41 protein-coding genes, 1 pseudogene and 1 riboswitch are annotated in these 51,034 nt (G+C 71.0%); of the genes and pseudogenes, 32 read left to right on the top strand and 10 right to left on the bottom strand.

The window, feature by feature from the left end; translation table 11 throughout:
- Both ACWD3D_RS04350 and ACWD3D_RS04345 read left to right on the top strand, forming a co-directional pair.
- On the top strand, positions 1 to 759 hold a 759-nt coding region (locus tag ACWD3D_RS04350), incomplete at its 5' end, for a ribonuclease HII (RefSeq protein WP_451459404.1).
- Between the two features lie 60 nt (positions 760 to 819).
- Positions 820 to 1,428 (top strand): hypothetical protein, encoded by a 609-nt coding sequence (locus ACWD3D_RS04345; protein ID WP_451459403.1) that lies wholly within the window; start codon positions 820 to 822, stop codon positions 1,426 to 1,428.
- A gap of 75 nt (positions 1,429 to 1,503) precedes the next feature.
- On the opposite strand, the gene ACWD3D_RS04340 is transcribed toward ACWD3D_RS04345, so the two are convergent.
- Entirely contained in the window at positions 1,504 to 2,145 is a 642-nt protein-coding gene (locus ACWD3D_RS04340; RefSeq protein WP_451459402.1) for a hypothetical protein, read from the bottom strand.
- A 333-nt stretch (positions 2,146 to 2,478) separates the two neighbouring features.
- Here ACWD3D_RS04340 and ACWD3D_RS04335 point away from each other — a divergent pair, with 333 nt between their 5' ends.
- Complete coding sequence (locus ACWD3D_RS04335; RefSeq protein ID WP_451459401.1) at positions 2,479 to 4,638, top strand: RecQ family ATP-dependent DNA helicase; 2,160 nt, start codon at positions 2,479 to 2,481, stop codon at positions 4,636 to 4,638.
- Positions 4,639 to 4,739: 101 nt separating this feature from the next.
- Here ACWD3D_RS04335 and ACWD3D_RS04330 read toward each other — a convergent pair whose 3' ends face one another.
- Positions 4,740 to 4,913 carry a hypothetical protein gene (locus tag ACWD3D_RS04330; protein ID WP_451459400.1) on the bottom strand — a complete coding sequence of 58 codons (174 nt, stop codon included), beginning with the start codon at positions 4,911 to 4,913 and terminating at the stop codon, positions 4,740 to 4,742.
- A 346-nt stretch (positions 4,914 to 5,259) separates the two neighbouring features.
- On the opposite strand from ACWD3D_RS04330, the gene ACWD3D_RS04325 reads away from it, so the two are divergent.
- From ACWD3D_RS04325 to ACWD3D_RS04300, 6 genes are all read left to right on the top strand, one after another.
- Positions 5,260 to 6,615 (top strand): DUF4192 domain-containing protein, encoded by a 1,356-nt coding sequence (locus ACWD3D_RS04325; RefSeq protein ID WP_451459399.1) that lies wholly within the window; start codon positions 5,260 to 5,262, stop codon positions 6,613 to 6,615.
- 390 nt (positions 6,616 to 7,005) lie between these two features.
- Positions 7,006 to 7,770 (top strand): NUDIX hydrolase, encoded by a 765-nt coding sequence (locus ACWD3D_RS04320; RefSeq protein ID WP_451459398.1) that lies wholly within the window; start codon positions 7,006 to 7,008, stop codon positions 7,768 to 7,770.
- 230 nt (positions 7,771 to 8,000) lie between these two features.
- Positions 8,001 to 9,725: an ATP-binding cassette domain-containing protein gene (locus ACWD3D_RS04315; protein ID WP_451459397.1), complete on the top strand. Its 1,725-nt coding sequence runs from the start codon at positions 8,001 to 8,003 to the stop codon at positions 9,723 to 9,725.
- 161 nt (positions 9,726 to 9,886) lie between these two features.
- Positions 9,887 to 10,774 (top strand): FadR/GntR family transcriptional regulator, encoded by an 888-nt coding sequence (locus ACWD3D_RS04310; protein ID WP_451459396.1) that lies wholly within the window; start codon positions 9,887 to 9,889, stop codon positions 10,772 to 10,774.
- A gap of 319 nt (positions 10,775 to 11,093) precedes the next feature.
- Positions 11,094 to 12,635 (top strand): RNA polymerase sigma factor, encoded by a 1,542-nt coding sequence (locus ACWD3D_RS04305; RefSeq protein WP_451459395.1) that lies wholly within the window; start codon positions 11,094 to 11,096, stop codon positions 12,633 to 12,635.
- Between the two features lie 134 nt (positions 12,636 to 12,769).
- Complete coding sequence (locus tag ACWD3D_RS04300; RefSeq protein WP_451459394.1) at positions 12,770 to 13,597, top strand: S1 family peptidase; 828 nt, start codon at positions 12,770 to 12,772, stop codon at positions 13,595 to 13,597.
- 152 nt (positions 13,598 to 13,749) lie between these two features.
- On the opposite strand, the gene ACWD3D_RS04295 is transcribed toward ACWD3D_RS04300, so the two are convergent.
- On the bottom strand, positions 13,750 to 13,983 hold the full coding sequence (locus tag ACWD3D_RS04295; protein ID WP_266709915.1) for a DUF7455 domain-containing protein: 234 nt from the start codon (positions 13,981 to 13,983) through the stop codon (positions 13,750 to 13,752).
- Between the two features lie 445 nt (positions 13,984 to 14,428).
- Here ACWD3D_RS04295 and ACWD3D_RS04290 point away from each other — a divergent pair, with 445 nt between their 5' ends.
- The 7 genes from ACWD3D_RS04290 (at position 14,429) to ACWD3D_RS04260 (ending at position 22,616) form a co-directional block, all read left to right on the top strand.
- The gene (locus ACWD3D_RS04290; protein ID WP_451459393.1) at positions 14,429 to 16,561 is read left to right on the top strand and encodes a DNA gyrase/topoisomerase IV subunit B; all 2,133 of its coding nucleotides are present in this window, start codon (positions 14,429 to 14,431) and stop codon (positions 16,559 to 16,561) included.
- 149 nt (positions 16,562 to 16,710) lie between these two features.
- On the top strand, positions 16,711 to 17,301 hold the full coding sequence (locus ACWD3D_RS04285; RefSeq protein ID WP_451459392.1) for a DUF1453 domain-containing protein: 591 nt from the start codon (positions 16,711 to 16,713) through the stop codon (positions 17,299 to 17,301).
- A complete protein-coding gene (locus ACWD3D_RS04280) occupies positions 17,298 to 18,467 on the top strand; it encodes a sensor histidine kinase (protein WP_451459391.1) in 1,170 nt (389 codons plus the stop codon). Before ACWD3D_RS04285 ends, ACWD3D_RS04280 begins: the two co-directional genes overlap by 4 nt.
- Entirely contained in the window at positions 18,464 to 19,168 is a 705-nt protein-coding gene (locus ACWD3D_RS04275) for a response regulator transcription factor (RefSeq protein WP_451459390.1), read from the top strand. Before ACWD3D_RS04280 ends, ACWD3D_RS04275 begins: the two co-directional genes overlap by 4 nt.
- Before the next feature lie 96 nt (positions 19,169 to 19,264).
- A complete protein-coding gene (locus tag ACWD3D_RS04270; RefSeq protein WP_451459389.1) occupies positions 19,265 to 19,741 on the top strand; it encodes a DUF485 domain-containing protein in 477 nt (158 codons plus the stop codon).
- Complete coding sequence (locus ACWD3D_RS04265) at positions 19,738 to 21,330, top strand: solute symporter family protein (protein ID WP_451459388.1); 1,593 nt, start codon at positions 19,738 to 19,740, stop codon at positions 21,328 to 21,330. The genes ACWD3D_RS04270 and ACWD3D_RS04265 overlap by 4 nt, the downstream gene beginning before the upstream one ends.
- A gap of 266 nt (positions 21,331 to 21,596) precedes the next feature.
- Positions 21,597 to 22,616, top strand: a complete 1,020-nt coding sequence (locus ACWD3D_RS04260; RefSeq protein ID WP_451459387.1) for a LacI family DNA-binding transcriptional regulator — start codon at positions 21,597 to 21,599, stop codon at positions 22,614 to 22,616.
- 7 nt (positions 22,617 to 22,623) lie between these two features.
- On the opposite strand, the gene ACWD3D_RS04255 is transcribed toward ACWD3D_RS04260, so the two are convergent.
- A complete protein-coding gene (locus ACWD3D_RS04255; RefSeq protein ID WP_451459386.1) occupies positions 22,624 to 24,042 on the bottom strand; it encodes a citrate/2-methylcitrate synthase in 1,419 nt (472 codons plus the stop codon).
- A 134-nt stretch (positions 24,043 to 24,176) separates the two neighbouring features.
- Here ACWD3D_RS04255 and ACWD3D_RS04250 point away from each other — a divergent pair, with 134 nt between their 5' ends.
- The 4 genes from ACWD3D_RS04250 (at position 24,177) to ACWD3D_RS04235 (ending at position 27,747) form a co-directional block, all read left to right on the top strand.
- Complete coding sequence (locus tag ACWD3D_RS04250) at positions 24,177 to 25,340, top strand: citrate/2-methylcitrate synthase (RefSeq protein WP_451459385.1); 1,164 nt, start codon at positions 24,177 to 24,179, stop codon at positions 25,338 to 25,340.
- A 44-nt stretch (positions 25,341 to 25,384) separates the two neighbouring features.
- Entirely contained in the window at positions 25,385 to 26,653 is a 1,269-nt protein-coding gene (locus tag ACWD3D_RS04245) for a CobW family GTP-binding protein (protein ID WP_451459384.1), read from the top strand.
- Between the two features lie 182 nt (positions 26,654 to 26,835).
- Positions 26,836 to 27,219 carry a hypothetical protein gene (locus ACWD3D_RS04240; protein WP_451459383.1) on the top strand — a complete coding sequence of 128 codons (384 nt, stop codon included), beginning with the start codon at positions 26,836 to 26,838 and terminating at the stop codon, positions 27,217 to 27,219.
- A 138-nt stretch (positions 27,220 to 27,357) separates the two neighbouring features.
- The gene (locus ACWD3D_RS04235; protein ID WP_451459382.1) at positions 27,358 to 27,747 is read left to right on the top strand and encodes a hypothetical protein; all 390 of its coding nucleotides are present in this window, start codon (positions 27,358 to 27,360) and stop codon (positions 27,745 to 27,747) included.
- 375 nt (positions 27,748 to 28,122) lie between these two features.
- Here ACWD3D_RS04235 and ACWD3D_RS04230 read toward each other — a convergent pair.
- The 4 genes and pseudogenes from ACWD3D_RS04230 to ACWD3D_RS04215 form a co-directional block, all read right to left on the bottom strand.
- Positions 28,123 to 28,876 (bottom strand): annotated as a pseudogene (locus tag ACWD3D_RS04230) (transposase); the annotation flags it as partial.
- Positions 28,877 to 28,920: 44 nt separating this feature from the next.
- A complete protein-coding gene (locus ACWD3D_RS04225) occupies positions 28,921 to 29,406 on the bottom strand; it encodes a hypothetical protein (RefSeq protein WP_451459381.1) in 486 nt (161 codons plus the stop codon).
- 409 nt (positions 29,407 to 29,815) lie between these two features.
- Positions 29,816 to 30,151 (bottom strand): hypothetical protein, encoded by a 336-nt coding sequence (locus ACWD3D_RS04220; RefSeq protein WP_451459380.1) that lies wholly within the window; start codon positions 30,149 to 30,151, stop codon positions 29,816 to 29,818.
- 190 nt (positions 30,152 to 30,341) lie between these two features.
- Positions 30,342 to 32,792, bottom strand: a complete 2,451-nt coding sequence (locus ACWD3D_RS04215; protein WP_451459379.1) for a DNA gyrase/topoisomerase IV subunit A — start codon at positions 32,790 to 32,792, stop codon at positions 30,342 to 30,344.
- Positions 32,793 to 33,251: 459 nt separating this feature from the next.
- Between ACWD3D_RS04215 and ACWD3D_RS04210 the strand changes: the two genes are divergently transcribed.
- The 4 genes from ACWD3D_RS04210 (at position 33,252) to ACWD3D_RS04195 (ending at position 38,203) form a co-directional block, all read left to right on the top strand.
- Positions 33,252 to 34,628, top strand: a complete 1,377-nt coding sequence (locus tag ACWD3D_RS04210) for a M16 family metallopeptidase (protein WP_451459378.1) — start codon at positions 33,252 to 33,254, stop codon at positions 34,626 to 34,628.
- 26 nt (positions 34,629 to 34,654) lie between these two features.
- Positions 34,655 to 36,037 carry a M16 family metallopeptidase gene (locus ACWD3D_RS04205; protein ID WP_451459406.1) on the top strand — a complete coding sequence of 461 codons (1,383 nt, stop codon included), beginning with the start codon at positions 34,655 to 34,657 and terminating at the stop codon, positions 36,035 to 36,037.
- A gap of 212 nt (positions 36,038 to 36,249) precedes the next feature.
- Positions 36,250 to 36,417, top strand: a riboswitch (cyclic di-AMP (ydaO/yuaA leader).
- Between the two features lie 13 nt (positions 36,418 to 36,430).
- Positions 36,431 to 37,195: a M23 family metallopeptidase gene (locus ACWD3D_RS04200; protein WP_451459377.1), complete on the top strand. Its 765-nt coding sequence runs from the start codon at positions 36,431 to 36,433 to the stop codon at positions 37,193 to 37,195.
- Positions 37,196 to 37,507: 312 nt separating this feature from the next.
- Positions 37,508 to 38,203: a GntR family transcriptional regulator gene (locus tag ACWD3D_RS04195; protein WP_451459376.1), complete on the top strand. Its 696-nt coding sequence runs from the start codon at positions 37,508 to 37,510 to the stop codon at positions 38,201 to 38,203.
- 195 nt (positions 38,204 to 38,398) lie between these two features.
- On the opposite strand, the gene ACWD3D_RS04190 is transcribed toward ACWD3D_RS04195, so the two are convergent.
- Positions 38,399 to 38,680 (bottom strand): HPr family phosphocarrier protein, encoded by a 282-nt coding sequence (locus tag ACWD3D_RS04190; RefSeq protein ID WP_266709927.1) that lies wholly within the window; start codon positions 38,678 to 38,680, stop codon positions 38,399 to 38,401.
- Positions 38,681 to 38,963: 283 nt separating this feature from the next.
- Between ACWD3D_RS04190 and ACWD3D_RS04185 the strand changes: the two genes are divergently transcribed.
- The 7 genes from ACWD3D_RS04185 to ACWD3D_RS04155 all read left to right on the top strand — a co-directional run bounded on the left by ACWD3D_RS04185 (position 38,964) and on the right by ACWD3D_RS04155 (position 49,020).
- Positions 38,964 to 41,957: a bifunctional acetate--CoA ligase family protein/GNAT family N-acetyltransferase gene (locus tag ACWD3D_RS04185; RefSeq protein WP_451459375.1), complete on the top strand. Its 2,994-nt coding sequence runs from the start codon at positions 38,964 to 38,966 to the stop codon at positions 41,955 to 41,957.
- Between the two features lie 59 nt (positions 41,958 to 42,016).
- Entirely contained in the window at positions 42,017 to 42,631 is a 615-nt protein-coding gene (locus ACWD3D_RS04180; RefSeq protein WP_451459374.1) for a DUF5998 family protein, read from the top strand.
- Positions 42,631 to 43,818 (top strand): alkaline phosphatase family protein, encoded by a 1,188-nt coding sequence (locus ACWD3D_RS04175; RefSeq protein ID WP_451459373.1) that lies wholly within the window; start codon positions 42,631 to 42,633, stop codon positions 43,816 to 43,818. Before ACWD3D_RS04180 ends, ACWD3D_RS04175 begins: the two co-directional genes overlap by 1 nt.
- A gap of 63 nt (positions 43,819 to 43,881) precedes the next feature.
- Positions 43,882 to 44,532, top strand: coding sequence for a thymidine kinase (locus ACWD3D_RS04170; RefSeq protein ID WP_451459372.1), 651 nt, complete (start codon positions 43,882 to 43,884; stop codon positions 44,530 to 44,532).
- 570 nt (positions 44,533 to 45,102) lie between these two features.
- Positions 45,103 to 46,053 (top strand): sugar ABC transporter substrate-binding protein, encoded by a 951-nt coding sequence (locus ACWD3D_RS04165; protein ID WP_451459371.1) that lies wholly within the window; start codon positions 45,103 to 45,105, stop codon positions 46,051 to 46,053.
- Between the two features lie 260 nt (positions 46,054 to 46,313).
- Positions 46,314 to 47,891, top strand: a complete 1,578-nt coding sequence (locus tag ACWD3D_RS04160; protein ID WP_451459405.1) for an MFS transporter — start codon at positions 46,314 to 46,316, stop codon at positions 47,889 to 47,891.
- Positions 47,892 to 48,042: 151 nt separating this feature from the next.
- Entirely contained in the window at positions 48,043 to 49,020 is a 978-nt protein-coding gene (locus ACWD3D_RS04155) for an Lrp/AsnC family transcriptional regulator (protein WP_451459370.1), read from the top strand.
- Positions 49,021 to 49,125: 105 nt separating this feature from the next.
- Here the strand turns inward: ACWD3D_RS04155 and ACWD3D_RS04150 are convergent, their stop codons facing one another.
- A complete protein-coding gene (locus ACWD3D_RS04150) occupies positions 49,126 to 49,902 on the bottom strand; it encodes a VOC family protein (RefSeq protein ID WP_451459369.1) in 777 nt (258 codons plus the stop codon).
- Positions 49,903 to 50,154: 252 nt separating this feature from the next.
- On the opposite strand from ACWD3D_RS04150, the gene ACWD3D_RS04145 reads away from it, so the two are divergent.
- Entirely contained in the window at positions 50,155 to 50,985 is an 831-nt protein-coding gene (locus ACWD3D_RS04145) for a sulfurtransferase (RefSeq protein ID WP_451459368.1), read from the top strand.
- Positions 50,986 to 51,034: the final 49 nt, after the last annotated feature.

Raw genomic sequence — 51,034 nt, 5'->3', positions numbered from 1 at the left:
TCCCCGAGCGGCCCGGCCCCGGAGCCCGGCCGCGATCCCCGACCTCCTACCGACCACCCCCCGAGGGACAACCGCGCGGCACCGCCGCTCCGTGCCACCACTGGTGCCCGGACCGTCGCCGGTGTCGACGAAGTCGGACGCGGAGCGTGGGCAGGTCCCGTCACCGTCTGCGCGGCCGTGACCGGTCTGCGAAGACCTCCCGAGGGACTCACCGACTCCAAGCTGATCACGCCCCGGCGACGGGCCGAGCTGGCGCCCGTCCTGCGTGACTGGGTCACCGCCTACGGCCTCGGCCACGCCTCCCCCGAGGAGATCGACGAGCTCGGGATGACCGCCGCTCTGCGTCTCGCCGCTGTCCGCGCCCTGGACGAATTGCCGGTACGCCCCGACGCGGTGATCCTCGACGGCAAGCACGACTACCTCGGTAGCCCTTGGCGGGTACGCACCGTCATCAAGGGGGACCAGTCCTGCATCGCGGTCGCCGCCGCCTCGGTCATCGCCAAGGTGTACCGGGACACGATGATGGCGGAACTCGGCGCGGACACGGGAGAGTTCGAGGAGTTCGCCTTCGGGGCCAACGCGGGATACCCGTCACCGACGCACCGGGCCGCGTTGGAGGAGCTGGGGCCCACCCCCCACCACCGCCTGTCCTGGTCGTACCTCGACGCGCTGCCGCGGTGGCAGCACCTGAAGAAGGTCCGCTTCTCCGCCGAGGCGGCAGCACTCGAAAGCGGGGGCCAGCTCGGCTTCGATTTCTGATCGCGCTTGCGCACCCACCTGCCGACACCAGGCGTATCGGCATCCGACAGACAACCATCCATGCCTCTCACTCCCGAGGAGCCTCAGATTCACGAGAGCGCTCAGGGTCCCCGTACGGTTCCGGCCACAGGCCGCACCGCGTCGACCCCCCGTCCCGTTCCTGGGCCGCGTTCCGCGGCCACACCGCGTCCCGGACACCCGGGACCCGCACGGCCTGCGCCGCCGGCGCAGCGCCCCAACCCGGTCCCCGGCCCGCCGGCACGCGCGGAGAATCGTTCCGTGCCGCAGCTGCAGGTGATCCCGGCCCCCTCCGCCGGGGCGCTCGACGCCGCCGAAGAGGCCGTCGACCTGTTGCTCGACAACGGCCGCGCCCCCGGCGACGTCCTCGTGCTCACCACGGGCGAGCAGCACCCGTGGGCCACGCACGAGCTCTCCTTCGGCGAGGTCTCCTACTGGGCGCAGCACGAAGCCGGCGACGACGTGTTCTTCGCGGACCTGTCGGTGATCGGCCGTGCCGGCGGCCGGCCGGTCGTGGTCGTCGCCGTCAACGGCGAGCTGGCCGGTGACGCGGCCAAGCAGCTGTCCCTCGCGCGGGAGCGGGCCGGCACCCTGTTGATCGTGTGCGGTGACCCGCAGACGATCAACGCCGCTCTCGGCGCGACCGTCTGATCCGACCGGCAGCACGTCCGGCCCGGAACTCCGGCCCGGCCGTCCCCCGGGGCGGCCGGACCCCGGTCCGCCGGTTCAGCGAGCAGCCGTGCGCAGCATCGCCTCGGACGCTCCGCCCCCCGTACGGAGGGGGGCCGGGGCGGCGGCGAAGGTCTCCGCGAGCGACGCGGGTGTGGACAGCGAACTCGGCTGCCTGCCTCCCCTGCCCTCGCCCAGCACCTGCCATCCGCCGCGGGTCAGAGTGATGTACGCACCGCAGCGCAGCCCGTGCAGGGTGCAGGCGTCCCGCAGCCCCCACATCCACGCGCCGTCCTCCTCCGTCCAGCGCTCGTCTCCCTCGCGGCAGTAGAGCAGCACGGCGGTACGCGCCGGGGTGCGGCGGCGGAGATCGTGCGGAATGACCCGGCGGAGGTGGGACAGGAGCGCGTTGCGGAACTCCCAACCGTCCGCGACGGCGGAGCCGCGCCGGACGAAGGAGGCGCTGGCGTTCAGGCGTTCCTCATGATCGAGGACGGCCACGACGGCGGTAGCCGGAGTGGGACGGTGGCGGGCGTGCAACCCGCTGACCACCTCACGGGGGTTGCGCAGCAGGGGTATGCCCGCCGACGCCCACTCGGTGGGCTCCAGCATCCGGGCGAGCCGACTGGTGGAATCGGCCGGCATCGAGGACGCCGCCCACGGTGAGGTGTCTGCGGACGGTGCGAATCCGAAGGTCACGGTTCTCCCTTCGTTACGCGCCCACGATGCGGGCAGGATGACAGAGGGCACGCCCATACGGGCCGTGAAGTGACCGTGCGGGAGGCAACTCCAATTCTCCCTGGCGTATCGGCGGGCGGCAACGAGCAATTGGAACACCTGACGGATATCCACCGGAAAGACCCGGATATCCCTGCCCGTGATGGGCCTCCACGACGCCTCCCGCCCCCTCCGAACAGCCAGGCGCAGAAAGAACACCCCGGAACCGCGCCGGACACGAGAGTCTCCCGCACCGAGTGTCGTCACCCTGCGTGAGGTGGCCGTGCGGCCGGGCCATCGGGTTGCATGGGGGGCATGGACACCCTGGAACTCCGCAACGAAGCAGACGCCATTCTCGCCGAACTGGTCGGTGACCCGGGCGGCTCCGCGCGGCTGCGGGAGGACCAGTGGCAGGCGGTGTCGGCCCTGGTGGAGGACCGCCGCCGGGCCTTGGTGGTCCAGCGGACCGGCTGGGGGAAGTCGGCGGTGTACTTCGTCGCCACAGCCCTGCTGCGCCGCCGCGGCGCGGGCCCCACGGTGATCGTTTCGCCGCTGCTCGCCCTGATGCGCAATCAGGTCGACTCGGCGGCGCGGGCAGGCATCCAGGCGCGCACCATCAACTCGGCGAACCCGGAAGAGTGGGAGACCATCTACGGCGAGGTCGAGCGCGGGGAGACCGACGTCCTCCTCGTCAGTCCGGAGCGCCTCAACTCCGTCGACTTCCGTGATCAGGTGCTGCCACGACTCGCCGCCACGACCGGTCTCCTGGTGGTCGACGAGGCGCATTGCATCTCCGACTGGGGCCACGACTTCCGGCCGGACTACCGCCGCCTGCGGGCGATGCTCGCCGAGCTCGCCCCCGGGGTACCGGTCCTGGCCACCACCGCGACCGCCAACGCGCGCGTCACCGCGGACGTAGCCGACCAGCTCGGCACGGGCGCGGGTGAGGCGCTCGTGCTGCGCGGGCCGCTGGAACGGGAGAGTCTGCGCCTCGGAGTCGTACAACTGCCGGACGCCGCGCACCGCCTGGGCTGGCTCGCCGAGCACCTGGACGAGCTGCCCGGTTCCGGAATCATCTACGCACTCACCGTCGCCGCCGCCGAGGAGGCCACCGCCTTCCTGCGGCAGCGGGGCTTCGCGGTCGCCTCGTACACCGGGCGCACCGAGAACGCCGACCGGCTCCAGGCGGAGACCGACCTCCAGGAGAACCGGGTCAAGGCCCTGGTCGCGACCTCGGCCCTGGGCATGGGTTTCGACAAACCGGACCTGGGTTTCGTCGTCCACCTGGGCTCCCCCTCTTCTCCCATCGCCTACTACCAGCAGGTGGGACGCGCGGGCCGCGGTGTGGCCCACGCGGACGTGCTGCTGCTGCCGGGCAAGGAGGACGAAGCGATCTGGCGCTACTTCGCCGACACGGCCTTCCCGCCCGAAACCCAGGTGCGGCAGACTCTCGCGGCGCTGGAGGGCGCGGGGCGACCGCTGTCGGTGCCCGCCCTGGAGACGTCGGTCGAGCTCCGGCGCAGCAGGCTCGAGACGATGCTGAAGGTGCTGGACGTCGACGGTGCGGTGAAGCGGGTGAAGGGTGGCTGGACGGCCACCGGTGCCCCGTGGGAGTACGACGCCGAGCGCTACGCCTGGGTGGCGCGGCAGCGGGCGGCCGAGCAGCAGGCCATGCGCGACTACGTGAGCACGTCCGGATGCCGGATGGAGTTTCTGCGCCGACAGCTGGACGACGAGGGTGCGACCGCGTGCGGCCGCTGCGACAACTGCGCGGGAAACTGGGCCGACTCCTCCGTATCGGCGGAGACCCTCACGGGCGCGGCGAAGGAACTGGACCGGCCAGGGGTCGAGGTCGAGCCGCGCCGGATGTGGCCGACCGGTCTGGCCGCCCTGGGCATCGACCTGAAGGGGCGTATCCCGGCCAGGGAGCTGTGCTCCAGCGGGCGGGCGCTGGGCCGGCTTTCGGACATCGGCTGGGGCAACCGGCTGCGCCCGCTGCTGGCCGAGAACGCGCCGGACGTACCCGTCCCCGACGATGTTCTGCGCGCGGCGGTCGACGTTCTCGCCGACTGGGCGCGCTCCTCGGGGGGGTGGGCGGCGAACACCCCGGATGCCTCCGCGCGACCGGTGGGTGTCGTGGCGGTGCCGTCCCTCTCGCGCCCGCGGTTGGTCGGCTCCCTTGCCCAGGGAATCGCGACCGTCGGTCGTCTGCCCTTCCTGGGCACCCTGACCTACAGCGGACCGGAGGGGGAACACACCGTGCGGCGCAGCAACTCCGCTCAGCGCGTCCGAGCGCTGTCGGGCGCCTTCACCGTCTCCGACGAGCTGACGGCCGCACTGGCCGCGTCGCCCGGGCCCGTCCTGCTCGTGGACGACTCCACCGACTCCGGCTGGACCCTCGCGGTCGCCGCGCGACTGCTGCGCAAGGCAGGCGCCGAGCAGGTTCTTCCGCTGGTGCTGGCAACCTCGGGCTGAGCCTTCGCGGACTTCGTCACCGCGTAACGGGTCTCCGTACGGTTGGTCACGGCGCACCGGGTCTCCACGCAAGCGACTTCCGCCCGCCCGGCCGGGGTGGGTCATTTCCCCGGCGGTGCCGCCAGGGAGAAGACCACGGCGGCGAGAACGAAACCGACCGGGAGGGCCGCTGCGGACCATGGCTGCGGCACGGCCTTCTGGAAGCCGACCGTCGCCAGGGCCAGCAGGGCGAAGGCCGCGAGAACCAGGGGCCTGCGCCTCAGCGTCGTGGCCACACGGACCCTCCGGCTTCGAAAGCCGTTCTTCTCCGGTGTTTCCACAGTCCGTTACCCCTTCTCCCCGTCGGGCCGCCACGAATGCCGCCGTCGGCGGGTGGACGCTATCACCGGGTTGAAGGAGGGGCCGGAGGGCGGAGCGCCGGTACAGACGGCCGTCCCGACGGCGAGCAGGCGCGGAAAGCGGGTCGTGGTGTCGAGTGCCGAGAGCTTCGATGTGTTTCCGAGTGGTCATGTCCCCATGAGAAACCCTCCCTCTGACAACGCGCCAGTGACGCTGGGTGCCTGTGGATAAGAGTTATCCACAGGGGTCGCGGAAAATCGCGTCGTGCGGGACGGTCATCCCATGAACAAGCACCATGAATCCACCGGCCCGGCCGACACTCAGCAGGTCACTCTGCGTGGCCCCGCAGACCTCGCCGACGCACTTCCCTATCTGCTGGGATTCCATCCGACGGACAGCGTCGTCCTCGTGGCGCTGCACGGCGGCCGCGGGCGCTTCGGGGGGCGACTGCGCCATGGAATCCCGCAGTCGGAGGCGGAGTGGGGTTCGGTCGCGGTCCAGTTGGCGGACTGTCTGATCTCGGGAAGCGAGCGGCGAGGTGACCGACCCGACGCGATCGTTCTCTTCCTGTGCCAGGACCCGGGCCCGGGGGAGGCCGCCCATGAGGTCAAGGAGAGGATGAGGCCCTTCGCCCAACTCCTGCGCACCGCTTGCGGTTCGCTCGACGTCCCTGTGCTGGAAGCGCTCTGCATCTCCAACGGCAGGTATTGGTCCTACTGTTGCCCGGACGGCCGGTGCTGTCCGGAGGAGGGCAATCCACTCGCCCTGCCGGGCACCACGGTGATGGCCGCCGCCGCTGCCTATGCCGGGATCCAGGTGAAGGGTTCGCTCCGGGAGCTGGAGCAACGGCTCACGCCCTGGTCCGGTGCGCTCGCACCGGACCAGCTTCGCGCACTGGACGAGGTGGGTGCCGCGATGGTGGCCCGCATTCTCGACACCCATGGGCGCAGCCAGGTGGCCAAGGAGACCCTGAATCTGGCGAGGGGCCTGCTGGAGCGTGTCGGCAAGACGCCCGTGCCGTCGGCCGCGGGTGCCGCCGACTGCTGCGACGACGGCCTGATCAGCCATGACGAGGCCGCCGCCGTGATCCTGGGACTCCAGGACCGCGAGACCCGGGACCGCGCCGCCCGGTGGATGGAGGGTCCGGAGGCCCACGCGGCACTGCGTCTGTGGCGTGCCCTCGCCCGGCGCTGTGTGGGTCCGTACGTGGAACACGCCGCCGCCCCGCTGGCCCTGGCCGCCTGGGTCTCGTGGTCCACCGGCGACGAGCCCGGCGCGCGGGTGGCTCTCTCGCTCGCTCTCCGGGCGGACCCGGACTACGCGTTCGCCCAGCTTCTCCATCAGGCGTGCAACGAAGGCGTGGATCCGGAGAAGCTGCGGCGTTGCCTGCGGGAGGAGGAGGCCGCTCTGAAGTCCGCGGCCGGCGAAGGTGTCACTCTGCCGGAGGCGACCCGGCGCGGCGGGGCGGGCCGGGTGAGGTCCGGTGCGCAAACCGGGCCGTCCGGCACCACACGGAGCCGCAAGGCCGCCGGTCGCACCCGCCCCGTCACCCCGGCCAACCCGGGGGCGGCGCGGGCCCGGCGCCGGGAGCGACTGCCACGCGGACAGCAGGAGGACAGGGACGGAACCAGCGGCTGAGCGAGGACCCCGAGCCGCGTCGCCGAAGGGCCGCGTTTTCGTACGCCCGTCGTGGCGCGGCTCCCCTTCTCGGTACTGCCCCTTCTCCGGACCGTTGCGGCTTCCGCATGGTTCGGTCCGGAGTGGCTCGGCCGCATGCTTCGGTCCTCGACCACACGGCTCGGTTCCGAGGCGTGAGCGGCGTCGGCCCGGTGCGGTGTGGTGGTGGTGCGGTGTGGTCCCACGGGGGAGACCGCACCGCACCACCACCACACCGCACGACCCTCCGGTACGCCTTTCGGCATCGAGCAGGGCATCGGGCGGCCTTCCTCGCACCCGTCCCGGTCGACCACGCCTTCGGGCACCGCGGAATGGAGTGTTTATCGTCAGGGAGACGACTATGATCACCGCATGCCGTCCTACGACCCGTCGACTTTCCCGCCCTTCGCTGTCACGGTCGACCTGGTCGTGCTGACAGTGCAGCGCCACGCACTGTGCGCGCTGGTCGTACGCCGCGGGGAATCGCCCTTCCAGGGCTGCTGGGCTCTGCCCGGCGGGTTCGTCCGTGCGGACGAGGATCTGGGTGCCGCGGCGGCCCGCGAACTGGTCGAGGAGACAGGGCTCTGCGCGCACGATCCGGCTGTTCCCGCGGCGGGTAACGGTGCCCACCTCGAACAGCTCGCCACGTACGGCGCCCCGTCCCGTGACCCGCGCATGCGGGTCGTCAGTGTGGCTCACCTCGCGCTCGCGCCCGACCTCCCCGCCCCCCGCGCGGGCGGCGACGCCAACAGTGCGCGCTGGGCGCCTGTTGACGACCTGCTCGCCGTCGGCGGTGACACGGAAAGCGAGGAGGAGTCACCCGCCCCACTGGCTTTCGATCACGCCCGCATTCTCGCGGACGGTGTGGAGCGGGCCCGGTCCAAGATCGAGTACTCCTCGCTCGCCACCGCGTTCTGCCCGCCGGAGTTCACGGTCGGAGAGCTGCGCCGCGTCTACGAGGCCGTGTGGGGAGTGGTACTCGACCCCAGGAACTTCCACCGCAAGGTCACCGGCACACCAGGATTCCTGGTGCCCTCCGGAGGCACGACCACACGACAGGGCGGCCGTCCCGCCCAGTTGTTCCGCGCGGGTTCCGCGACGGTCCTCAATCCGCCCATGCTGAGGCCGGAAATCTGAAACCGGCCGCCGGTCGGGACGGCGGGTGAGTGATCTCGTGATCAGTGGTCCGTGGTGGTTCCGTGGTGCCTCCACAGTGGTTCCGTGGTGGAGCCGCGGTTCCCTAAGTCCGTGAGCGCGGAACACTCGTAGACTTCTCGCTGCACCAAAAGTCGCAAATGTCGCGTTATGTTGCTGAGGTACGCACGCTCCCTGCCGCCGAGCGGTCACACCTTCCGCGAGAGATAGCGATGCTCCAGGCCATCGGACTGACCAGTGCCCGCCGCCGCGACCTGCCGCCCGCGGTGGACGATCTCACCTTCGAGGCCCGTTCGGGCCGCGTCACCGCGCTCCTCGGCGTACCCGGTGCCGGAAAGACGACGGCCCTGCGCCTCATGCTCGAACTGGACCCCGGGCGCGGAGTCACCTACTTCAGGGGGCGCCCCCTGCACCGGATCGGGCACCCGCCGCGGGAAGTCGGGGTGCTCCTCGGAGACGTACCGGGGCACCCGGCGCGGACCGCTCGGGGGCAGCTGCGCATGCTCTGCGCCGCTGCCGGGGCCCCCTTGTCGCGCGCTGACGAGATGCTCGACGTCGTCGGTCTCTCAGGGCTCGGTGACCAGCGCATCGGCGGGCTCTCCGTCGGTATGGACCGCAGACTGGGGCTCGCCGCAGCCCTGTTGGGTGACCCGCACACGCTGCTGCTCGACGATCCCACCGACGGGCTGTCCTCCCACGAGAGCGGCTGGCTGTACGGGCTGATGCGCGCACACGCGGCCCAAGGCGGCACGGTGCTGTGGACCACCAGCGACCCCAAGGAGGCCATCCGCTCGGCGGACCGCGTCGTCACCATCGGCGACGGCAGGCTCGTGGCCGACCAGGAGGTCGCCGACTTCGCCCGCACCAGACTTCGCCCCCGCGTCGTCGTGCAGTCCCCGCACGCCGCCCGGCTCGCGGCGGTGGTCGGCCGAGAAGCCCGGGACGCGCGCCGGTCCGTGGAGGTCGTGGCCGAAGAGGGGGCCCGCATCTCGGTGTACGGGAGCAGCTGCGCGGAGATCGGGGACGCCGCGTTCCGGTACGACATTCCGTTGCACCGGCTCGCCGACGAGCTCGGCGACGCCGGCCCTCCCGCACCTCCCGCGCCCGCGCTCGCCTCCGCTGCGGCGCTTTCGGAACTGCCGCCGCCGATCACCGTGCGCCCTCCGCGGGGTCCGATCCGCCCGATGCGGTACGAGGTGAGGCGGATGCTGGGGGTGACGACGACGCCATTGATCATGGCATTGGTTCTGATCGCGTCGGCGGCGGTCTCGGTGCTGCTGGCGCGCACCGGAGGAGCCTCGCAGGCGCATCTGCTCGCAGGCTGGCCGGCGCTGCTGCCGCTACCTCCCGCGGCGCTCGGGGCGGGCCTGTTGGGAGCACTCTCCTACGGCGACGAATTCCGCTACCCGGCTCTCGCGGCGAGCAGGGGGACGGTGCCGAGGCGGCTCGGTCTGCTCGTGGCGAAACTGCTCGTCACCGGGGCGGCGGCGACGGTTCTCTCACTCCTGGTCGTGGTCTGCGACATCCAGTTGCTCCGCCTCCTCTACGGAGAGGAGGCGGCCGCGATTCCAGGAAACGCGACTTTGCTGGCCGTGAGTTGGGCTGCTCTGGCGGTCGGTTGTGCCTGGGCGGGCCTGCTCGCCGCGGGAACCTTCAGGGTGGCCGGCGCGGGAGTGGCGGCAGTGCTCGCCGTCCCGGTGCTCGTGGTGCCGTTGTTGCAAAAGGTGTTCGCCGGTCCCGCCACGCACGCACTGACCGGCCTCCCCGCCCGCCTGCGTGGACTGGCCTGGCTCGACATCCCGCCGGGACCGGACCGGTGGCTGCTTGCGGCCGGCCGAATCCTGGCCCAGCCCGTCGGCCTTGCGCTCCTCGTCTCGCTGGCGGCTCTGATCTGCGCCTACGTGGGCACCGCCTTGCGGAACAGGGCGCGTTGGTGATCACGGTGGAGCCGCAGGCCGAACGGTGAACCTCAAGCTCCGCTTTCGGTGACCGAATTGAGACGATAAAGCGTCAATTGCGGCGTCGGCGACGATCACCCTTTCGTGTGCTTTTCAGCAAAGACCTCAAGGGGTGCGCGAGCCACGCCGACAAATGATGCGTGAGTACCCTTGCGCACACCATGATGACCACCGCCCGCTCCGCCGATTCCGGTCTCGCCGGCCCGGGCGATATCGACCGTTACCCATACTCGGAGCCGGCCGGCGACCGTGCGCCGCTGCGGTCCTGGGGCGGCTCCGAATCCGAGCTGGGGCGCACCGGCCGCCGGGGGTCGGCCAGCCGTGGCCGAGGCTTGCACGGTCAACTCGTCCAGCAGCTCGGTCAGATGATCGTTTCAGGTGACCTCGGCGCGGACCGCCCGCTCGTTCCCGAAGAGATCGGGCAGCGATTCGAGGTCTCCCGCACCGTCGTGCGCGAGTCCCTGCGTGTCCTTGAGGCGAAGGGGCTGGTCAGTGCCCGCCCCAACGTCGGGACCCGGGTGCGTCCGGTGAGTGACTGGAACCTGCTCGACCCCGACATCATCGAATGGCGCGCCTTCGGCCCTCAGCGCGACGATCAGCGCCGCGAGCTGGCGGAGCTGCGGTGGACGATCGAGCCGCTCGCCGCGCGGCTCGCCGCCGGGCACGGGCGGGAGGACGTGCAGCAGCGGCTCGGCGACATGGTCGAGATCATGGGACACGCGCTGGGGCAGGGAGACGGAGTCACGTTCTCCCGTGCCGACGCGGAGTTCCATGCCCTGCTGATCCAGGCCGCGGGCAACCGCATGCTGGACCACCTCTCCGGCATCGTGTCCGCCGCTCTCCATGTCTCCGGCAGTCCGGTCACCGGGTGTGACCGACCCAGCGAGGCGTCGGTCGGTCAGCACGCCAGGATCGCCGACGCCCTCGCCGCGGGTGATGAGGCCGGAGCCGAATCGGCCATGCGTCAGCTCCTCGTCGTCGTCCACCCCGAGGTGGAGCGAGTGGTTCCGGCTCCGCGCGAGCACTGAGAGCGGTACGGCCGGGGAAGGCGCACCCTGTGCCGCCGGACCGTGCGGTCCGGCGGCACAATTGTGGGGGGATGTCGTCCCTGGCAGGGTTCGTCGCAAATGAGGTGTGACTCGGGCCACGCGGATTGGGCGTAACACTCCTCGAAGCAGTGCGATGACCTAAGAGGTGACCGCCGCGGAAGGAATACAGCAGCCATTCGGTGTGCTGTGCAGTTCCAGGCCAAGCCCGCGCCGTCGGCGACACTCCAGCCGACGGACGTCGGTTCCAGCCCTCCAGGGCGGGGCCGGAAGCCGTTTCCATCGTTCCGAGAGGTTGTTCGTGTCGGCCAGCACATCCCGTACGCTCCCGCCGGAGATTGCCGAATCCGAGTCCGTCACGGCGCTCATCGAGCGGGGAAAGGCTGATGGGCAGATCGCCGGCGACGACGTGCGTCGGGCCTTCGAGGCTGACCAGATTCCGCCAACCCAGTGGAAGAATGTTCTGCGCAGCCTCAATCAGATCCTCGAGGAAGAGGGTGTGACGCTGATGGTCAGTGCCGCGGAGTCGCCTAAGCGCGCCCGCAAGAGCGTCGCAGCGAAGAGCCCGGTCAAGCGCACCGCCACCAAGACCGTCGCGGCGAAGACGACTGTGACGAGGACCGTCGCGGCGTCCGCCGCCCCGGCCGTCGACAGCGCGGACGCGTCCGGCGAGTCCGGTGCGATCCCCGCGAAGAAGGCGGTGGCCAAGAAGGCCGCCGTGAAGAAGACCGCCGTGAAGAAGACGGTGGCCAAGAAGACCGCCGCCAAGAAGTCCGGCAAGCAGGACGACGACCTCCTCGACGGTGACGAGGCGGTCGAGGACGTCAAGGTCGGCAAGGGCGAGGACGAGGAGGCCGAGGGCGAGAACAAGGGCTTCGTCCTCTCCGACGACGACGAGGACGACGCGCCCGCGCAGCAGGTCGCCGTCGCCGGTGCCACCGCCGACCCGGTCAAGGACTACCTGAAGCAGATCGGTAAGGTCCCCCTCCTCAACGCCGAGCAGGAGGTGGAGCTCGCCAAGCGGATCGAGGCGGGTCTGTTCGCCGAGGACAAGCTGGCGAACGCCGACAAGCTCGCGCCGAAGCTCAAGCGTGAGCTTGAGATCATCGCCGAGGACGGACGGCGGGCCAAGAACCACCTGCTGGAGGCCAACCTCCGTCTCGTGGTCTCGCTCGCCAAGCGCTACACCGGTCGCGGCATGCTCTTCCTGGACCTGATCCAGGAGGGCAACCTCGGTCTGATCCGCGCGGTCGAGAAGTTCGACTACACCAAGGGCTACAAGTTCTCCACGTACGCCACCTGGTGGATTCGCCAGGCGATCACCCGCGCCATGGCCGACCAGGCCCGCACCATCCGTATTCCGGTACACATGGTCGAGGTCATCAACAAGCTGGCGCGCGTCCAGCGTCAGATGCTCCAGGACCTGGGCCGTGAGCCCACCCCGGAGGAGCTGGCCAAGGAACTCGACATGACCCCCGAAAAGGTCATCGAGGTCCAGAAGTACGGGCGCGAGCCGATCTCCCTCCACACCCCGCTGGGTGAGGATGGAGACAGCGAGTTCGGTGACCTGATCGAGGACTCCGAGGCGGTCGTTCCGGCCGACGCGGTGAGTTTCACCCTCCTCCAGGAGCAGCTGCACTCGGTCCTCGACACCCTCTCCGAGCGTGAGGCGGGCGTGGTCTCCATGCGCTTCGGTCTCACCGACGGTCAGCCGAAGACGCTGGACGAGATCGGCAAGGTCTACGGGGTGACGCGTGAGCGCATCCGGCAGATCGAGTCGAAGACCATGTCGAAGCTCCGCCACCCGTCGCGTTCGCAGGTCCTGCGCGACTACCTCGACTAAGTCGACCCGGCAGAGAACGGGCGGGGCCCAGAACCGAACGGTTCCGGGCCCCGCCCGTTCTCTTTGGGGGTGCGGGTCGCTTCGGACTGAATGACTCTGAGTAGGTGATATCCACCTCGGAGTCAGGAGTGTCCATGTCCCACAGGTTCGCTCGTGCCTTGACCGGAGCGGTGGCGCTGACGGCGACCGCCGCTCTGGCGGCCGGGTCCCCGGCGTCCGCCGCGACCGACAGCATCATCATCGGAGGAGAGCCCGTCAGCGTGGCGGACAGCCCGTGGGTGGTGGCTCTGTCGAGCCGCGCCCTGTTCGGGGAGTCGCGCGGCGGGCAGTTCTGCGGCGCGGTGGTGATCGCTCCCACCAAGGTGCTGACCGCTGCCCACTGCCTCGGCTCCGACGTGCTCGGAGGTGAGGTGGCCGACGTGCCCGACCTGCGAATCATCGCGGGGCGGGGCGATCTGCGCGGCACCGGAGGGCGGGAGATCCCTGTGCGGGAGGCGTGGATCAATCCCTCGTACGACCCCAGCACCAACGTGGGTGACGCCGCCGTACTGACGCTGACCGAAGCGCTGCCGGAAGAAAGTTCGATTCCGGTCGCCCGGGAAGGTGACGCGGCCTACCTCGCGGGCGGGCAGGCGCTCGTCTACGGGTGGGGGGACACGACCGGGTACGGAACGTACGCGTCGACGCTGCGGGCGGCCTCGGTGCAGGTCCTGTCGAACGAGGCGTGCGGCGTCGCCTACCCGGGCGGCTCCCGCGGGACGTACGACGCCTCCTCGATGGTCTGCGCCGGCAACCCCGATGGTGGTTACGACGCGTGCCAGGGTGACAGCGGAGGGCCACTGGTGGTCGACGGGCGTCTCATCGGTCTGGTCTCCTGGGGCAACGGCTGCGCACGCGCGGACAGCCCGGGGGTATACACCCGGGTATCCGCTGCGGTCACCTGGGCGGCCGGCAGGATCTGAGATACCTCTCTCACGCCTCGGCCCACGCCTTGACACACGGTTCGCGCCACGGCGGACCAGAACGCATGAGAACGGGCGGCCTCCCCCACACCGGGGAAGCCGCCCGTCGGACGGTCAGGGACCGGCCCGTCGCTCGTCGTGGATGCGAGGTGTCAGTGTTGTGCCTCGTCGGCGGCACCGGCCTGTACGGCGGTGAGCCGATCCGTCTCATCCTGTATTTCCGCGGCGATCTTCTTGAGTTCCGGCTCGAACTTGCGCCCGTGGTGGGCGCAGAAGAGCAGTTCACCGCCGCTGATGAGGACGACGCGCAGGTAGGCCTGGGCGCCGCAACGGTCACAGCGGTCTGCTGCGGTCAGCGGGCTCGCGGGGGTCAGAACAGTAGTCACGTCGCCTCTTCTCTAGCTCGACGAGCTGTCGTACCAGGGTCAACATCCAACCAGGCCGAAAACGTTCCCGCTCGTGGCATTTCTTCGAAAACTTCTTTTCAGGTGGCTGGGCTGCCGACGGTTGGCGGCGAATGTGCCGTATTGCGGAGCGCTACGGTTTCGCGTTGCTGGTGTCGGGTCGGTCCTCCGGCTGGCTTGCCGGTTGTTCATGAGGACGTGCCCGGAGCCTAAATGGTTCATGCCTCAAAAGGAACGTGATGTGCACGTCACTCCGAGGGATGATCGAACATCCATGCGATCTACGGAGGGGCTCGACTAGCATGATGATTCCCCGAGGGTGGCGTGACAACCGCTCTACCAGGCCTCGGTAGGCTTTCAGCGGCCACCACGGCCGCGCCCCATACCCAAACGGGCCCCCATTGAAATTCAGCGAGGAGCGAACCGCGTGACCGCCGATACGTCCGTGCCGTCCACTGCGCTGCTGACCGGAGCCGGCGGCGTCGTCGACAGGGACAGCTCCAACTACACCGCGCGGCACCTTCTCGTCCTCGAAGGGCTGGAGGCTGTCCGTAAGCGCCCCGGCATGTACATCGGGTCGACCGACAGCCGCGGCCTCATGCACTGCCTCTGGGAGATCATCGACAACTCGGTAGACGAAGCCCTCGGAGGGTACTGCGACCACATCGAAGTGATCCTCCACGACGACTCCTCGGTCGAGGTCCGCGACAACGGGCGTGGCATCCCCGTCGACGTCGAGCCCAAGACCGGGCTCTCCGGCGTGGAGGTCGTCATGACCAAGCTCCACGCCGGCGGCAAGTTCGGTGGCGGCTCGTACGCCGCCTCCGGAGGTCTCCACGGCGTCGGTGCCTCGGTCGTCAACGCGCTCTCCGCGCGCCTCGACGTCGAAGTCGACCGGAACAGCTCCACCCACTCCATCAGCTTCCGGCGCGGAGTGCCGGGTGCGTTCGTCGAGCAGGGGCCGGACAGCCCCTTCGACCCGGCCAACGGGCTCCGCAAGACCAAGCGGGTGCCCAAGGCTCGCACCGGTACCAGGATCAGGTACTGGGCGGACCGGCAGATCTTCCTCAAGGACGCCAAGCTCGACCTCGAGACGCTGTACCAGCGCGCCCGCCAGACGGCCTTCCTCGTGAACGGACTCACCATCGTCGTGCGCGACGAGCGTGGCCTGAACGGTGAGGGCAAGACGGAGGAGACGTTCCGCTTCGACGGTGGCATCAGCGAGTTCTGCGAGTACCTCGCCCAGGACAAGGCCGTCTGCGACGTGCAGCGACTGACCGGGCAGGGCACGTTCAAGGAGACGGTTCCGGTTCTGGACGAGCGTGGGCACATGACCCCCACGGAGGTCACCCGGGAGCTGGGCGTCGACATCGCGCTGCGCTGGGGCACCGGCTACGACACGGTGGTCAAGTCCTTCGTGAACATCATCGCCACCCCCAAGGGCGGCACCCACGTGGCCGGATTCGAGCGCTCGCTGACCCGTACGGTCAATGAGTCGCTGCGTTCGGCCAAGCTGCTCCGGGTCGCCGAGGACGACGTCGTCAAGGACGACGCCCTGGAGGGCCTCACGGCGGTCGTCACCGTCCGGCTCGCCGAGCCCCAGTTCGAGGGGCAGACCAAGGAGGTGCTCGGCACCTCGGCCGCCAACCGGATCGTGGCCAACGTGGTGGCCAAGGAGCTCAAGGCGTTCCTGACGTCGACCAGGCGTGACGCCAAGGCGCAGGCCCGGGCGGTGCTCGACAAGGCCGTGGCAGCCGCTCGCACCCGCATTGCCGCGCGCCAGCACAAGGACGCCCAGCGTCGTAAGACGGCCCTGGAGTCCTCGTCCCTGCCCGCGAAGCTGGCCGACTGCCGCAGTGACGACGTGGAGCGCAGCGAGCTCTTCATCGTCGAGGGGGACTCGGCCCTCGGTACGGCCAAGCTCGCGCGCAACAGCGAGTTCCAGGCGCTGCTGCCCATCCGCGGCAAGATCCTGAACGTGCAGAAGGCGTCCGTCTCGGACATGCTGAAGAACGCCGAATGCGGGGCGATCATCCAGGTCATAGGGGCGGGGTCGGGCCGGACCTTCGACATCGACGCTGCCCGCTACGGCAAGATCGTTCTGCTGGTGGACGCCGACGTCGACGGCGCGCACATCCGCATCCTGCTGCTCACTCTCTTCCAGCGGTACATGCGACCGATGGTGGAAGCGGGCCGAGTCTTCGCCGCGGTGCCTCCGCTGCACCGCATCGAGCTGGTCCAGCCGAAGAAGGGCCAGGACAAGTACATCTACACGTACTCGGACGGCGAACTGCGCCAGACGCTGGTGGACCTGCGGCGCAAGAACGTCCGCTTCAAGGACTCCATCCAGCGGTACAAGGGCCTGGGCGAGATGGACGCCGACCAGCTGGCCGAGACCACGATGGATCCCCGGTTCAGGACCCTGCGACGGATCAACATCGGCGACCTGGAGTCGGCGGAGAAGGTCTTCGACCTGCTGATGGGCAACGAGGTCGCGCCCCGCAAGGAGTTCATCACGAGCTCGGCGGCGACGCTGGACCGCTCGCGCATCGACGCCTGAGCCGTTCGGCACATCTCCGTGCTGTGCGCCTCTCCACCTGTGGGTGGAGAGGCGTTCTCCACCCGTGATCAACCCGGGGGCCGATCCGTCGGCCGCCCTCCGTCCGTAGCGTCGGAGGCGTCAGATCTTCCCGCTCCCCGGAGGGTGCCATGTCCGGCGTTGTCAGTGTTCTTGTGATCGTCGCCGTCGCCGGCTGGACGCTGCTGCGTCAGTTCTCGGCACGGCCGCTGCCGGCTCGCTGGTGGCTCCTTCCGGGAATCCTGGCGGTGCTTGCGCTGCGGGGCGGGGCCCTGCTGGACGCTCGGCACGAGGCACTGTCGGCGGGAGTGCTCGCAGCCGAGCTGATGGTCGGGCTCCTCCTCGGTGCAGGATGGGGATGGACGACCCGGGTCTGGCGGGAGCCGGACGGCGTCCCGTGGTCCAGAGGCACCCGCGCCACGGCGTTCGTCTGGGCGGGCGGTCTGGCGCTGCGTGCCGCCCTCTGGGCCGCCGGGGCTGCCATGGGGGTGGCACAGGGCGCCGACGGTCTCCTGCTCGCTCTGGCCGTCACCTTGCTGGTGCGAGGAGCGGTCCTGTCCCAGCGCTTGGAGGCGCCTCTCCGGATCAGGCCGGGCTCGCGGGGCCTGGAGCCGCACCTCGCGGCGGTGTCGTCGGTCGGCGACGCTCCGCATCACGCCGCGACCCGCTCCGGCGACGGGATACATTCGGTGACTCCGGTGACGGGAAAGGACCTTCCATGACCGGGGCCGGGGCCATCTGGACCTCGTGGCCATCCCGTGAGGCGCTCACACGCGTACCGAGGGCACCCGCCCGGTCCGCCCTGTCCCTTCTGATCTGGGCCCTGGTCGCGGCAGGGCTGCTCTGGGCGACGCTGGAAGACGGCCGTCGCGGCCCGGCCACCCTCCCCGTCGCGCTCGCGGTGATGGCCTGCTGCGTCAAGGTGGCGCGCTGGTACCACCGGTTCACGCTGTCGCAGCGGCTGTGGCCGTCTCTGGCTCTGCTGCTTCTCCTGACGGGACTGGCACTCGCCGCGTACGCGGCTGGCGCGACGGCGCTCGCCACCACCCTGTGGTGCGGCGGCACCGTCCTCGCCATGGCGAGGCTCCCGCTCCGCGCGGCCGTCCCGGCGGCGGCGATCGCCCTGGCGTCCTACGCGGCTCTGGCCGGCGGCGGATGGATGACCACGCTGCTGACGACGGCTGGACTGTGTCTGGGCGGCCATGTGATCAGGCTGGACGCGGAGGCGCGCGGCAGCGCTCAGCGACTGCTGGCACAGGAGCGTGCCGCCAGGGCGGCGGAGACGGAAAGGGCCGCCTTGGACGAACGCTCCAGGATCGCCCGGGAGATCCACGACGTGCTCGCGCACAGCCTGTCGGCGCAGATGGTGCACTTGGAGGCGGCCCGGCTGCTGATCGAGCGTGAACCTGCCGGCGCCTTCCGTGACGAGGTCCTGGAAAGGGTCGTCTCGGCCCGTTCCATGGCCCGGGACGGACTGACCGAGACCCGGCAGGCGCTTTCCGCTCTTCGGGGCGAGATGACGCCGGTCGAGGACTTCCTGCGGAAGCTGGTTTCCACCGGGCCGGTGGAGCTGAGCATCGACGGACCCAGGCGCCCCCTGTCTGCCGGGGCGTCCCAGGCGGTGCGGCGGGTTGCTCAGGAGGCCGTCACCAATGTGCGCAAGCATGCCCCCGGAGCGCATGTTCGGGTACGGCTGGAATACCTGCCGGACACGGTGGTCCTGGAGGTGCGGGACACCGGGGGAGGGGTGCCGGACGAGGAGCTGATGACCGGCGGGCCGGGCTACGGTCTGACCGGAATGCGGGAGCGTGCCGAGGTACTCGGCGGGGCGCTGGAGGCGGGGCCGAGTGAGGAGGGGTTCGTGGTGATTCTGCGGGTGCCGACGTGAGCGCGCGGGTGGTGGTCGCCGACGACCAGTCGGCTGTCCGCGAGGGCATCGTGATGCTGCTCGGGCTGCTGGGCGTCGATGTGGTCGGGGCGGCCAGGGACGGTGACGAGGCGGTGGCGCTCGTCGCGGAGCACGCGCCGGACGTGGTCCTGATGGACCTGCGGATGCCGCGCTGCGACGGCGTGGAGGCGACCGGGCGCGTTCGTCGGCAGTACCCCGGTACCCAGGTGGTGGTGCTCACCACCTTCGACGACGATGATTCGCTCTTCGCGGCGTTGCGCGCGGGCGCGCGTGGCTTTCTCACCAAGGACGCGAGCGGTGAGGAGATCGTGCAGGCCATTTCAGCCGTGCTGTCCGGCGACGCGGGTCTCTCACCCGCCGTGCAGCGACGTCTGCTCGATCACATGGCCGGCGAAGCTGCTTTTCCCCCACCGGCGTTCGGTCAAGTTCGCGGCCACGGCCAAGGCCAGACGCAGGGGCTTCCGGACGGGCTCACCCCCCGCGAGGCGGAGGTGCTGGCGCTCATCGCCGAGGGGCTCAGCAACGCCGAGATCTCGCGCCGACTGCACGTTTCCCCGGCCACGGTGAAAACGCACATCAACAACCTGTTCGCCAAGACGGGGGTGCGGGACCGGGCGCAGGCGGTTCGCTACGCATACGTACATGGGCTCGCACGGGCACCTGGTACGGATATCACCTGAACAGGTGAAAGCGGTGCATGCTGCAACCGAGGTCCACCCTGTCCGGACACTCTTGGCTGAGCGGCCGAAAAGGTTCGCGGACAAGGGAGTTGTTCGGTGGAGAAGGAAGCAGGGCGGACGGAGGCGGTGACGCGGCTCGATGAGCCGTGGTACGACGAACCGGCCCCCGGATGGGGCGAGCAGGACGGTACGGGGAGAGCGGCGCCCGATGCGCCGCCCGCCCCCGGGGCTCCGCGGAGCGGCCACAGCGCTGCCGACATCTACCGGGAGGTCCAGCGGAGCGAGGCATTCCGCGAAGTGCGCCGCCGGTACCGGAGGTTCGTCATTCCGGCGACCGTCGCGTTCCTTCTCTGGTACCTCGCGTACGTGGTCGCGGCCACCGGGGCACCCGGGCTGATGGCCCGTCCGGTGGCGGGAGCGGTGAATGTCGCCATGGTCGCCGGGCTCGGGCAGTTCCTCACCACCTTCCTGCTGACCTGGGCGTACGCACGGCACGCGCGGCTCCGCCGGGACCGGGTGGCGCTGGAACTGCGCTGGGAGACCCAGGAGCTGACGAGAGGTGTCGAGCGTTGAGCGGGGACCATCAGACGCTCGCGTTGGTGCTGTTCAGCGCGTTCATCGCCGTCACCCTCGGCATCACCACCTGGGTCGGACGCACGCGTCAGGGATCCGCCGAGGAGTTCTACGCCGGGGGCAGGCTGTTCTCTCCCCTGGAGAACGGTTTCGCCATCGCCGGTGACTACATGTCGGCCGCCTCGTTCCTCGGTATCTCCGGGCTCATCGCCCTCTTCGGCTACGACGGGATGCTGTACTCGGTCGGGTTTCTCGTCGCCTGGCTGGTCGTTTTGCTCCTGGTGGCCGAACTCGTGCGCAACTGCGGTCGGTTCACCCTCGCCGACGTGGTGGCCGCACGTATGGCGGAGCGCCCCGTGCGCACGGCGGTCGGCACGTCGTCGGTGACCGTCTCCGTGCTGTACCTCGTCGCGCAGATGGTCGGCGCCGGCAGCCTGGTCGCGATGCTCCTCGGCGGCACCAGCGGCGCCACCCGCTCCTGGACCGTGGTCGGGGTCGGAGCGCTCATGGTGGTCTACGTTTCCTTCGGCGGCATGCGGGCCACCACCTGGATCCAGATCGTCAAGGCCGTCCTCCTCATGGCCGGCACGATCGCCCTCACCGTGGCCGTCCTGGTCCGGTTCCACGGTGATGTCAACGCACTGCTCAGCACCGCGGCCGAACGCAGCGGTCACGGAAAGGGATTCCTCGCGCCGGGCCTCAAGTACGGCGGCAGCTGGACGGCACGCTTCGACTTCATCAGCCTCGGACTGGCGCTGGTCCTCGGTACGGCCGGGCTGCCGCACATCCTGTCCCGCTTCTACACGGTGCCGACGGCCCGTGCGGCCCGGCGGTCCGTCGTCTGGTCGATCGGGCTGATCGGCAGCTTCTACCTGATGACGATCGTCCTCGGCTTCGGTGCGGCGGCACTTGTCGGACCGACCGCGGTCCGGTCCTCCAGTGAGGCCGGGAACACCGCGGTTCCCCTGCTGGCGCTGGCGCTGGGCGGCGGAGAGGGGGCCACGGGCGGAACGATTCTCTTCGCCGTGGTCGCCGCCGTCGCCTTCGCCACGATCCTGGCCGTGGTCGCGGGAATCACCCTCGCTTCCTCGGCCTCGGTCGCCCACGACCTCTACGCCTCGCTCCGCCGCCCCGGTGGCAAGCCGTTCGGGGAGGTCGCGGTGGCCCGGGTGGCCGCCGTCGGGATCGGGGCGGTCGCCATCGGGCTTGGCCTGCTCGCCCAGGACCTCAATGTGGCCTTCCTCGTCGGGCTGGCCTTCGCGGTGGCGGCCTCAGCCAACCTTCCGGCGCTGCTCTACTCGCTCTTCTGGAAGAACTTCACCACCCGTGGTGCCGTCTGGGCCGTGTACGGAGGACTGATTCCGGCACTGGTGCTCGTACTGCTCTCGCCCGTCGTCTCCGGCTCGCCCGCCTCCCTCTTCCCAGGGGTCGACTTTCAGCTCTTCCCGCTGGAGAATCCCGGTCTCGTCTCCATTCCGCTCGGATTCCTCGCGGGGTGGATCGGCACGGTGACCTCGGCACAGTCGCCCGACGAGGACAAGCACGCCGAGATGGAGGTCAGGTCGCTGACCGGAGCCGGGGCGGTCTGACAGTCGCGACGCGGTCCGGCGGCCGGAGCCGACGCGTTCCAACAACGGCCGGAGTGCTCCGACAACGGCCGACGCGTTCCGGCAACGGCCGACGCGTTCCGGCAACGGCCGGCGCGGGTCCGACAACGGCCGACGCGTTCCGGCAACGGCTGGCCCGGGTCCGACAACGGCCGGCGGGCTCCGCCAGCGGTCGGGGTGGTACGAGTACGACGGAGGTTTTGGCGGGCACGCAATCAGTTTGCGTTCCTTGCGCTAATCTTGCGTTCATGACGCGACGACTTGCTCAGGTGGCACAGAAGGTTGGGGTCAGTGAGGCCACGGTCAGCCGGGTCCTGAACGGTAAGCCAGGTGTCTCGGACGCCACCCGGCAGGCGGTGCTCTCCGCGCTGGACGTCCTCGGCTACGAGCGGCCGACCCAGTTGCGGGGCGAACGGGCCAGGCTGGTCGGGCTCGTTCTTCCCGAGCTCCAGAACCCCATCTTCCCGGCGTTCGCCGAAGTGGTCGGCGGCGCCCTCGCCCAGCAAGGGCTCACGCCCGTGCTCTGTACGCAGACCAAGGGTGGGGTCTCCGAGGCGGACTACGTGGATCTGCTGCTCCAGCAGCAGGTGTCCGGCGTGGTCTTCGCCGGTGGCCTCTACCACCAGGCGGACGCCGCCCACGACCACTACAAGGTGCTCGCCGACCGTCGCATCCCCGTCGTCCTGATCAACGCGGCCATCGCCGAACTCGGCTTCCCGGGAGTCTCCTGCGACGACTCCGTCGCGGTCGAGCAGGCGTGGCGGCATCTCGCCTCCCTCGGCCACGAGCGGATCGGCCTGGTTCTCGGCCCCGCCGACCACGTGCCCTCCCAGCGCAAGCTCGACGCCGCACGGCAGTTGGCCCGTGAGTACGGGGCGACGATCCCGGACGAACACGTCGCGCGGGCCATGTTCTCGCTGGAGGGCGGTCAGGCCGCGGCCTCCCGGCTGCTGGACCAGGATGTCACCGGCATCATCTGCGGCAGCGACCCGCTCGCGCTCGGCGCGGTCCGCGCGGTCCGCCGCCGGGGGCTCTCCGTGCCGCACGACGTGTCGGTGGTCGGGTACGACGACTCCGCCTTCATGAACTGCACCGAACCGCCCCTGACGACCGTTCGTCAGCCCATCGAGGCCATGGGGCGGGCGGCCGTCGAGCTGCTGTCCGTGCAGATCGGGGGCAAGACGGTGCCCTCCGACGAGCTGCTCTTCGAGCCGGAACTGGTGGTGCGCGGATCGACTGCTCCGCCGCCGCGCGAGAATTCGCGCTGATCTGTCGCTATCTTGCGTTGCCGGAGCCGCTCTCGGCGCTCGGGGAACCGGTCGAGGGAGCGACCGGGGAGGGCAGCGCCTGCGGCGGGGGAGGCCCGGTGTACTGGCCGCGGGGGCGCAGACGCAGAGGCCGTTCCGCGTACTCCTCCAGGGCGTGCGCGATCCAGCCCGCCGTGCGGGCCACCGCGAACACGGTCTCGCCCGCCTCCGCCGGCATGCCCGTGGAGACCGACAGAACGGCCAGCGCCAGATCGACGTTGGCGTGCAGAGGTACGTGCCGGGCGGCGGTCGACACCACGTCCCGCGCCGCGGCGAGAGCCGACGCGGCCTCCGGCACGTCCTCCAGCAGGGTGAACAGGACCCGAGCCCGGGGGTCTTCGCCGGTGTAGAGCCGGTGGCCGAGCCCGGGGATCCGCCTTCCGGTGCGCAGGTGGTCGGCGACGACCGGTGCGGCGCCGCCCCGTTCCACGACCTCCCGGAGCATCCGGTGGGCGAGCCCGCTGGCCGCGCCGTGCAGTGGTCCTTCCAGGGCCCCGAGTCCCGCCGAGACCACGGCGTACGGATGAGCGTGCGCGGAGGCCGCCACCCGGACGGCGAGGGTGGACGCCGCGAGGTCGTGGTCGATCAACAGCGCGAGTGCGGTGTCCAGCGCGGCGAGTGACGCGGCGTCGGCGGGACGCGTGGTGAGCGCGGGCCACAACCGCGCCGCGATGCCGAGGTCGGCTGGGCCCGCACCGGCTGGGCCCGCACCGGTGCGCCAGTCGCCCGCGGTGCTGTCGCCGGAGGGGCCGTCCCCGGTGGGAGCCGCAGAAGCCCGGACCGTGCCGCCGGGCGTGCCCGCGGCCGGCCGCAGAGCGTCCACCAGGGTCGGGATCAGGCCGCGCGCCGTGTCCAGGACCGAGACGGGGGAGAGGTCGAACCGCAGTGGGTCGGCAGCCGCCGCCGCGATGACGGCGACCCGCAGCCGGTCCGTCGTCCCGCTGTGCGCGGGCAGTGCGGCGACGGCCCGGCGCGCCGCGGTCAGGGCTTGTACCGGAGCGGAGAAACGGACACCCGGCCTGAGTTCGCCGGTCCAGAGCCATTCGGCGACTTCCTCGTAGCCGTGGTTCAGCGCGAGTTCGCCCGCGTCGACGCCCCGGTAGTAGAAGCGGTCCTGGTCGATGAGGGTGATGCCGGTACGGAACACCAGATCCGCCCCGCCCGCCGGCAGGGAGTCGCGCCGGCCCGTGCGCCGGGCGAGCGCCCGGACCTCGTCGGCGTCGAACGTGCTCCCTCGCCCCCCGGCCGCGCGGACGCTGCTGAGCTGGCCGCGGCTGACGTAGGCGTACACCGTCTCCGGTTTCACGCCGAGCAGGGCGGCCGTCTCACGCGTACTGAGCCGCTCGGTGGTCCCGGTGCCGAAGTCACGCGCTCCCTGATCCGTCATGTGCTCACCGTATCCACTCCCCTACATATTGATTCAATCAATATTGACGTCCACTCAATCAAGCATGGATAGTCGAATCAATAGCCCGGGAGCCGAGACCGTGGCCGAGAAGAAGATCCGAAGAGGAGACGGCGATGCCGACCAAGACCCACAGCCCCGCCCCGACCGGCGTTCCCCGCGGCCTCGCGGGTGTCGTCGTCACCGACACCGTCCTGGGTGACGTCCGAGGTACCGAGGGCTTCTACCACTACCGCCAGTACTCGGCGGTCGAACTGGCGCGGACCCGGAGCTTCGAGGACGTCTGGTACCTGATGTTCCACGGTGAGCTGCCCGACGCGCCGGCCCGCGCCGCGTTCTCCGCGCGCATCGCCGAGCTGCGCCACCTCCCGGACGAGGTCCGCGCGGCGCTGCCCGCCATCGCCCGCGCCGGAGCCGTCTCCGGCCCGCTCGCTGGGCTGCGTACCGCGCTCTCCCTGCTGGGCGCCTCGGCCGGCTACCGCCCGCTGTACGACATCGAGCCGGGGCGCCGCCGTGAGGACGCGCTCGCCGTCTGCGCGGCGGTGCCCACCCTGTTGACCGCGCTGCACCGGCTGGGTGAAGGACTTGAACCGGTCGAACCGCGCGACGACCTGCCACACGCCGCCAACTACCTCTACATGCTCACCGGCGAGGTACCCGACGCGGTCCGCGCGCGGGCCGTCGAGCGCTACCTCATCTCCACCGTCGACCACGGGTTCAACGCGTCCACCTTCACCGCGAGGGTCGTCGCCTCCACCGGTGCCGACATGGCCGCCTGTCTGGTCGCGGCGGTCGGCGCGCTCTCCGGCCCCCTGCACGGTGGCGCGCCGAGCCGCGCGCTCGACACGCTGGACGCGATCGGTACCCCGGACCGCATCGACGGCTGGATCCGCGAGCAAGTCCTCTCCGGCGGACGGATCATGGGCTTCGGCCACCCCGTCTACCGCACCGAGGATCCGCGTTCGCGGATGCTGAGGGACATCGCCCAGGGCTTCGGCGGCCCGCTCGTGGACTTCGCCGTCGAGGTGGAGCGTCAGGTGGAGGCCATACTCGCCGAACTGAAGCCGGGCCGTGAGCTGCACACCAACGTGGAGTTCTACGCCGGCGTCGTGATGGAGCTCTGCGGGCTTCCCCGGACCATGTTCACGCCCACCTTCTGTGCGGCGCGGGTGGTCGGCTGGAGTGCCAATATCCTGGAGCAGGCGGCGGACTCGAAGATCATCCGACCGGCGGCCCGCTATGTCGGGACGCCTCCGCCGCAGCCGGTCCCGGCACCCTGACGTGGTGCCGCCGCTGCCTCCGTACTCCGTGAGGATGGTCCGTCTTGCCCGCTCCGGCCGCACCGCGTGATGCCCGCATCCCACAGATCCCGGTCATCGTGCTCGCGGGCTTTCTCGGCTCGGGCAAGACAACCCTGCTGAACCACCTGCTCCACAACCGCGCCGGAAACCGGATCGGCGTGATCGTGAACGACTTCGGGGCCATCGAGATCGACGCCATGACGGTCTCCGGACAGGTCGGCTCGACGGTCTCCCTGGGCAACGGCTGCCTGTGCTGCGCGGTGGACGCCGGCGAGCTGGACTCCTACCTGGAGACCCTGACGCGGCCCGCCGTCCGCCTCGATCTGATCGTGATCGAGGCCAGCGGACTCGCCGAGCCACAGGAGCTCGTGCGGATGCTGCTGGCGAGCGAGAACCCGAGGATCGTCTACGGAGGACTGGTCGAGGTCGTCGACGCGGCCGAGTTCGAGCGCACCCGGGAGCGACACCCGGAGACCGACCGGCACTTGGCCGTCGCCGACCTGGTCGTCCTCAACAAGACCGACCGGATCGACGACGCCGAGCACGACCGGCTGTACGCCTCGGTCACCTCGCTGACCGACCGCGCCGCAGTCGTCTCCACCGAACACGGAAGGATCGATCCGTCGCTGCTCTTCGACCCCGCGCTCCGTCCCGACGGCGAACGGACGGCGGCCCGCCAGCTCACCTTCGAAGACCTGCTGGCGGGGGAGGCGGACCACGACGGCGGTACGGGGAACCATGGCGGAGCCCATCCCCACGCCGCGTACCAGAGCGTCGAGCTCTCCACCGGAACGCCGCTGGACCCCCGCCGGTTCATGAGGTTCCTCGACTCGCGGCCCGAGGGCCTGTACCGGATCAAGGGCTTCGTGGACTTCGGCGCGGCCGATCCCCGCAACACCTACCTGCTGCACGCGGTGGGCCGGTTCCTCCGGTTCGTCCCGCGTCCATGGGTCCGCGACGAGCCGAGGCTCACCCAGCTCGTACTGATCGGTTCGGGATTCGACGGGGAGGCGCTCCTGCGGGAACTGGAGGAGTGCCGGACACCCGGCCCGGGCGCCACGGGCCCCGGCGGCACCGGCCCGGGCGGCGCACCGGAGGCCGCACCGAAGGCCGAACCGGAGGCCGAACCGGAGGCCGAACCGCTGGACGCGGACGATCTGGAGCGCGCCATGTGGGGGGTCCTGCGCTACGTCGCCACCGACGGGCCCGCCGGTGGAACCGACAGGCCCGTGGAAGAAGCCGACGGGCCTGTCGGAGAAGACGACGCACCTGCCGGACCGGACCTGCACTAGAGGCTGTCCGCACACGGGGTGGGGTGCCAACCGCCCCGGACCGGCCGCCCGCACACCGGGCACGTCCGCGTGCTCGGGGAAGACTCTTACCTTCGTTCCAGGGCGGCCAGGCTGCATTCGGGGGCGTTCGCCCCGCTCTTACTGGTGGAGTACGGATCGTGCGGGGGACGTACTCTCGCGGGATGCCTTCTCACCTGAGCTTCGAGAACCCTCGCGCGCGGCCTCACGAGGTGGTGGCCGAGACGTTGGAGAGGGCCCTGCGTGACCGCTCGCACGAGGACGAAGCGGCGGAGGCCCTGGTCGGAATCGCGTTGGGTGACGGCGATCGGGAGTTCGTGGAGCACTGGTGCACGGAGGTGGGGACGCGCGCCGTGTCGGGCAGCCCGCTCCTCGGGCTGGCGGGCCTGTGCCTGGGCCATACCGCTCGCCGCTTCGGCCGTCTCGGCGGCGATGCCCTCGCGCTGGCGACGTCGTTGGCGGCGCGTGCTGAAGCGGACGCGGCGGACGTGGACGGTCGGGCTCTCGACGGGTATGACGACGTCCGGAGATTCCTGCACCGCCGGTGACCCGGTCGGCGCCGTCGGCGATCGTTGGCGTTGACCCTGCTCCCGACGACGGTGAGGTGCTTGAGTCGGGAGCTGTCGGATGCCCCTGTTCCCGTCTACGCGGGCACGCCTCGGGCCCGCACCACCAGGAGGAAACCAATGTCGTACCCACGACGGCTCACCCCGGAGGAGAGGCTCGCCGATGCGAAGGAGTCGTCGGGTCTCCCGCGCATCGTCGTGATCTGCGGCTCCACCCGCTTCATGGCCGAGATGAACGAGGCCGATCTACGGGAGACCAGAGCCGGGAGGATCGTCGTCAAACCGGGCTGCGACCTGAAGTCGCCGCACGAACTCTGGTCCGATCCCGTCGAGGCCGAGGCGCTGAAGGCTCGTCTCGACGATCTGCACCGGGCGAAGATCCGGCTCGCCGACGAGGCGCTCGTGGTCGGCGACTACATCGGAGACAGCACTCGGGCCGAAATCGTCTACGCCCGGTCGCTGGGAAAGCCCGTGCGGTTCACGCACCCCGAGGTCGATCCTGACGCCTGACCGCCCGCCGCCGTCTCGACAGCCAGAGCGGGCCGTGGGCAGCCCTGCCGTCTCGTGGTGACGGATGCCGCCCACCCCGGGCCCCGCCGGTGTCCCTCAGCCCGAGGCTGCTTCGCTCGCTTCAACATGACGCAGCGCCAACTCTGCGCCCGGTCCGGCTTCGGCCTCTTCGCTCAGACGCGTCGTGCCGGAATCCTGTTGGTCCGTCACGAGCCCTGCCGAAGCCGCTCCACCGCCTGAGCAGGGGTGTCGTAAGAGCCGGGTGTGCCGGCAGGACCGAGTTGAAGAAGTAGCCCTGTTCTTCCTCGGCGTTGTCCCGTAAATGCTCTCTGAGCGACCTCGGGCATGGTGGACTGCTGCACGGCGGGTGGTCTGTCCGGCGAGGGCGAGGTTGTACATCCGTGGGATGCCGAGCATGGCGTCGTGGACGCCGTCGCCTTTGAGACGGCAGTCGCGGAGAACCTTCCAAGTCTTCATGCGAGCGAAAGTGTGCGACGCGGGCGCGGACCTGCTTATGGGACTTGTTGTGGGCCTGCTTCCAGCCAGGCAGCTCCTCGCCCTTTCGGTACCGGTGCGGCATCACGAGCCCGGTGCCGGGACAGCCGCCGTCGGCGATGGTCGTCGTCGTGCCGACGGCGGCCTTCGCCCCGGACTCCTCCCACGCCTTGCAGTCGTCGCGGTTGCCGGGCAAGGGCCGGCCGACCACCACGACGAGGCGGGTGTCGGCGTCGATGACCACCTGGTGGTTGGTGGAGTACCGGTAGTTCTTCGACTGCTCAGCGACGGTGTGGTCACGGGTGGGCACCAGGGTGCCGTCCAGGATCAGCACCGTGTCCTTCGCGAAGGGCTTGCGGGGCTGGAGGGCGAGCATCGGCCCGAGGTGATCGATGATCCGGTCCGCAGCCGACTTGGAGACCCCGAACAGCGGAGCAAGCTGCCGCATGGTCAGATTCGTGCGCCAGTACGCCGCGACCAGCAGTGTCCGATCCTCCCATGACAGGCTCCACGGCCGGCCCCTGCGGACCGCATCCGCGCCCTGACGCCGCAAAACCGCCACGAGCTTCCCGAACCGCCGCTGACTCAACCCGGTGAAAGGGGCTGTCCAAGAGGGCTCCGACGCCGTAATCACACCAGCCGCAACAAGATCATCTCACTCATGACCAGAGAGACAGCTCAGGTGCGAAGGCTCAACCGCCGGCTGAGCAGGTGGCGTAGACGGGCAGAGGCGCCACGGAGGTTGCCGAGCTGCCTCACCTCGTCCGCTTCAAGTTCCAGCCGGTCTGCGAGAGCCAGCACGGCGGCGTAGGGCCGTTCGCCCTCTTCGAGCTTCGCTGCAACGGCACCGAGGACAGCTCGAAGAGCGACGGGGTTCGCGCCGGGATGTTTCGCCAGCAGACAAAGGAGCCTGTTGTCGTTCCAGACGCTGTCTCGGGCCGTGCTCAGCTCCTGCAGGGCGACGGGCGGGGTGTGGGGATTGGCAGCCAGGGCCTGCCAGACGAAGGGGTACGGACATTGCGCGAGACACTGCAGCACGACGCTGTCCTTCTCGGCATGTGCCAGTGCGAGGTAGTCGGCGGGCGTGGGCACGAGGATGACCTCTCGGGGCGTCGAAGCCGTCATCTTGCCACTGCGCCGTGTCGTGCCTGCCTCCACCATCATTTACGGGACAAGTCTTCGGCTCGTCGTCCGCCGTGAACGGGCGCCAGAAGCCCAGGAGCAGGCCGGCGGCGACGTATGACGCCGGTTCGTCGATCATCAGACCGCTGGGACGGAAGACGTGCCGCCCCGGCCGGTCGGACTCGGAGAGGCGGGAGAGGTCGCGGAGCGGGTCCAGCGCAGTGCTGGCCATTGCCTGGGTCATACCGATCCGCAACGGGCCGACACCGAGGGGTGGGGCGAGGTCGAAGTCCGCCCGGGCATCGTTCCGAACAGGTCTGCAGGAGAGTTACGGGGGCCATCCGGAATATCGGGACGCCGCGGCGCACGAGCGCTTCATGGAAGGGCCAGGCGCGTACCCACCGGATGCCCGGCCGGGCCGGCTCCGCCTCTTTGGCGAATGCGTCCTGCTCTACTCGTGCATCGCGGGTTCGACCGTCTCGTCAAGGAGCCCGAAACCCTCCGGGAACCCTTCCAGGAAGGCTCTTCGCCCGGGGGCCGGCTCTGCTTCGGCCATCGCCCTCAGCAGGTCGGTCAACTCGCTCCGCTGCTCGCTCGACAACTTTCCTACCAGTTGGGCGACCCCCTCCAAGACCTGGACGGCGTCGTCCGGATCCATCTGCTCGTCTTCGCTGCCCTCGATGAACCACAGGACACCGACCAAGGCATCGGCCAGGGCGTGGGCCAGCGACGAGTACACGGGCATGGAGGAGGACTCCCAGCAGGTCAGGGAAGCGGATCTGACCATCCCACCACACCCCCGACATCACACCCCGTCAGATCTCCGCGGCAGGAGGCGTGCGACGCACCGCACCTTGCCGCCGCACCCCGACGGGCCTCGGCGCGCCGGACATCGCCCGGCCGCTCGGAGTCGTACGGAAAACGGGGCGACGGGGCCCGCCCCGCCGCGCGCCCGTCTCCGTACGACCCGGCCGGCGCTACACCGGACCCGCGATCGAGGCGACCGGGTCGGTCAGCGGGATGCCCGAACCGTCACGGCGCGGGTCGGGTTCCGGCAGTCGCGCGGGTGTGCCGTTCTGTTGTGCGGCCCGGGCGGGCAGGGGACCGGCCCAGGCGAAGACCAGCACGTCCTCACCCTTGAGGAACCGCTGGCACCGCACCCCGCCGGTGGCCCGGCCCTTGCGCGGGTACTGGTCGAACGGCGTGAGCTTCGACGTGAGCACCGAGTCGTCCAGCGTGCCGTGCGAGCCGGCCACCGTGAACACCGCCGCGTCCGCGGCCGGTTCGACCGCGGAGAAGGACAGCACCTCCGCGCCGTCCGAGAGCTTGATCCCGGCCATGCCGCCGGCCGGACGCCCCTGCGGACGCACCTGGGCCGCCGGATACCGCAGCAACTGCGCGTCGGATGAGATGAAGACGAGGTCCTCCTCGCCCGTACGCAGCTCCACGGCGCCGACGATCCGGTCGCCCTCCTTCAGGGAGATGACCTCCAGCTCGTCCTTGTTGGCCGGATAGTCCGGCACGACGCGCTTCACCACCCCCTGGAGGGTGCCGATCGCCAGGCCCTGCGACGTCTCGTCGAGCGTGGTCAGGCAGATCAGCTCCTCGCCCTCGTCCAGCGAGAGGAACTCCGCCACCGGAGCTCCGCCCGAGAGGTTGGGCGCCGCGTGGGTGTCCGGCAACTGGGGCAGATCGATCACCGCGACGCGCAACAGCCGCCCCGTGGAGGTCACCGCCCCCACCTCGCCGCGCGCGGTCGCCGGTACGGCGGACACGATCACGTCGTGCTTCGCGCGCTTGGAGTCCTCGTCCTCGGCCACCGGGTCGGCGTTGGCCGTCCGGGCCAGCAGGCCCGTGGACGAGAGCAGCACCCGGCACGGGTCGTCCGCCACCTGCAACGGTACGGCGGAGACCTGCGAGCCGGCCGACTCCAGCAGCACCGTGCGCCGGTCGGTGCCGAACTTCTTCGCCACCGCGGCCAGTTCGGAGGAGACGAGCTTGCGCAGCTCGGTGTCGGACTCCAGGATCGCGGTCAGCGCCTCGATCTCGGAGCTGAGCCGGTCGCGCTCGCTCTCCAGCTCGATCCGGTCGAACCGGGTCAGCCGGCGCAGCGGGGTGTCCAGGATGTACTGCGTCTGGATCTCGCTCAGCGAGAAGCGCTCCATCAGGCGCTCCTTCGCCTGCGCCGAGTTGTCGCTGTCCCGGATGAGCCGGATGACCTCGTCGATGTCGACGAGGGCGACGAGCAGCCCTTCCACCAGGTGCAGCCGGTCGCGCCGCTTGGTGCGGCGGAACTCGCTGCGCCGCCGTACGACCTCGAAGCGGTGGTCGAGATAGACCTCCAGGAGTTCCTTGAGTCCCAGGGTGAGCGGCTGGCCGTCGACGAGCGCGACGTTGTTGATGCCGAAGGACTCCTCCATCGGCGTCAGTTTGTAGAGCTGCTCCAGAACGGCCTCCGGCACGAAGCCGTTCTTCACCTCGATGACCAGGCGCAGTCCGTGCGAACGGTCGGTGAGGTCCTTGACGTCGGCGATGCCCTGGAGCTTCTTCGACGAGACCAGGTCCTTGATTTTGGAGATGACCTTCTCCGGACCGACCGTGAAGGGCAGTTCGGTGACGACGAGGCCCTTGCGGCGCGGGGTGACGTTCTCCACGGCGACCGTCGCCCGGATCTTGAACGTGCCCCGGCCGGCGGCGTAGGCGTCCTTGATGCCGCTCAGGCCCACGATCCGGCCACCGGTCGGCAGGTCGGGACCGGGGACGAACCGCATCAGCGCTTCGAGGTCGGCGTTCGGGTACCGGATGAGGTGGCGCGCGGCGGCGACGACCTCACCGAGGTTGTGCGGCGGCATGTTGGTCGCCATGCCGACCGCGATCCCGGACGCGCCGTTGACCAGCAGGTTCGGGTAGGCGGCCGGGAGGACGACGGGCTCTTGCTCCTGGCCGTCGTAGTTCGACTGGAAATCGACGGTGTCCTCGTCGATCGACTCCGTCATGAGGGACGTGGCGTCGGCCATCCGGCACTCGGTGTACCGCATGGCGGCCGGCGGGTCGTCGTTGCCGAGGGAACCGAAGTTGCCGTGTCCGTCCACGAGCGGGAGACGCATGGAGAACGGCTGCGCCATGCGCACCAGGGCGTCGTAGATCGACGCGTCCCCGTGCGGGTGCAGCTTACCCATGACCTCGCCGACCACGCGGGCACACTTGACGTACCCGCGGTCGGGGCGCAGTCCCATCTCGTTCATCTGGGACACGATGCGGCGGTGCACCGGCTTCATGCCGTCGCGCGCGTCGGGCAGGGCCCGGGAGTAGATCACCGAGTACGCGTACTCGAGGAAGGAGCCCTGCATTTCGTCGACGACGTCGATGTCGAGGATCTTCTCCTCGAAGTCGTCCGGCGGCGGGGTTTTCGTGCTGCGGCGGGCCATCGCGGCTGCGACTCCTTCACAGATTCTGTCGGGCAACCTGAGGTTCTGACGCGGACCATTGTGGACCGCCCCGCCGACAGCGCCGACCTCGACCCGTCCCAAAGGCCCCGCCGGACCCCGCCGGGACACCCGTTTCCGGGGGTTCCCCGGCCGTGCCGGAGGCAGGAGCGCCGCCGTGCCGGAAGCTGAACCGGACCCGTGCGGGGAGGAGGACCGGACCCGTGCGGGGAACTGGACCGGCGCCCGGGGCGTCGCCGTGCCGGGAGGCGGACCCACGCCCGGACCCACGCCCGGGCCGACCCCCGGTGCGCAGGTTTCGGCATCACGCGTCAACATCAGTCGTCAAGAACTACCAACGAGCACAACATCGAAGGAACGGGAACTTCGCCAGGTACCCGTGCGCTTGCTTACAGTGGCAGGTCTGGCAGAAAGTCCAGTACCGCGATCGAAGGGACGTACATGCCCATGGGTCACACGGCCACCGCACAGGCCGGCTCCGGCGGCCTGACAGCGACCGAGCACCGTCTGGCCAATGGCCTGCGCGTGGTGCTCTCCGAAGACCACCTGACCCCGGTCGCCGCAGTCTGCCTCTGGTACGACGTCGGCTCCCGACACGAGGTGGAGGGGCGCACCGGTCTCGCGCACCTCTTCGAGCACCTGATGTTCCAGGGCTCGAAGCAGGTCAAGGGGAACGGCCACTTCGAACTCGTCCAAGGCGCGGGCGGGTCGCTCAACGGCACGACGAGTTTCGAGCGCACCAACTACTTCGAGACCATGCCGACCCACCAGCTGGAGCTCGCCCTCTGGCTCGAAGCCGACCGGATGGGCTCGCTGCTCGCCGCGCTCGACGAAGAGTCCATGGAGAACCAGCGGGACGTCGTCAAGAACGAGCGCCGCCAGCGGTACGACAACGTCCCGTACGGCACCGCGTTCGAGCGGCTCACCGCGCTCGCCTACCCGGAGGGCCACCCGTACCACCACACGCCGATCGGCTCCATGGCGGACCTGGACGCGGCGACGCTGGAGGACGCCCAGGCGTTCTTCCGTACGTACTACGCGCCCAACAACGCGGTGCTCTCGGTGGTCGGTGACATCGACCCCGAGGAGACCCTCGCCTGGATCGAGAAGTACTTCGGCTCCATTCCGTCCCACGACGGGAAGAAGCCCCCGCGCGACGGCTCCCTCCCCGGCACCATCGGCGGGCAGCTGCGCGAAGTGGTCCACGAGGAGGTCCCGGCCCGCGCGCTGATGGCCGCGTACCGGCTGCCGCACGACGGCACCCGTGAGGCGGACGCCGCCGACCTGGCCCTGACCGTCCTCGGCGGCGGCGAGTCGTCCCGGCTGCACAACCGCCTGGTCCGCCGCGACCGTACGGCGGTGGCCGCCGGATTCGGGCTGCTGCGGCTGGCCGGAGCGCCCTCGCTGGGCTGGCTGGACGTCAAGACGTCCGGCGGCGTGGAGGTCGAGAGCATCGAGACCGCGGTCGACGAGGAGCTGGAGCGGTTTGCCGCCGAGGGCCCGACGCCCGAGGAAATGGAGCGCGCGCAGGCCCAGTTGGAGCGCGAGTGGCTCGACCGTCTCGGTACGGTCTCCGGCCGCGCCGACGAACTCTGCCGCTTCGCGGTGCTGTTCGGCGACCCGCAGCTCGCGCTGACGGCCGTCGGGCGCGTCCTCGACATCACCGCCGACGAGGTACGGGCGGTCGCCGCGGCCACGCTGCGCCCCGACAACCGTGCCGTACTGGTCTACGAACCGGTCGAACCGGCCGAGCCGGACGACGGGACCGCTGCCGAGGACGGCGCGGACACCGACGCCGACGAGGAGGCCGGCAAGTGAGCGACGCCGCCGTGACTGGAGTAGCCATGGACTTCCACCCGCAGCCCACCCCGGGAACCGCACGCCCCTGGGCGTTCCCGGCACCCGAGCGCGGCACCCTGCCCAACGGGCTGACCGTGCTCCGCAGCCACCGCCCCGGCCAGCAGGTCGTCGCGGTCGAGATCCACCTCGAAGCGCCGCTCGACGCGGAACCCGAGGGCCTGGACGGCGTCGCCACCATCATGGCGCGCGCCCTCTCCGAGGGAACCGACAAGCGCAGCGCCGAGGAGTTCGCCGCCGAGCTGGAGCGCTGCGGCGCCACGCTCGACGCGCACGCCGACCATCCCGGCGTCCGGGTCTCGCTGGAGGTGCCCGCCTCCCGGCTGGCCAAGGCGCTCGGCCTGGTCGCCGAGGCGCTGCGGGCCCCCGCCTTCGCCGACAGCGAGATCGAGCGCCTGGTGGGCAACCGCCTGGACGAGATCCCGCACGAGCAGGCCAACCCCGCGCGCCGCGCGGCCAAGCAGCTCTCCAAGGAACTGTTCCCGGCCACCGCCCGGATGTCGCGCCCGCGTCTGGGCACCGAGGACACCGTGCGGCGGATCGACGCCGCCGCCGTCCGCGCCTTCTACGACGCCCACGTCCGCCCCGCCACGGCGGTCGCGGTCGTCGTCGGCGACCTCACCGGCATCGACCTGGACGCCCTCCTCGCCGACACCCTCGGCGACTGGTCGGGCAACGCCGGCAGCCCCCGCCCGGTGGCGCCGATCACCGCGGACGACACCGGACGCGTGGTCATCGTCAACCGTCCGGGAGCCGTGCAGACGCAGCTGCTCATCGGCCGCATCGGCGCGGACCGGCACGACAGTGTCTGGCCCGCCCAGGTCCTCGGGACGTACTGCCTCGGCGGCACGCTCACCTCGCGGCTCGACCGGGTCCTGCGCGAGGAGAAGGGCTACACCTACGGCGTACGCGCGTTCGCCCAGGTGCTCCGCTCCACCGCAGGCGGTCCGGACTCCGGCCCGGCCGGTGCGGCGATGCTGGCCATCAGCGGCTCGGTGGACACCGAGTCCACGGGCCCCGCGCTCGACGACCTCTGGAAGGTCCTGCGGACCCTCGCGGCGGACGGGCTGACGGACGCCGAGCGCGAGACCGCCGTGCAGAACCTCGTGGGGGTCGCCCCGCTGAAGTTCGAGACGGCCGCCTCGGTCGCGGCGACCCTCGCCGACCAGGTCGAGCAGCAGTTGCCCGACGACTTCCAGGCCCACCTGTACGCCCGGCTCGCCGAGACCGGCACGGTCGAGGCGACCGCCGCGGTGGTCAACGCCTTCCCGGTGGACCGGCTGGTGACGATCCTGGTGGGCGACGCGTCGCAGATCGCCGAGCCCGTCCGCGCCCTGGACATCGGCGATGTGACGATCGTGAACGGCTGACCGGCCGTCAACCACACGACCGGGCAGGCCCGGCAGCGCGGCCCCGGCGGGGAGATCTCGCCGGGGCCGCGCTGTTTGTCCCCTTTGCCGGAAGCGTGCCTGTCTGCCCTGTGGGATGCGCTACAAAACCCACTGTCCGTTTGGTGATCGAAAGCGCCGCGGCCTAGCGTCGATCCGGCTGTCCGCCGACTGTGTGCCGCACTCGCGGTGCCGGACAGTCATCGCCGAGTCCCCGTCAGGCGCGAGCCTGGGGAGCCGGGGACCCGTGAAGTCCCTGGGGTGAATCGGGCACCCGCGTCTCGTGAGAGGCGCGAACGCCCGTAGGAGACCTTCCTGCTCCGAACCCGTCAGCTAACCCGGTAGGCGAGAAGGAAGGAAAGGACCCGCCCCTTCATGGCGTTCACCCGTGCCACCGGGACCCATCGTGCCCCGGGCCGTCTGACGCGCACCACCGCCCGGTTCGCCGGCGTCGCCGCCCTCGCCGCGACCGGCGTCGTCGCTGCGACCGCCTCCCCGGCCCTCGCCGCCGGTTCGCCCGTCCCGTCGCCCCGTACGACCGGCCTCATCGAGGCCGTGACGCTCGGCGACTCCATCGCGGACCGGATCGCCGACCAGGCGGAGGCCCAGCACCGTGTGGCCGAGGCCAGGGCGAAGGCCGAAGCGAAGGCCAAGGCCGAGGCCGCCGTACGAGTCAGGGAAGCCCGTGAGGCGAAGGCGCGCGCCGCGCGCGCCGCCGAGCGCAAGCGGCTGAACTCCTTCCACCTGCCCATCGCGGGCTCGTACATCAGTACCGGTTACCAGTCGAGCGGCTCCCTGTGGTCCTCCGGCAGCCACTCCGGCGTCGACTTCCATGCCGCCACGGGTACCCCCGTCCTCGCCGTGGGCGCGGGCACGGTCGTCGAAGCCGGCTGGGGCGGCGCGTACGGCAACAACATCGTGCTGCGGATGGCGGACGGCACGTACACCCAGTACGGCCACCTCTCCTCGATCGGCGTCCAGGCCGGCCAACGCGTCTCGTCGGGGGAGCGGATCGGCCTCTCCGGCGCCACCGGCAACGCGACCGGCCCGCACCTGCACTTCGAGGCACGCACCGGACCGGAGTACGGCTCCGACATGGACCCCGTGGCGTATCTGCGGGCCCACGGCCTCACGGTCTGACCCGCGCGTCACGGTCTGACCCGCGCGGCCCCGGACGTCCAGCCCCGGACGTCCAGCCCCGGACGTCCAGCCCCGGGTCCGCGTCGTCCGACCGCTGCAGAACACCTCCGGCCGCCCCCCGATCACCCCGAAGCCCCGGCCCCGTGCCGGGGCTTCGGCATATCACCCGAAACCCTCCGGCCCGCCGGCTCCGCAGGCAAAAGATATGTGCGAATTCCGGTACGCCATCGGAAATTCACTCAGATTGCAATAGAGTCACGGTGCAGGCTTCGATCGGCCGCGTTTCGCGGGGATTAAGGCGGAGGTTCGGACATGCGCATTCCCGCGCACTCGGTATGCACGGCAATCCGTGAGGACATCGTCTCGGGCGTCTTCGAGCGCGGCAGCCGCCTCACCGAGGAGCTTCTGGCGCGGCGCTACGGCGTCTCGCGCGTGCCGGTGCGCGAGGCGCTGCGGACCCTGGAGTCCGAGGGGTTCGTGGTCACCCGCAGACACGCCGGCGCCTGTGTCGCCGAGCCGACGGAGCAGGAGGCGGCCGACCTCCTGGAGGTGAAGCTCCTGCTGGAGCCGCTGGGCGCGGCACGGGCCGCGCAGCGTCGTACCGACGCGCATCTCAAGGTGCTGCGCGGCCTGGTCAAGCTGGGGCAGGAGCGAGCCCGCCGGGGTGAGGGGGAGGACCTGCGCTCGCTGGGCGGCTGGTTCCACGAGACGCTCGCCCAGGCGTCGGGCAGCCCCGGTCTCATCGCGCTGCTGACCCAGCTACGGCACAAGATCACCTGGATGTACGCCATCGAGCAGCCGGTCCGACCCGTCGAGTCGTGGGCCGAACACGGCGCCCTCGTGGACGCGGTGGCCCGGGGTGACGCGGAGCGCGCCAGGGGCCTGGCCACGTTGCACGCGGAGCGTTCACTGGCCGCGCACCGGCCGCGCCGCCCGGTCCGAGCGGTGAAACAGTCCCGGGTGAGCACTTCGCAACATCCCGTAAACACCTCGGGTGCCCGTCATTAACAAAGTCGCCGTATACAAAGAGAGAAGCGAATTGGTTGGGCATTCTCAGTGTGCCGGAATTACCATCGTCCCGGCTCCCGTGAGAAATGGCCGAGACGAAACCCGGCTGCAAACGGCTGGGCCGCCCCGTCCGTGAAGGACGGCGCGGCCCGGCCGAGCGAAGAATTCCGTCATGGAGTCCGGCGGAAGGGGGTGTCAGACCGTTTCCGGAAGCTCGTCGAGCCCTTCGGAGACCAGCTTCGCCAGACGGTCCAGTGCGGCGTCCGCGCCCTCCGCCTCGGAGGCGAGCACGATCTCCTCGCCGCCCTCCGCTCCCAGTCCCAGGACCGCGAGCATCGACGCGGCGTTGACCGGGCTGCCGTCCGCCTTGGCGATCGTCACCGGAACCCCGGAGGCCGTGGCGGCGCGGACGAAGATGGAAGCGGGGCGGGCGTGCAGGCCTTCGGCCCATCCGACGTTGACGCGGCGCTCAACCATGGTTCTGCCCTTCGTGGATCTGCGATGTCCTGACCAGTAATTGATTTGTCTAGACCATTGTGGCATGGGGGTGTGGACCTGCGTACCCTCCCGCCGACGGACGTCGCCCGGTGGGCTTCCCAGCCTGCCCCGGCGCCGAATCCGCCGCGACCCGTGCCCGGCGCGGTGATGCCCTTGCTCGCCCGGACCGGCCGGTCCGGCGGTCGTGCCGCCGTACGCTCCGGGCACTCGCGGCGCCCGCAGCGAACCCGCCCCGGGTGCCGGACGGTCGTACGCTTTCCCCATGCAGCCCACGCCGGAGCAGAGTCCGCATCACGCGTACCCCGACCACTGGGAGGCAGACGTGGTGCTGCGGGACGGCGGCACCGCCCGGATCGGCCCCATCACTCCGGACGACGCCGGACGGCTGGTCAGCTTCTTCGAGCAGGTCTCCGACGAGTCGAAGTACTACCGCTTCTTCGCGCCCTACCCCCGGCTCTCCGACCGGGACGTCCACCGCTTCACCCACCACGACTACGTCGACCGGGTGGGGCTGGCGGCCACGGTGGGAGGGGAGTTCATCGCCACCGTCCGTTACGACCGGATCGACGACCGGGGACGGCCCGCCTCCGCGCCCGCCGACGAGGCCGAGGTCGCCTTCCTGGTCCAGGACTCCCACCAGGGCCGCGGCGTCGCCTCGGTGCTGCTCGAACACATCGCCGCGGTCGCCCGGGAGCGCGGCATCCGCCGCTTCGCCGCCGAGGTGCTGCCCGCCAACACCAAGATGATCAAGGTCTTCCGGGACGCCGGCTACACCCAGCAGCGGAGCTTCGAGGACGGGGCGGTCCACCTCACCCTCGACATCGAACCGACCGCTGAGTCGCTCGCCGTGCAGCGCGCCCGCGAACAGCGCGCCGAAGCCCGTTCCGTCCAGCGGCTCCTGGCCCCCGCTTCGGTGGCCGTCGTCGGTACCGGCCGCGCTCCCGGCGGGGTGGGCCGGACCGTGCTCCGCAACCTCCTGCACTCCGGCTTCACCGGCCGCCTGTACGCCGTCAACCACGCGTTCGCCCCTGATCAGGACGGCGTCGACGGGGTCCCCGCGCACCGCTCGGTGGGTGCCATCGGCGAGCCGGTCGACCTCGTGGTCGTCGCCGTACCCGCTGAACGGGTCCCCGAAGTCGTCGCCGACTGCGGGGAGCACGGGGTGCGGGGCCTGGTCGTCCTGACCGCCGATTACGCCGAGCGGGGAGCCGAGGGCCGCGACCGCCAGCGCGCGCTCCTGCGCCAGGCCCGCTCCTACGGCATGCGCGTCATCGGGCCGAACGCGTTCGGCATCATCAACACCTCCGGCGCCGTCCGGATGAACGCCTCGCTCGCCCCGGAATCGCCCGCGCCGGGCCGCATCGGTCTCTTCACCCAGTCCGGCGCCATCGGCATCGCCCTCCTCTCCGGTCTACACCGGCGCGGTGCGGCGCTCTCCACCTTCATCTCCGCCGGGAACCGCGCCGACATCTCCGGCAACGACTTCCTCCAGTACTGGTTCGACGACCCCGAGACCGACGTCGCCCTGCTCTACCTGGAGTCGCTCGGCAATCCCCGCAAGTTCACCCGGCTCGCCCGCCGCACCGCCGCCGTCAAACCCGTCGTGGTGGTCAAGGGCGCCCGGCACAGCGGCGCCACCCCGCCCGGCCACGCCGTGCCCGTCAGCCGCATCCCCGACGCCACGGTCTCCGCGCTGATGCGGCAGGCCGGGGTGATCAGGGTGGACACGGTGACCGAGATGATCGACGCGGCCCTCCTCCTCGCCGACCAGCCGCTGCCGGCCGGCCCCCGGGTGGCGATCCTCGGCAACTCGGAATCGCTCGGCCTGCTCACGTACGACGCCTGCCTCACGGAAGGGCTCCGCCCCCGGCCGCCCCGTGACCTGACCACGGCGGCCGGACCCGCGGACTTCCGCGCGGCCCTCGCCGAGGCGCTCGCCGACCCGACGTGCGACGCGGTGATCGTGACCGCGATCCCGCTGGTCGGGGTCGAGGGGGAGACGCAGAGCGGCGACGGTGAGGTGCTGGCGGCAGCCCTGCACGAGGCGGTGGCGGAGCGTACCGACGGCCCCGCCAAGCCGGTGGCCGTCGTACACCTGGAGATCGGCGGCCTCGCCCAGGCCCTGGCCGCCACGGCGGGTACGCGCCCGGCCGGGACGGGTCCGGCCTCGCAGGACGTCCCGGTGACGGGCCCGCCCACGGAAACGCCCACGCCGGACGCCCCGGTGACGAGCCCGCCCACGCAGGACGCCCCCGTGACGGGCCCGCTCGCGAAGACCCCCACGAAACCTTCCGCGGAAACGCCCGTGAAGACCGCTCCCGCACCGCCGTCACCCGCCGGGGCGCCCACGGAACCCGGGGCCCACACCCCGGCCCCCACCGGCCGCATCCCCGCCTATCCGGCCGCCGAACGGGCCGTCCGCGCGTTGAGCGAGTCGGTCAAGTACGCCCAGTGGCGCCGCCAGGCCGCCGTGCCTGGCCGGGTGCCCGAGTTCCTGGACGACACCATCGACGAACCCGGCACCGCCGCGCTCATCGACGCGCTGCTCGGCCCGGCCCCCGATCCGCGCGGCCGGCCGCTCGGACACGACGAAGCCCGCGAGCTGCTCGGCGGCTACGGCATCGGCGTACGGGCGACGCTCCCCGCCCCCGACCCGGACGCTGCCGTGGCCGCCGCCGCGCGACTCGGCTGGCCGGTCGCCCTCAAGACCACCGCACCCCATCTGCGCCACCGCGCCGACCTGGGCGGCGTCCGCCTCGACCTCGCCGGGGAGGACGCCCTGCGACGGGCGTACGGCGAACTCACCGAACTCCTCGGCAAGGCCGCCGAACTCCAGCCCGTCGTGCAGTCCATGGCACCCCGGGGCGTCGACACCGTGGTGCGGGCCACGATCGACGCCGCCGCGGGTGCCGTCCTCTCCTTCGGCCTCGCGGGCACCCCCTCCGAACTCCTCGGGGACATCGCCCACCGGCTGGTTCCGGCCACCGACCGGGACGCCGCGGAACTGATCCGCTCCATCCGCGCGGCTCCCGTGCTCTTCGGCTGGCGCGGCTCCTCGCCCGTGGACACCCGGGCACTCGAAGAACTGCTGCTCCGGGTCTCCCGCCTGGTCGACGACCATCCCGAGGTGGTGTCCGTCACCCTGGAACCCGTCGTGGTGGCCACGCAGGGGCTTACCGTCCTCGGCGCGAGCGTCCGACTCGCCCCGCCGCCCGCACGGACCGACCTCGGACCCCGCCGGCTGCCGAACTACTGACCGGGCCCGCCCCTCCCATGGAGTCCCCGGCGGTCACCGGGGCCCGTAAGATGGGGGTCATGGCAAAGACCGGTACGACGACCCAGGGGCTGCGCGCGGCGATCGAGCGCAGCGGCTACTACCCGGCCCTCGTGGCCGAGGCGGTGGAGGCCGCCGTCGGCGGGGAGCCGGTCGCCTCGTACCTCGTGCACCAGGAGACGACCTTCGACTCCAACGAGGTCCGGCGCCATGCCACGGTCCTGGTCCTGACGGACACCCGCTTCATCGTCAGCCACACCGACGAGCAGACCTCCGAGACCGAGTCGCCGACGCCGTACGCGACCACCTCCACGGAGTCCGTGCACCTCGGCCGGATCTCGTCCGTCGTGGTGAGCCGCGTGGTGGCGGACCCCGAGAAGTACGTGGCCGGTTCACTGCCCCGCGAGGTCGTCCTCACCATCGGCTGGGGCGCGGTCTCCCGCATCGACCTGGAACCGGCCGCCTGCGGTGACCCCGACTGCGACGCCGACCACGGCTACACCGGCAGCTCCACCGCCGACGACCTCAGCCTGCGGGTCAGCGAGGCCGGCGACGGCCCGGACACCGTACGGCAGACGCTCGCCTTCGCCCAGGCACTCAGTGAAGCCACGGCGGCCACCGCGTCCTCGGCCGCGAACGCGGCGACCAACCGCTGATGGTCCAGCCCGCCTGGCAGGACCCCGTGCTGCTCCCCCTCGACACCGCCCCCGTACCCGAGTACGGCACCGGGTCCCTCGCGGATCTGCTGCCGACCCTCGTCGCGGGGCAGGAGGTGCCCGGCTTCACCGCCTCGATCCCGGAACTCACCCCGGCCGACCGCAACTGCGTCTTCCTGATCGACGGCCTCGGCTGGGAGCAGATCAAGGCGCATCCGGACGAAGCCCCGTTCCTGTACTCCCTGCTGCCCACCTCGCGCGGCGGCACCGGCCGTCCGATCACGGCCGGCTTCCCCGCCACGACGGCGACCTCCCTCGCCTCGGTCGGTACGGGCCTGCCGCCCGGGAAGCACGGGCTGCCCGGGTACACCGTGCGCGATCCGGCCACCGGCGGGCTGATGAACCAGCTCCGTTGGAAGCCCTGGACCTCGCCGAAGGCGTGGCAGCCGTACCCCACCGTCTTCGGCCTCGCCGACGCGGCGGGGGTGCGTACGGCCCAGGTCTCGGCGCCCGCCTTCGAGCAGACGCCGCTGACCAAGGTCGCGCTCAGCGGAGGCTCTTTCCTCGGGCGCCTCGCCGGCGAGGAACGTATGGACGTCGCGGCGGAGCGGCTGGCCGCGGGGGACCGCTCGCTGGTCTACACGTACTACAGCGAGGTGGACGGTGCGGGCCACCGCTTCGGTACCGACTCCGATGCCTGGCGTGGGCAGTTGATGTACGTCGACGGCCTCGCCCGGCGTCTCGCCGAGCAGCTGCCGCCCCGCTCGGCCCTCTACATCACCGCCGACCACGGCATGATCGACATCCCGTTCGACGAGCAGTCCCGCATCGACTTCGACGAGGACTGGGAGCTGCGCGCGGGCGTCGCCCTGCTGGGCGGGGAGGGCCGTGCCCGTCATGTCTACGCCGTGCCCGGAGCCCAGGCCGACGTGCTGACCGTCTGGCAGGAAGTGCTCGGCGAACAGTTCTGGGTGGCGAGCCGGGACGAGGCGATCGCCGCCGGCTGGTTCGGCCCCGAGGTGGACGAACGCGTGTACGGCCGCATCGGTGACGTGGTCGCCGCCGCCCACGACGACGTGGTGATCACCGCTTCGTCCAACGAGCCGCACGAGTCCGCGATGGTCGGGATGCACGGTTCGCTGACCCCGGTCGAGCAGCTCGTCCCCCTTCTCGAAGTACGCACCTGACGCTGCCGCCCCACCGGCGCGTCCCCCCCTGCCACCCCCATGTCGAAAGGCGTCCGACCTCTCATGCCCGAGCTTGTGTTCTTCTCCGGAACGATGGACTGCGGAAAGAGCACGCTGGCCCTGCAGATCGGTCACAACAGGTCCGCGCGCGGGCTCCAGGGCGTGATCTTCACCCGCGACGACCGGGCGGGACAGGGGAAGCTCTCCTCGCGGCTGGGGCTGGTGACGGAGGCCGTCGAGGCCGCCGACGGCATGGATCTCTACGCGTACGTCGTGAACCGGCTGTCCCAGGGCGGCAAGGCGGACTACGTGATCGTGGACGAGGCGCAGTTCCTGGCCCCGGGGCAGATCGACCAGCTCGCCCGGATCGTGGACGACCTCGGGATGGACGTCTTCGCTTTCGGGATCACCACCGACTTCCGTACGAAGCTCTTCCCGGGCTCGCAGCGGCTGATCGAGCTGGCCGACCGTCTCGAACACCTCCAGGTGGAAGCCCTGTGCTGGTGCGGCGCCCGCGCCACGCACAACGCCCGCACGGTGGGAGGGGAGATGGTCGTCGAGGGCGAACAGGTCGTGGTCGGTGACGTCAACCGCCCGGCCAAGGAGGTCGGTTACGAGGTGCTGTGCCGTCGTCACCACCGGCGCCGCGCCACCTCCTCCACCGCCCACGCGGGCGCCCTGTCGCCGGACGTCCTTCCGGTGAACCAGGCCTGACGGTTCGTCGTTCCGGTGGCGAGCGCCGCCGGTCGTTCCGCTCGGCGGCCCGCTGACGCGGCTCACGGGTTGCCGATGTGCGTCACCCCGGTCCCGGCGGGATGCGAGGGTCACTGCGAACACCTCCGGCACCGCGCCCCTGACCGGCACCGCCCGTAGGGGCCCTGCGGCGAGCGCGTGACCCTGACGTCCCGGTCAGGGCCGCCGTGCGACCGCCCCACGGGCCGCAGCCCGCACTCCCTCCGCTCAGGTTCCCCTCCGCCCTGACCCCTTCCCGCCGGTCGGAGCCGGTTCGCGCGCCGCGCGTTCCTTGATCCCGTTCCCTGCAAGCACACCTTGCGCGCCGCACAGGGGTTGGCCGGGCCGGACGCGCGTTACGTTGTGCGCCGCCGCCGGACGTCCGGGGCTTCCGAGCGACCGCGCCGGCTCCTCCGGCATGTCCGTACGGCGACCCCGGCATGCCTTCGCCCGGGTGCGTACGGCGACCCTGCGGGCCGTTCGTAGCCCCGGGCCGGCCGCGTGAACGATCAGACCCTCGTGTGATCCGCCCACCGCAGACAAGGCCGATTCATGACTTCTTCGCCGCGCAGTGTCCCCGGGCGGCTGGCCGCCGCAGCCGCCCTGGTCTCCCTGCTCGCCGGGTGTTCCTCGTCCGACGACAGCGCGGGCGGGGACGACGGCTCGACGACGATCGGCTTCGTCAACGGAGCCGCCACCGTCTTCCACACCTGTCTGCAGCAGGCGATGGAACGTTCCGCGAAATCCCGGGGTGCTCACCTCGTCGTCGCCAACTCGCGGCAGAACCCGGTCACCGAACTCTCCAACATAGAAGACCTGATCGCGCGGGGCGTGGACGAGCTGATCGTCCAGACCGTCGACGTGGACACCCTCGACGTGGACGTGGCCAAGGCGCGGGCAGCCGGCATCCCGATCTTCCTCACCTCGGTGAACGTGGAAGACCTCTCGGGGGTGCTCGGCGCGGTGGTCGTGGACCTCGGCCGGCTCGGCGCACTCGACGCGGGCTGGGTGGAACAGGACGCGGCGGGGCGGAGCGTCAAGGTCGGAGTGATCGCCGGAGCTCCCGGCGCGGCTTCGGACCTGATGGTCGCCGGGTTCGAGCAGGCCCTTCCGGCGAACGCGAAGATGGTCTCGGAGCTTCCCGGGATGTTCGATCCGGCCAAGGCCCGTGAGTCGGCGCAGGACATGATCGAGGCCCACCCCGACCTCGACTACGCGTTCGTGGCGAACGAGGAGATGGCCCTGGGCGCCCGACAGGTCTTCGACGCGGCCGGTGCTCACGTCAAGATCGTCACCGTCAACGGCACCGACGAGGGGCTCAAGGCGGTCAAGGACGGACGTCTCTCCGCCACGGTGGCCAACTCCGCTTCGAACCTCGGTCAGTTGGCCGTAGGGAACAGCCTCGGGCTGATGGCGGGAAGCTCCGTCGAGAAGGTCACCTCCGCACCGATCCTGCTGGTCACCCGGGACAACGTCGACGAGGCGCCCGCGTACTGTTCCTGACGGCCCGGGGCGTGGCCACGACGGGGCGTCCGCCCGCCCCTCTTCCCGCTCCCGGATGCCGAGAATCCGGCGTTCGGAGTTCCGCGATGTCGAGAATCCGGCTATGGGCCCTGCCGACTGGCACCGGTGCGGCCCTTGTCCGCATAGTTCCGTCTGGCATCGAAAGACAGCGGCGGGCACCCGCCGCGGAGGAGCTCTCCGTGAACAGCACACCCCCAACCGTCGGCCCCGCCCCCGACCGGCGCGCGGCCACCTTGGTCATGGCCTGCATAGGCGTGTTCGTGGCCTATTTCCCGATCACCACAGTGTCGGTGAGCCTCCCCGTCATCCAGGAAGCTCTCGGCGCCTCCACCTCGGACCTCTCGTGGGTCTCGGACGCCTTCGTCCTGCCGGTGGCCGCTCTGATCCTGACCGCCGGAGTCTTCGGCGACGTACACGGGCGCAAGAAGGTCTTCCAGGCAGGGCTCGCCCTCTGTGCCGCCGGCGCCACCGTCTCACTCTGCGCCCAGTCGATCACCATGATCTGGATCGGACAGGCGCTCTCCGGAGCCGGCGCCGCAGCACTGTTGCCGATGACCCTCGCGCTCATCAGCCACGTCGTCCCCGACCACCGCGAGCGCGGCAAGTTCATCGGCCTGTGGACGACCTTCCTCATGGGGGCGCTCGCCGTCGGCCCGCTGATCGCCGGCACGATCACCGCCCACGCGGACTGGCGGTGGATCTTCCTCCTGCCCATCCCGCTCTCCCTCGCGGCGATGGCCGCCGGTGCGCGGTTGCTCGACGAATCCCGGTCGCCCTACCCCCGCAAGCTCGACTGGCCCGGTCAGATCACCGCGGCAGTGGCCATCACGGCCCTGGTCTACGGGGTCATCGAAGGCGGAGCCTCCTCCTTCACCGAGCCGCAGGTCCTCGCGGCCCTGGCGATCGCGGTGATCTGCGGAATCGCCTTCGTGCTGGCCGAACGCCGCAGCGACAGCCCGATGCTGGATCTGCGCATCTTCCGCAGCCCGGCCTTCACCGGCTCCACGCTGGTCGTCATGATCAGCTTTCTGGGGCTGATCGGCTTCTTCTTCGTGCTCAGCCTCTACTTCGGCATGGTGCAGCAACTCACCACCCTGGAGGCGGGACTGCGCCTCCTCATGGTCACGGTGATGCCGCTCATCCTGGGCGCCGTCTTCGGCCGGCTCGCCCAGCGGCTCTCGGCCCGACTCCTGATCGCCGGTGGGCTCCTGATCGCCACGGTGGGGCTCTGCACGCTGACCACCATCGGCATCGACACCTCCTTCGCCTCGCTGGCCTGGCGGCTCGCCCTGCTCGGCACCGGCCTCGGCATCGCCTTCCCCTGCATCACCGCGACCGCCGTGGGCTCCGTACCGCCTCACCAGGCCGGCATGGCGGCGGCGGGCAACAACGCCTTCCGGCAGGTCGGCGCGGCTCTCGGCCCCGCCATCCTGGGTGCGCTCCTGACCACGAAGGCCGTCGGCGCCCTCCCCGGGCACCTGGCCGGCCAAGGGCTCACGGGGGCGGCCGGCGAGCGCATCACCGCGGCCGTCGATCGCGGCGGCCTCGAGGCCGTCGCCGGGATGCCGCTGGGCGCCGACACGGGGCGCGCCCTCCACGCACTGTCGCTCGCCTTCGTGGACGGCCTCCACCTCTGCCTCGTCGTATCGGCCGTTCTCATGCTGTGCGGCGCGATCGTCGCGGCCGTCACCCTGCGCCCCCGCGGTACCGCGCCCTCCGTCCCCGCGGCGGGAAGCACCGGCCGCGTCCGGGACGACGACGCTGACGAGCGCACGGGCGCAACGTCCGCCGTGGGCATCGGCCCGGACCACGCCTGACGGACGGGCCACCGCAGCCGCCCCCCACCAGCACTTTCCGCACGAGCGGGCATGCTGGTGGGGGCGGCCGTCGTCGTACGGTCCGCACCCGCGCGGATGACGGACGTACGGTCCGCACACGCGCACCGGACGCACGGATCGGAGATGCACGGTGGCCCTGCCCGACGCCCTGGACCTCAAGGTGATGCAGGCCCTCCAACTGGACGGCCGGGCTTCCTTCGTGCAGATCGCCGACGTCCTCGGCGTCTCCGACAAGACTGTCGCGCGCCGCTTCGCGGGGCTGCGCCGCGACACCGGTTTCCGGGTGGTCGGGATGACCGACGAGACCAAGCTCGGGCGGTCCAGCTGGATCGTCCGGCTGCGCTGCACACCCGACGCCGCCGACCCGCTCGCCGCCGCGCTCGCCCGCCGCGCCGACACGTTCTACATCAGTCTCATGTCCGGCGGCACCGAGGTCATGTGCGCCATGCGACCGCGCACCCAGCGGGAACGCGACGAACTCCTGCTCGGGCGGCTGCCGCGCACCCCGCGCGTCGTCCAGGTCAGCGCCCACTGCGTACTGAATCAGTTCTACGGCGGCCCGCTGGACTGGCTGAGCAAGATCGACGCCCTGACCCCCGAGCAGGAGGACGCTCTGCGCCCCCGGCTCGGAGAGCCTCCCGCCGGGCCCGCCGGGCCCGTGACCCTCGACGCCGTGGACGACGCGCTGATCGGTGTGCTCCGCCGGGACGGCCGGGCGCCGATGGCCGAACTGCAGAGCAGGACCGGCCAGTCCGAAGCCGTGGTCAAGCGGCGGCTGGACCGGCTGCGCCGCAGCGGCGCCCTCTACTTCGACGTGGAGTACGACCACGAACCTCTCGGCCACGGCGTGGGGGCCATGCTCTGGCTCACCGTGGCGCCCGCCGATCTGGTCGCGGTGGGGAAGACCCTGGCGGCCCACCCCGAGGTACGGTTCGCGGCGGCGGTCAGTGGCCGGGCGAACGTCGTGGCCGCGGTCCAGTGCCGCACCACTCAGGAGTTGTACGCCTATCTGACGGATCGTATCGGTGCGACCCCCGGCGTCCAGAACGCCGAGACCGTGCTGACCCTGCGTCAGGTGAAGGTGCTGACGTACGATCCCCGCCGCTGACCCCGCGTCCGTCGCTGACCCGAGGCCCGCCCGGACTCTGTGCTCGCGCGGACTCTGTGCTCGCGCGGACTCCGTGCCCGCCCGGACTCCGTGCCCGCCCGCCGTTCAGCGCCCGTCGCTCCGCACGATGGTGAAGGCCGCGCCCTCCGGGTCCGATACCGTCGCCAGCCGGCCGCTCGTGCCCTCGCGCGGCGGCTGGAGGATGTGCCCGCCGAGTTCCACCACGCGGGCAGCCGCCGCATCGGTGTCGTCGACCTCGAAGTACGTCATCCAGTGCGGTCCACGGTCGCGCGGCAGGGCGTGCCCGACTCCGTGCAGGGCCGCCACCGGACGGCCGTCCAAGTGCAGTGTCTGGTAGTCGAAGTCGGCGGAGACGACCGCCTGGACCTCGTAACCGAACACCGCCTGGTAGAACTTGGCGACCGAGGACGTCTCCCGGGTGATCAGCTCGTTCCAGACCGGGGTGCCCGGCGCGCCCCAGATCCGCGTGCCCACGTGGCGGGCGGCCTGCCAGATACCGAAGACCGCTCCGTTCGGATCGGAGGCGATGGCCAGCCGGCCCGCCGGACCCGCGTCGAGAGGGCCGACCGCCACCGTGCCGCCGCAGGAACGGATCGTCTCGGCGGTGGCGTCCGCGTCGTCGGTCGCGAGGTACGTCGTCCAGGCGATCGGCAGATGGCGGTCCGGGGGCAACTGGCCGATACCCGCGATCTCCTCGCCCTGGAGCCTGCCGCGCACGTACGGACCGAGCTGCTCCGGGCCGGGCTTGAACTCCCATCCGAAGAGGGCGCCGTAGAATTCCTGGGTCGCGCTCAGGCCGTGCACGATCAGGCTCACCCAGCAGGGCGTGCCGGGAGTGCGCCGGGAGACAGCCTCGGTCATCGTCTTTCTCTCCTCGGACCATCGTGGTGGCCGTGCGGCAGATCGGGGGCGGTCCGCCGTCCAGGGGTGCGGTACGGCTCGTACGCCCCGCTCCGATGCTCGCACCACCCGGGCCCGGAGGCGCACCGGCCGCGCCGCGCGGCGCGCGTTCTCGGCAGAACCGGACCGAATTGTCCCGTACGGGCACCCGTGGCGCCCGCGTTCACGTGGGCGCCACACCTCGGGGCCGGTCGCTGCGCGAGGATGGCCCTCATGAAGCCCATCATCACCGCATCCGAATACGCGGGCGAGTCGGCGGGGCCCCGCCCGCCCGTGGTCCTCGACGTCCGCTGGCAGCTGGGCGGCCCGAACGGCCGGCCCGCCTACGAGGCCGGACACCTTCCCGGCGCCGTCTACGTGGACCTCGACAGTGAACTGGCCGGTCCGGCCGGAGCCGGCGGCGGCCGTCATCCGCTGCCCGACCCGGAGGGCTTCGGCGCCGCGATGCGCCGGGCGGGGGTTTCCGCGGACCGGCCGGTGGTGGTCTACGACGGCGGCCAGGGCTGGGCGGCGGCCCGTGCCTGGTGGCTGCTGCGCTGGGCGGGGCACGGGGACGTCCGGGTGCTGGACGGGGGGCTCGCGGCGTGGGACGGCGAGCTGTCCACCGACGCCCCGCGCCCCCGCGAGGGCGATTTCCGGCCGAAGCCCGGGGAGTTGCCGGTGCTCGACGCCGACGGCGCGGCGGCCCTGGCCCGTACCGGCGTGCTGCTCGACGCGCGCGCCGGTGAACGCTACCGGGGCGACGTCGAACCGATCGACCGGGTGGGCGGCCACATCCCGGGCGCCCTCTCGGCCCCGACCGGGGAGAACGTGGGCGAGGACGGGCGCTACCTGTCCGCCGCGCGGCTCGCCGACCGCTTCGCCGCGCTCGGTGCCACCGGCGACGGTGAGATCGGCGTCTACTGCGGCTCCGGTGTCTCCGGGGCCCACGAAGTACTCGCCCTGGAGATCGCCGGCCTGCGGGCGGCGCTGTACCCGGGCTCCTGGTCCGAGTGGTCCTCGGACGCGTCGCGTCCGGTCGCGACCGGACCGGACCCCCAGTAGGCACCGCCGCCGGCAGTCGGTGTCCGGAAACAGCCGTAGGGGCCCGCAC

Source organism: Streptomyces sp. NPDC002690, assembly GCF_053592415.1.
Note: the sequence above shows the minus strand (reverse complement) of the source record. Positions and strands in the feature narration are given on the sequence as shown.

What these genes read in the sequence shown, in the direction of transcription:
- ACWD3D_RS04345 (WP_451459403.1), top strand. Translation starts at nt 820, where the DNA reads ATGCCTCTCACTCCCGAGGAGCCTCAGATTCACGAGAGCGCTCAGGGT.
- ACWD3D_RS04335 (WP_451459401.1), top strand. Translation starts at nt 2,479, where the DNA reads ATGGACACCCTGGAACTCCGCAACGAAGCAGACGCCATTCTCGCCGAA.
- ACWD3D_RS04325 (WP_451459399.1), top strand. Translation starts at nt 5,260, where the DNA reads ATGAACAAGCACCATGAATCCACCGGCCCGGCCGACACTCAGCAGGTC.
- ACWD3D_RS04320 (WP_451459398.1), top strand. Translation starts at nt 7,006, where the DNA reads ATGCCGTCCTACGACCCGTCGACTTTCCCGCCCTTCGCTGTCACGGTC.
- ACWD3D_RS04315 (WP_451459397.1), top strand. Translation starts at nt 8,001, where the DNA reads ATGCTCCAGGCCATCGGACTGACCAGTGCCCGCCGCCGCGACCTGCCG.
- ACWD3D_RS04300 (WP_451459394.1), top strand. Translation starts at nt 12,770, where the DNA reads ATGTCCCACAGGTTCGCTCGTGCCTTGACCGGAGCGGTGGCGCTGACG.
- ACWD3D_RS04285 (WP_451459392.1), top strand. Translation starts at nt 16,711, where the DNA reads ATGTCCGGCGTTGTCAGTGTTCTTGTGATCGTCGCCGTCGCCGGCTGG.
- ACWD3D_RS04280 (WP_451459391.1), top strand. Translation starts at nt 17,298, where the DNA reads ATGACCGGGGCCGGGGCCATCTGGACCTCGTGGCCATCCCGTGAGGCG.
- ACWD3D_RS04260 (WP_451459387.1), top strand. Translation starts at nt 21,597, where the DNA reads ATGACGCGACGACTTGCTCAGGTGGCACAGAAGGTTGGGGTCAGTGAG.
- ACWD3D_RS04255 (WP_451459386.1), bottom strand. Translation starts at nt 24,042, where the DNA reads ATGACGGATCAGGGAGCGCGTGACTTCGGCACCGGGACCACCGAGCGG.
- ACWD3D_RS04250 (WP_451459385.1), top strand. Translation starts at nt 24,177, where the DNA reads ATGCCGACCAAGACCCACAGCCCCGCCCCGACCGGCGTTCCCCGCGGC.
- ACWD3D_RS04240 (WP_451459383.1), top strand. Translation starts at nt 26,836, where the DNA reads ATGCCTTCTCACCTGAGCTTCGAGAACCCTCGCGCGCGGCCTCACGAG.
- ACWD3D_RS04235 (WP_451459382.1), top strand. Translation starts at nt 27,358, where the DNA reads ATGTCGTACCCACGACGGCTCACCCCGGAGGAGAGGCTCGCCGATGCG.
- ACWD3D_RS04225 (WP_451459381.1), bottom strand. Translation starts at nt 29,406, where the DNA reads ATGATGGTGGAGGCAGGCACGACACGGCGCAGTGGCAAGATGACGGCT.
- ACWD3D_RS04220 (WP_451459380.1), bottom strand. Translation starts at nt 30,151, where the DNA reads ATGGTCAGATCCGCTTCCCTGACCTGCTGGGAGTCCTCCTCCATGCCC.
- ACWD3D_RS04215 (WP_451459379.1), bottom strand. Translation starts at nt 32,792, where the DNA reads ATGGCCCGCCGCAGCACGAAAACCCCGCCGCCGGACGACTTCGAGGAG.
- ACWD3D_RS04210 (WP_451459378.1), top strand. Translation starts at nt 33,252, where the DNA reads ATGCCCATGGGTCACACGGCCACCGCACAGGCCGGCTCCGGCGGCCTG.
- ACWD3D_RS04205 (WP_451459406.1), top strand. Translation starts at nt 34,655, where the DNA reads ATGGACTTCCACCCGCAGCCCACCCCGGGAACCGCACGCCCCTGGGCG.
- ACWD3D_RS04200 (WP_451459377.1), top strand. Translation starts at nt 36,431, where the DNA reads ATGGCGTTCACCCGTGCCACCGGGACCCATCGTGCCCCGGGCCGTCTG.
- ACWD3D_RS04195 (WP_451459376.1), top strand. Translation starts at nt 37,508, where the DNA reads ATGCGCATTCCCGCGCACTCGGTATGCACGGCAATCCGTGAGGACATC.
- ACWD3D_RS04190 (WP_266709927.1), bottom strand. Translation starts at nt 38,680, where the DNA reads ATGGTTGAGCGCCGCGTCAACGTCGGATGGGCCGAAGGCCTGCACGCC.
- ACWD3D_RS04185 (WP_451459375.1), top strand. Translation starts at nt 38,964, where the DNA reads ATGCAGCCCACGCCGGAGCAGAGTCCGCATCACGCGTACCCCGACCAC.
- ACWD3D_RS04180 (WP_451459374.1), top strand. Translation starts at nt 42,017, where the DNA reads ATGGCAAAGACCGGTACGACGACCCAGGGGCTGCGCGCGGCGATCGAG.
- ACWD3D_RS04175 (WP_451459373.1), top strand. Translation starts at nt 42,631, where the DNA reads ATGGTCCAGCCCGCCTGGCAGGACCCCGTGCTGCTCCCCCTCGACACC.
- ACWD3D_RS04170 (WP_451459372.1), top strand. Translation starts at nt 43,882, where the DNA reads ATGCCCGAGCTTGTGTTCTTCTCCGGAACGATGGACTGCGGAAAGAGC.
- ACWD3D_RS04165 (WP_451459371.1), top strand. Translation starts at nt 45,103, where the DNA reads ATGACTTCTTCGCCGCGCAGTGTCCCCGGGCGGCTGGCCGCCGCAGCC.
- ACWD3D_RS04160 (WP_451459405.1), top strand. Translation starts at nt 46,314, where the DNA reads ATGGCCTGCATAGGCGTGTTCGTGGCCTATTTCCCGATCACCACAGTG.
- ACWD3D_RS04150 (WP_451459369.1), bottom strand. Translation starts at nt 49,902, where the DNA reads ATGACCGAGGCTGTCTCCCGGCGCACTCCCGGCACGCCCTGCTGGGTG.
- ACWD3D_RS04145 (WP_451459368.1), top strand. Translation starts at nt 50,155, where the DNA reads ATGAAGCCCATCATCACCGCATCCGAATACGCGGGCGAGTCGGCGGGG.